A 56,557-nucleotide genomic window follows, 5' to 3' on the forward strand; every position below is an offset into this window, starting at 1 on the left:
AGCGGGTCGAGCCACAGCTATTGATCATACCGCTGGTGGTTCTGTTGGCTCTGCGCTGTCTTGGCAGCCGGCAGCGCTTTGACCGGCTTGCGGTTGCCGTGGGCATCCTTGGCGTACTGGCGGTGACGCTGCTGTGGAATGCGCATCTGGGCCTTAAGGTGTATCCGGTACTGGTCAATCTGGGCCTGCTGGCCGTGTTCGCCAGTAGTCTTTGGGCCAAACAGTCAATTATTGAGCGCCTTGCCCGTCTGAAAGAACCAGACCTGCCCCCGTCAGGGGTGCGCTATACCCGCAAGGTCACCCTCGCCTGGTGCCTGTTTTTTACCCTTAATGCCTCGGTGTCTACATCGACTGCACTCTGGGCATCCGATGCTGCCTGGATGCTCTACAACGGCCTGATTTCCTATCTCGCCATCGGCATCATGTTCGCGGGTGAATGGCTGGTGCGTCAGAGAGTAAGAAAGTCCTCATGAATACGCTGATACCACTTTCGGACTGGCTGCGTTGCGCACCTGACCGGCCGGTCGCCACCGGGGCTGACGGCCTGGTCTCCCGTGCTGACCTGGTTGCCCGTGTTCGCTACTGGTACCAGCAGTTACCCGCCAGCCCCGGACAACGCTGGGCCGTCTTCCATAAGGATACGGTGGAGTTTCTGGCACTGTTACTGGCGCTCTGGCAGCACCAGTGCACCGTCTGCCTGCCGGGGGACGACCGCCCGGCGACAACCGCCCGCCTGCAGCAACGGGTCAATGGCTTTGCTGGCCAGTATCCGGACGCCATCACGAACGCTGCAGAGCATTCCGGAGAGTCCGTTCCCATCCCTGCATGGAAGGCTCTACCGAGCGACTTTCCTGCTCTTGAGCTCTTTACCTCCGGCTCCACCGGCATGCCCAAAGCCGTCGCGAAAAGCTTTGCCCAGCTGCAAAGCGAACTGGCTGCGCTAGAGACACTCTGGCCCGGACAAAACGATGCGGTGATCGTCACGACCGTCAGCCATCAACATCTTTATGGTCTGACTTTTCGCTTGCTGTGGCCCCTGAGCAAGGGCCAGATTTTTGAGCGCACCCTCTGCGAATTTACCGAGGATATCTACCAACAGGCGCGTCAGTATCCGCAGTTTGTGCTGGTTTCCACCCCTTCACATCTGTCGCGCTTTAATCCGACACTGGACTGGCAACAACTGAGCCCCTGCTGTCGTGGTGTACTGTCCTCTGCCGCGCCCTTGCAACGACAGGACAGCCTGACCATTGCAGGACTGCTCGATACCCCGGTCCGTGAAATTTACGGCAGCTCGGAAACCGGCGCCGTGGCGTGGCGCTCCCAGCGCATTGACGAAGAGGCCCGCTGGTCATTACTGCCGGGCATAGAAATGCGCCTGAACTCGGATTCCACACTGAACCTGACTGGCCCCCAGATTGCCGGCCAGCAGGATCTGCCCGATATCGTCGTCATGGCGCCGGATGGCAGTTTCGAGTTGCAGGGCCGTGCGGATCGCATTGCCAAGATTGAAGGCAAGCGCATTGCGCTTACGGCCGTGGAACACATTGCAGAACAGCAGCCGCTACTACGAAGCGCACGGGCACTGGTCATTCAACGTAACCGGGTGGAAGTGGCCATGGTGGCAGAACTGAGTAGCGATGGCCGCGATTATCTCCGCCAGCACGGCAAGCTCAAGCTCGTAAGGCAGCTGCGCGCTGCCCTGCTTGCGCACTTTGAACCTGTGGCGCTGCCACGCCGCTGGCGCTTCGTGGAACAGATGCCTTACAACCAGCAAGGAAAAATTACGGTGGATGCGCTGACCGCACTTTTTGATCAGGACGAACTCAAATGGCCGGACATCCTCCGTCAGGAGCGCCAGGCCCAGAGCGTTGAAATGACTCTGCATATTCCCGCCAGACTGGTGTACTTCGACGGTCACTTCGAGGGTAATCCTGTGCTGCCCGGCATCACTCAGGTGCACTGGGCCATTCACTATGGACGTCAGTTGCTGGGGTGTGAGGGCACGTTCACACGCATGGAAGTGATCAAGTTTCAGCAGGTCATCTTTCCCGAGGCCGACGTTCAGCTCGCGCTGGACTACGCCTCAGACAAGCAAAAGCTGAGCTTTCGTTATTACTCAGAAAAGGGAGTGCACTCCAGTGGACGGATCTGCTTCAACTGACCGCGGCTTCAGGCCTGCGGTGGTTATTCCTGTGTACAACCATGAGGAAGCCATCGGTATCACCCTGGCAAAGGTGCTGGAGCATGACTATCCCGTCATGCTGGTGGATGACGGCTGCTCGCCCTCCTGCCGGGATGTGCTGATTGCCCTGAAACAGGAGCATGGTGAGCGCGTCTATTTGCTGCGTCTTGAGCAGAATGGTGGCAAAGGTGCAGCGGTCAAGGCCGGCCTTCGGCAGTTGTACTCTCTGGGCTACAGCCATGGCGTGCAGATTGATGCCGATGGCCAGCATGATCTGACGGATCTGCCAACGTTCATTGACACCGCGATCAGCGCACCCGCTGCGCTGGTCACCGGCTACCCCCGCTATGACGCCTCCGTCCCCAAACTGCGTTACTACGCCCGCTATCTCACCCATGTGTGGGTATGGATTAACACCCTGTCCTTTCGAATCAAGGACACCATGTGTGGTTTTCGCGTCTATCCCCTCGCTCAGACGGTGAACTTGCTCGACACCGAGCCCTGCGGTAACCGCATGGATTTTGACCCCGAGATCATTGTGCGCTGGGCGTGGCGTGGCTTGCCGATCCGCAATCTGCCCACCCGTGTTCACTATCCGCTGGATGGCGTCTCGCACTTCAATGCCGTGCGCGATAACGTGCTGATCTCCTGGATGCACACCCGACTGTTCTTCGGCATGCTCACCCGCCTGCCCTCTATCCTCAGGCAGCGTTTCCATGGCTGATCATTCCGGGCAATCCACCCACTGGGCCAGCATTGGCGAGGCCGGGACAGTTCTGGGCATGAAAAGCCTGCTGCTGGCCTATCGACTGTTTGGCCGTACCGGTTTCCGGCTCTTTTTGCTGCCGGTGATGCTGTATTTCTATGCTACCCGCCCGGTATCGCGTCAGGCCTCCAAAGCCTATCTGGCCCGCGTTAAGAAGTTCGTCCCGAAGGAGCAGCACAGCACGCTGACACCTTTCCGGCATTTCTGGTGCTTTGGCGAAATTCTGCTGGATAAGCTGCTGGTGTGGATGGGGCATATTCGCCACGACAATGTGGTTTTCGCCACGCCTGATACCTTCGACAGAGCCGATACCCAACGCCGCGGCGGCATCATTATCGTCTCGCATCTGGGCAATACCGAGGTGTGTAGCGCGCTGGCCCACCAGTTACCGGATGTCGGTATCACCATGCTGGTGCATACCCGTCATGCCGAGAAATTTAACCGGCTCATGAAGCAGACCAACCCAAATGCAGCCATCAATCTGATGCAGGTGACGGAAATGTCCCCCGCGACCGCCATGTTGCTGTCAGAACGAGTCAGTGCCGGGGAGTTTGTCGTCATCGCCGGTGATCGCGTGCCCGTCAGCGGTGGCACGCGCACCTCGGTGGTCGACTTTCTGGGAGAGCCCGCCGAGCTGCCACAGGGCGCCTTTATTCTTGCCAGCCTGCTGCAATGCCCGGTCTATCTGATGTTTTGCCTGAAAGAGTCCGGTCGCTATCACCTTTACATGGAGCTTTTCACCGAACGGCTCTCGTTGGCGCGCAAAACCCGCAATGAAGGCCTGCAGCTGGCCGTTCAGCGCTACAGCGACCGTCTCGCCAGCTATTGCTGCCGAGCCCCGTTGCAGTGGTTTAACTTTTTCCCCTTCTGGCAGGCAGAGCGTCCACGGACGTCGCACAGCGCGGACGCACACGCCACCAATGATAAGGAAGCCCCATGATTAACGCTGAAGTTACTCTCGAAATCCCCTTTCATGATGTGGATGTGATGCGAGTGGTCTGGCACGGGCACTATGCCAAGTATCTGGAAATCGCCCGTTGCGCCCTGCTGGATAAAATCGACTATAACTGCCCGCAAATGGAAGAGTCAGGCTATGCCTGGCCTGTCATCGACATGCGTATCCGCTACGCCCAACCCCTGCGCTTTCAGCAGAAAATCACTGTCGAGGCGACGCTGGTGGAATGGGAAAACCGCCTGAAAATCAACTATCTGATCACTGATGCAGCGACCGGTCAGCGCCTGACCAAAGGCTATACAGTGCAGGTCGCCGTTGATGCCGATAGCGGCGAAATGCTCTTTGCCTGCCCGCCGGTCTTACTGCAAAAACTGGGGCTGGAAGCATGATGCGCCCTCTGCTTGCCATGGTCATGATGATGACCCTCCTGCCCGGCATCGCGCTGGCTGATGTGCTGCCCGATGAGCTGGCGCAGATCACCACGCTGATGGCCTCGCCGCCCAGCCTGCACGGTACATTTCAGCAGAGTAAACATCTGGCGGCGCTGGATACCGACATCGACTCTTCCGGCCGCTTCGCGTATCAGCGTGATACCGAGATTGACTGGCAAACACTGGAGCCTGTGGAAAGCCTGCTCAAGCTGACTCCCGAGCGCATTACCAGCGAGCAGGGAGGCAAGATTCTCTCCGAGCTTGAGACCCGCAATAACCCGGTGGTGGCACTCTTCAGTGACATCTTTTTTGGCGTGATGACCGCACGCTGGAGCACACTTTCCGAGCATTTTGAGGTACAGACCTCAGTGACCGGCAAGACCTGGCAAGCCACGCTGACGCCCAAAGCGGCCGAGGTACAGCGCGTCGTCTCGCAGGTGGAATTGCAAGGCGGCCAATACATCACCGAAATCGTGCTGCACGAAGCCGAAGGTGACTGGACGCGTATTCGTTTCGATAACCTGCAGCCATGATGAAAGGGTCTTTCCTGCAGCGCACCGGCGCTCTGCTGTGGCTGCTGATCATCGTCGTCCTCAGCGTCAGTGCCGTAAGAAAAGGTGTTCATTTTGACACCAGCATTCTGGCGCTGTTACCCGAGTCGCAGCAGCAACCACTCATCAGGAAGGCCACCGATCATCTGGCGGACAGCTATGCCAATAAAGTCCTGCTGGTGGTTTCCGCTCCTGAGAAGGAGCAGGCGCAGCAGGCGGTCACAGCGGTCGCCAAGGGTTTAGCGCCACTCAAAAATATCGCCGAGCTGTCGTGGCAAGCCCCACAAGACCAGCAGACGCTAACGGCACTTTTCCCCTATCGCTTTGCTGTGCTCAGTGAAGCCACCCGTGCGCGCTTACAACAAGCCGCCGGCGAGGATCAGTTACAACTGGCATTGCAACGCCTGCTGAATCCGCTGTCAGGTTTTGCCCTTGACCCGGTACGCGACCCCTTCAGCCTTTATCCGGATCTGCTGCTGTCACTGCAGGCAGGTTTGCCCATCAAGATCGAGAACGGGCTCCTGCGCCTGACGGCGGCCAAGGAACCCAGCTATTTGCTGACCCTCGACCTCAAAGCTGCCCCGTTCAGCATGCCGGTACAAAAAAAGGTCGAGGCGATCATCACGCCCCTTATTGAAGAGCAACGTCAGCAGGGCGTTACCCTGAGACGCTCCGGGCTGCTGTTTCACGCAGCGGCCGGTGCCAATCAGGCGCAGCAGGAAATGTCGACCATTGGCGTCGGTTCGCTGCTCGGTATCGTGCTCATGATTATGGTGGTCTTTCGAAGCTTATGGCCACTGGCACTGGTACTGATTCCGGTGCTGACGGGCACCCTGATCGCCGTTGCCGCCACGCTGCTGCTCTTTGGACGCCTGCATCTGGTCACCGTGGCCTTTGGCGCCGGGCTTGTCGGCGTGGCCGTGGATTATGCGCTGCACTTTGTGTGTGAGTCCCGGATTGAGCCTGAACATACGGTCAGAAAGTTATTCGCCGGGCTGTTGCTGGGACTGGTCTCAAGTGTGGCAGGCTACGCAGGCCTGGCGCTGGCTCCCTTTCCTGGCCTTCGGCAGATGGCGCTGTTCTGCGTTCTCGGTCTGACCGGCGCGTGGATTACGGTACTGCTGTGGCTGCCGTTACTGAGGAAGCATCACACCAAGGCACCGCTTGCGGCAGCCAGGTGGCTCGATCGCTGGAGAAATGCCTACCCGCATATCGGCAAAACGCCCTGGCTGCTACCGCTGATGTTGATCCTTGGCGTGATGAGCGCGGTCGTGATCTGGCAGGGAAAAGCACAGGACAGTGTCGCCCTGCTGCAGTCCTCGCCCAAGGCGCTGATTGATGAAGACCGGCAGGTACAGCAATGGCTAGGCAATGGCAGCAGCGCGGCTTTTCTGCTGGTCACCGGCTCAGATCTTGAGCAGGTACTGCAAAGCGAAGAGCGTCTGCAGCCGACATTAGCGTCGCTGCAGCAGCAAGGTCTGCTGGGTGGTTACGCAGCCGTGTCACAGGTACTGCCATCAATGCAGCGGCAGACCGACAATGCCGCGCTGGTGCGCTCGCTGTATGCCCGCCACTGGCGACAACTGGCTGGCATTCTGCATTTTTCTGACGACCGTATCCGCCAGACAGACGCCCGGATGCAGCAGGATACAACGACACGACTCACCCCCGAACTCTGGCAGACACTGCCTGTCAGCAAAGCCTGGAGCGCGCTGATTATCCATGATGATGAGGGTCAGGTGGCCAGCGTTATCCGCCTCAAAGGGCCACTGACACCGAAGCTTAAGCAGGCGCTGAGCCAGTTGGAAGCCAGGCAGCCTGAAGTGCATTTTGTCGATCGTATTGGTGATATCAGCACGCTCATGTCGCACTACCGGGGCGAAATCACTGACTGGCTTCTGCTGGCGTATGCCGGTGTCATGTTCATGCTGATCGTCCGCTACCGGATACAGTTCTGGCGTGTCGTCCTGCCGCCGTTACTGGCCTCTCTCATCACCTTTGCCGGTTTCCTGCTCCTCGAAGGCGGCTACAACCTGTTTAACCTGATCGCTCTCATGCTGGTGCTCGGTATCGGGCTGGACATGGGCATCTTCCTCAGCGAATCCGGAGACAGCGATCATACCTGGCTGGCCGTCAGCCTCTCGGCACTGAGCAGCCTGCTGGCATTCGGGTTACTGGCATTAAGCCAGACCCCGGTGCTCTATCACTTCGGCATTATCATCCTGCCCGGCCTGGCCCTGACCTGGCTGCTGGCCCCGTTGATGCGCGTACGCGCAGGAAAGAACAGCGGTGAATTATCACAAGGAGAGTTACAAGAATGACCGTATTACAGGGACGTTATGATGTGATCGTTATCGGTGCCGGCCCCTCCGGCGCCGTAGCGGCGACCCTGCTGGCAAAGAAAGGCTATCGTGTCGTCATTCTCGAACGACAGCATTTCCCGCGCTTTTCCATTGGCGAGAGTCTGCTGCCCCAGAGCATGGAGTTTCTTGAAAAGGCGGGACTACTGCGCGCAGTGGTTGAGGCAGGCTTCCAGTACAAGAATGGCGCCGCCTTTTGCCGGGGCGAAGACTACGACCAGTTTGATTTTCGCAAGAAATTCTCTGAAGGCTGGGGCACGACCTATCAGGTACAGCGCAGCCAGTTCGACAAGATTCTCGCCGATTGCGCCGCGCAAGAAGGCGTGGAGGTTCACTACGGCCAGACCGTCACGGCTATTGCCGAGTCGGCTCAGCATATCAGCGTGGATGTGCGCTCCGATGAGGACATTGAGCACCGCATCACCGCAGACTTTCTGCTGGATGGCAGCGGCTTTGGTCGAGTGCTGCCAAGACTGCTGAAGCTGGAAAAAGCCTCGACGCTGAGTTCCCGCGCCGCTTTTTTTACCCACATTGAAGACAACATCCGCGACCCGCGCTTTGATCGCAACAAGATCCTGATTACCGTGCATCCCGATAATCCTGAAATCTGGTTCTGGTTAATCCCGTTCAGTAACGGGCGCGCCTCGCTTGGCGTTGTGCTGCCAAAAACCCTGACGCAGGAGAGCGACCGCTCACCGCAGGAATATCTGTCAGGTGCGGTCGCCGAGTCAGGACAGCTGAGTGAGCTGCTACACCATGCCCGCTTTGATACGCCCGTCAGCCGCCTTGATGGCTATGCCTCGGATGTCGAGCGTCTCTACGGTGATCGCTATGCCCTGCTTGGCAATGCCGGTGAATTCCTCGACCCCATTTTTTCCTCCGGCGTCACCATTGCCCTGAAATCAGCCATGCTGGCTGCCGAGGCCGTGGACCGCCAGCTGCAGGGGCTTTCCCCGGACTGGCAGCAGGAATACACCGCGCCATTACAGGTGGGCATCAATACCTTTCGTGTCTTCGTTGAAGGCTGGTATGACGGCAGCCTGCAGGATGTCATTTTCTCGGACAACAAGAACGATCGTATCAAGGAAATGATCAGCTCAGTGCTCGCAGGCTATGCCTGGGATCGCAACAACCCCTATGTCAACGAGCCGCACCGGCTCGCCACGCTGGCCAAACTATGTCGCAGTTAATTCGTTTTCTTGTACTGAGCCTGGTCTGCCTGCTGGCCGGATGCGCCTCGCTGCGTCACGACCCTTACGCCGCCGCTGTGCTGATGCCATTGCCGCCAGCAGAAGGGCCATCGCCGCAGCTGCTCAAGCAAACCGCGACGTTCGAGTCCCGGGGTAAGAGTCTGTCGTTTATTGTGGTGAGTCGTTTCGATCAGCAGCAGGTGAAACTGCTCGCGCTCATGCCCACTGGCCAGACCATGACCACCATCGTTTATGACGACACCGGACTGACCCAGAAGGATGTGATTCCGGTAAAACTCCCGGGAAAATCGATCCTGGCGACCTTTCAGTTTGCGCTCTGGCCGGTGGCTTCCCTACGCCAGCACTACACGGCGGAACGGCACTGGAGCCTGAGCACAGCAGCGAACCGCCGTCAGTTATGGCATGATGGCACGCTGATTCTGGACATCGATACCGATCAGCAGACCACCCGAATCCATAACTACGCCGGGAAATACCAAGTCACCATCCATACGCTTGAACAAATGGATTTAAGGAAGTGAAGCAGTCATGCGTTGCTATTTAAATGCCCTATCCATGATCAGCGCGATTGGAGCTGACCGTGAGGAGGCATTTCGCCATCTCAGCTCCGGCACGACCGGCCTTCGGATGACGGAGCAGTTCAGCCCCGGGCAGCCGATGCCTCTTGGGCTGTGCTCCGGCGTACTGCCCGATATTCCGCTGGCCGCGCCTTACTGGCACAGTCGCAATAACCGTCTGGCACTGGCCGCCTTGCAGCAACTGCAACCCGCCGTCGATAACGCCATCCAGCGTTATGGCCGCCACCGCATTGGCGTCATCATTGGCACCTCAACCTCAGGTATCAGTGACAGTGAAAACCACATGAAGCACTGCGCTGCCACCGGCGCCATGCCGCCCGAGTATGATTATCGCCTGCAGGAAATGGGCGCAACCTCCGCCTTCATTGCCGCCTGCCTTGAGCTGACGGGGCCGGTGTACAGTATTTCCACCGCCTGCTCCTCCGGCGCCAAAGCGCTGGCCTCCGCCCGACGGCTGCTGCGTGCTGGCATCTGCGATGCGGTGATCGCCGGTGGCGTGGACACCCTGTGCCATCTTACCGTGCAGGGTTTTTCTGCTCTGGAAGCCGTCAGTAACGAGCAGTGCAACCCGTTCAGCGTTAACCGAAAAGGCATCAACATTGGCGAAGGGGCCGGGCTCTTTCTGCTGAGCGCTGAAGAAGCCGCCATTGAGCTTGCCGGAGTTGGCGAAAGCTCGGATGCGCACCACATTTCTGCCCCGGACCCCAGCGGTGCCGGTGCCATTCGCTGCATGCAGGCCGCTTTACTGGACGCAGGGATCGCCCCTGATGCCATCGATTATCTCAACCTGCATGGTACGGCGACAGCGCTTAATGATCAGATGGAAGCCCGCGCCGTCTCCACAATTTTTGGCAACCAGATCCCCTGCAGCTCTACTAAAGCCCTGACCGGCCACACGCTTGGGGCCGCAGGCGCACTGGAAGCTGCCATTTGCGCCTTGGCGCTGGAGCATGGTTTTATTCCCCGCCATGTCTGGGATGAACAGCCGGACCTGACCCTGCCAACGGTGCAGTTAGCTCAGGGCCAGGCGGCCACCAGCGCGATGGAATATGCGCTCAGTAACTCTTTCGCCTTTGGTGGCAACAACATTTCGCTGATTTTGAGAAAACATTCATGACGACTCAATTTACCGCAGATGATGTTGTCCCCCACTCCGGGCAAATGAGTCTGCTTTCAGAGATCACAGGCTTTGGTGATGACTGGCTTTCCGCTGCCATCGACATTACCCCAAACACCCTGTTCGCCGATGAAAACGGCGTTCCGGCCTGGGTTGGCCTTGAGTATATGGCCCAGGCCATTGGCGCGTTTGCCGGAACTCAGGAACGTCTTGAAGGGCGCGCGCCCAAGCTCGGCTTCCTGCTGGGGTCCCGAAAGTACAGCTCTCCGGTCGAATATTTTGCGCTTGGTCAGCGTATTGAAGTGAAGGTGACCAAGAACATGGAAGCAGAAAATGGCTTATGCGCCTTTGACTGCGAGTTGAAAGGCCAGGCAATCGCCATCGAAGCCAGTCTTAATATCTTCCAGCCAGAAGATGCGAATACGTTTTTAAGGAATGCACAACAATGACCCGGACAGTCCTCGTTACAGGCTCAAGCCGTGGAATCGGTAAAGGCATTGCACTTCGCCTTGCTCAGGAAGGCTACGATATCGTGCTGCATTGCCGCTCCGGGCTGGATGCTGCTGAAGCCACCCGTCAGGAAATTGAAGCTCTGGGCCGTCAGGCAAGAGTACTGCAGTTCGATATTGCTGATCGGGAGCAGTGCCGCCTCGTCCTTGAGCAGGATATTGAAGCCCATGGCGTTTACTACGGCGTCGTTTGTAATGCCGGCGTGGCACGGGATAACGCCTTCCCGGCCATGCCTGAGGAAGACTGGGATTTGGTGCTCAGAACCAATCTGGATGGGTTTTATAACGTGCTGCATCCCTTGGTCATGCCGATGGTCAGACAGCGCAAGCCCGGACGCATCGTCACATTGTCATCGGTCTCAGGCGAGATGGGCAATCGTGGGCAGGTGAACTACAGCGCGGCCAAAGCCGGCATCATTGGTGCCACCAAGGCGCTGGCCGTTGAGCTGGCCAAGCGCAAGATTACCGTCAACTGCGTGGCGCCAGGACTGATAGAAACGGAAATGACCGAGCAACTGCCACTGGACGAAATCCTGAAAATCGTACCGATGCAGCGCGTCGGTCGGGTGAATGAAGTGGCGGCTACCGTCAGCTTTCTGATGTCTGAAGAAGCGGGCTACATCACGCGCCAGGTCATCTCGGTCAACGGTGGAATGTATTGATGAGACGAGTTGTTGTAACCGGAATGGCAGGCTTTTCACCCATCGGCAGCGATTGGCAAAGCATCCGGGAGAATCTGGCCAAAGGCCGAAGCGGCATCGTGCGCATGGATGACTGGGACCGCTTTGAAGGTCTCAATACCCGTCTGGCCGCACCGGTGTCCGACTTTGCCATGCCCGCGCACTATACCCGCAAGGCGTTGCGCAGCATGGGCCGCGTCGCTCAGTTTGGTGTTTATTCCGCAGAACTGGCGCTGCGTCAGGCCGGTCTGCTGGACAGTGAAGCACTGGGGAATGGCCGTACCGGCATCTCTTACGGCTCCTCCGCGGGAGACTCCAACGCCGTGGCTGACTTCGGCAACATGCTGATGAACAACACCTCGGACGGACTCAACGCCAACTCCTACGTCAAAATGATGGCCCATACCGCGCCGGTCAATATTGGCGTCTACTTTGGTCTGCGTGGCCGTGTCATTACCACCTCCAGCGCCTGTACCTCGGGCAGTCAGGGGATCGGTTTTGCCTATGAGGCGATCAAATACGGCAGCCAGGACATCATGATCGCCGGCGGCAGCGAAGGCCTGTGCCCGACAGAAGCGGCGGTCTTCGACACCCTCTATGCCACCAGCGTAAAAAATGACACCCCGGAGCTGACTCCCCGCCCCTTTGATAAGGACCGCGACGGTTTGGTCATTGGCGAAGGCGGTGGTGCGTTCATTCTGGAAGAGCTGGAGCACGCCCAGGCGCGTGGCGCGACCATTTATGCGGAGATTGTGGGCTTTGGTACGAACTCTGATGGCCGCCATGTGACCCAACCCAATGCCGACACCATGGAAACCGCGATCCGCCTGGCGCTGGAGTGTGCCTCCTTATCGCCGACAGATATTGGCTACATCAGTGCCCACGGCACTGCCACACACCGTGGTGATATTGCCGAAAGTCAGGCCACTGCTGCCGTCTTTGGCAACCGCACGCCCATCAGCTCGCTCAAGAGCTATACCGGCCATACGCTGGGCGCCTGCGGTGCACTTGAGGCCTGGACCGCGATTGAGATGATGAACGAGGGCTGGTTCTGTCCCACCATCAATCTGGACAATGTGGACCCGGACTGTGCTGACCTCGACTATCTCATCGGTGAAGGACGCCGTATCCAGACAGAATTCGTGATGAGCAACAATTTCGCCTTCGGCGGCATTAATACGTCGCTGATTTTCAAACGCTGGTAAGTGATCTTACGTTCGTCAAAGGAGTTGACCATGAAGTGCCTCAAGATAGCTTTGGTAGTATTAGCGGCCCTGCTCGCCCAGCGAGCGATGGCTTTTTCGAGCAGTGAAGAGCAAATCACAAGCTATGTGCATGTCCTTGACTCACAGGATGCGGATCAGCAGGAACAACTGCTCAGCCGCCTGCAATGGGCCGGACTGTCGGACCCTGCACTCTTTGATGTGATTGAGCGTAAGCTACTCAGCCAGTACCAAACCTCCAACTACACTGAAGCGGGGCTGATGGCGCACTATGCGCGGGCTCTGGGTTACAGCGGTAATGAGAAATATCGCCCGACCCTTGAACTGGTCAGCAAGCAAGCCTCTTCCTCAAAGCTGCGCTCCCATGCCAAGCGCGCTCTCACTGATCTGCCAAAGTTTGGCGGCTGGTGGGCCATGTTGCCCAACACCATTAACCCAGCGCCGGGCCAAAGTATCGAGGCTGCCCGCTACGAGCAAATGCTTAACACCCAGGATGTTTTTGTTCAGCGGTTGGCGGCGCGAGCAATGTTCCACGAGCATATTGCCGATGCTGATCTTCTAAACAGCGCCGCCACACTGGTAAAAAATCAGTACCGCAACAAGGACATGGACGGTGAAACGGAAGACACCCTTGCCTGGCTATGCAAGGCCATCGGGGAAAATGCTGCCGCGCAGTATCACGACTTTCTGGCCACGGTCGCCAAACTGACGCCTTCGCGCAAGATTGCTAAATATGCCCGCAGCTATGTGCGTTAAACGCGGGGTTTTCTGCAGATAATTCGAGCGAATAACACCCTCCCCCTTCGCTTCGCACACAAAAAAGCCGAGTTCACCGACTCGGCTTTTTGCTTGCTGAAGTGGTGGCTTTCGCTCAACTGAGGGCGAGCTGTGCCAGCATCCTAAGGCCGGTGATCAGCAGTACCACCGCGAAGACTTTCTTGAGTTTGGCGGCGTCCAGTTTCGCCGCCAGGGTCGCGCCGACCGGGGCGAACAGTACCGTCAAAGGCACAATGCAGATAAAGGCGATGAGGTTCACCAGCCCGTAGGTGCCAACGGGAGCATCCGCCGGTGCGGTGCCCAGTGCCAACATGGTGATGACGCTTGGCAGGGAAATTATCAGGCCGATGGCGGCGGCAGTGCCGACGGCTTTATGGGCAGGATAGTTATAGAGGGTAAGCAGCGGCACGGAAATCGTCCCGCCGCCGATGCCGACCATGGAGCTGAAAAAGCCAATGCACAGGCCCATCAGGGTTTGGCCCGCTGTGCCCGGCAGTTGCTGGAACAGGGCCGATTTTCCGGTACGAAACAGCATGTTCAGCGCTGACAGGGTGGCGATCAGGCCAAACATCAGCGTCAGCAAGGTGCCGTCCACCCGCGTGACCAGCCAGCTGCCCGCCAGTACGCCGATAAGGATAAAGAGCGCCCAGCGTTTCAGCAGGTCAACATCGACATTGCCTTTGCGGCGATGAGAGCGAATGGAGCTGATGGAGGTCGGCACGATGGTCGCCAGCGAGGTGGCCGTGGCAATCAGCATGGCGGATTCCGGCGAGACGCCGAAGTTCTGAAACAGGAAGAACAGCAGCGGCACGATGACAATACCGCCACCGACGCCGAGTAAACCCGCCAGCACACCGGCGAAAGCGCCAGCCGCGATCAGGGCAAGAAAGGTGGAGAAATGCTGGGTGAGAAAATCGAGGGGACTCATTCGGGCAACGACCTAAGGCAACGAGTGACCATAAACAAAGGGGCCTTATTGGCCCCTTTTCTTAGTGTGAAATTACCGTCTGTCAGGCAGACAACTCCTTGCGCACGATCTCGGCACCGGCGCGCAGAGCGTTCAGCTTGCCACGCGCCACATCACGGGACAGCGGCGCCATACCGCAGTTGGTGCAAGGAATCAGCTTGTCAGCATCGACGTATTTCAGCGCTTCACGCAGGGTGGCGGCGACTTCTTCAGGCGTCTCGATGGTATCGGTGGCGACATCAATCGCGCCGACCATCACCTTCTTGCCACGAATCAGCTCCAGCAGCTCAATCGGCACGTGGGAGTGGTGGCATTCCAGCGAGATGATATCAATGCTGGACTGCTGCAGTTTGGGGAAGACTTCCTCGTACTGACGCCATTCGGTGCCGAGGGTTTTCTTCCAGTCGGTGTTGGCCTTGATGCCGTAGCCGTAGCAGATGTGTACCACGGTTTCGCACTTCAGCCCTTCGATGGCGCGCTCAAGGCAGGCGATGCCCCACTCGTTCACTTCATCGAAAAACACGTTAAACGCGGGCTCATCGAACTGGATGATATCCACACCCGCTGCTTCCAGATCCCGGGCTTCTTCATTCAGCAGTTTGGCGAATTCCCAGGCCAGATCCTTACGGCTCTTGTAGTGGGCATCGTACAGGGTGTCGACCATGGTCATCGGCCCTGGCAGTGCCCATTTGATCGGCTGATCGGTCTGGCTGCGCAGGAACTTGGCATCCTCCACGAACACGGGTTTGGGACGGCTGACCGGCCCGACCACCGTCGGTACGCTGGCATCGTAGCGGTCACGGATCTTGACGGTTTCGCGCTTTTCAAAGTCGACGCCATCCAGATGCTCGATAAAGGTGGTCACGAAGTGCTGACGGGTCTGCTCGCCATCACTGACGATATCCGTCCCGGCATTCAGCTGCTCCTGCAGCGCCACGCGCAGGGCGTCCTGCTTGCCGGCCAGCAGCTCATCGCCTTCCAGTTTCCAGGGCGACCAGAGTTTTTCAGGCTCTGCCAGCCAGGAGGGTTTGGGCAGGCTGCCAGCGGTGGACGTGGGTAATAGCTTTTTCATGGGTAATCCTGTGAGTATCCGGTGGCCTTAAGCGACGTTAGCGAGCCATTGCTGCAGAATCGCCCGATACGGCTTGATGAAATGTTCTTCGGCAAACCTGCCCTGCTTCACGGCCAGCTGGCTGCGCTCTTCGCGGTCATAAACGATACGGGTCAGGGAATGATCCCCGTGCCGGAGGTTCGGCTGGTAACGATAACCGGCCACGGCGTTAGCGTTATAGATCTCCGGGCGATAGATCTTCTGGAAGGTTTCCATGGTGCTGATGGTGCCGATCAGCTCCAGATTGGTGTAATCCGTCAGCAGATCACCAAAGAAATAGAACGCCAGCGGTGCCACGCTGTTGGGCGGCATAAAGTAGCGCACCTCAAAGCCCATCTTCCTGAAGTACTGCTCGGTCAGGGAGGACTCGTTCGGCAGGTACTCCACGCCCAGCACCGGGTGCTGATTTTCCGTGCGCTGGTAGGTCTTGTTGTCCGACACACTCAGGCAAATCACCGGCAGCTTGCTGAAGTTTTCTTTGTAAGCGGCGGAGCTGATGAAGTCCTTGAAGAGGTTACCGTGCAGCTCGCCGAAGTTGTGCGGGATGCTAAAGCCCGTTTTGCCCTGGTTATGTTCCTGCAGCAGCACGCTGAAATCGTAATCACGCACGTAAGAGGAGAAGTTGTTGCCGACGATGCCTTCAATGCGTTTGCCGGTGGAGTGATCCACAATCGTGGTTTGCAGCACTTCAATCGACGGGAAGTGCTCGCCGCGACCTTCGATATCCATCTCAACGGAGATGATATCCAGCTCCAGCGAATAACGGTCGCCCTTGGGGTTATCCCAATGAGCCAGGGCGTTAAAGCGGCTGTCGATCATCTTCAGGGCATTACGCAGGTTTTCCTGACGGTGTTCACCGCGCGCCAGATTGGCGAAGTTGGTGGTGATGCGCGTGCTGTCGGAAGGCTGATAGTTCTCATCGAAGCGGACGCGTTTGATGGTGTAGGAAAAGCCAGTAGTCATGATCGGAAACCCCATCGCTAAACTCAAAACGGACGCTCTTGTCTGCTCGCTGTCCGGAGGATTGCCGGTGGGTTCTGAGGGCGTTACGCCTGCATCAGCCGTATAGCATCGAGCATGAAGAGTAATGAGGTGAGTTATACCCGAGGCTTTCCATGAAAAAAATTGACATTATTTAATAGATCTATGACGAATGATCATGGATAGCAAAAACCGCGCTGGCAGGCCGCCAACGCCGAGGGGGTAAGCTCAATGCCCTGCAACACAGGCAGACTGAGCATGAGGAGAGAAGAAAGGTGAGGAAACACGCCAGGCAGAGCGCGCCTCTCACACTCCGCTAACGGCTGATCGGCGTCGTGCCTGCCGGGTGGTCATAGCTGCGCGCCAACTCGATAAAGGCTTTGAGATAACCCTCTTCTTCATCGCCAGCGCGGGTGCCGAGGTAAATATTCTTGGCGATTCCCTCCTGCCCCAACCGCACGACCGCCAGGGGCAACCTGGCGCAGTACTCCTCCGCCAGCCAGCGCGGCAATGCCGCCACACCGCGCTCACACGCCACCATTTGCAGCATGATCTCGGTGGTTTCGCTGGTTTTATGCAGCTTGGGCACGACGCCTGCTGGCGTCAGAAACAGGGAATAGATATCGAGCCGGTCCGTGGCGACCGGATACGTCAGCAGCACCTGATCGCGCAGGTCTTCCGGCTCGGCATACTCGCTCCCTGCCAGCCTGTGGTTTTTCGGCACGACAAGCACCTGCTCGTAATCGAACACCGGCGTGTAATGCAGGCCGCTTTTAAAGAAAGGGTCCGGCGTGACCAGCAGATCAATCTCATAGTCAAACAGCGCCCCGACGCCGCCGAACTGGAACTTCTGTTTTACATCGACATCCACATCCGACCAGGCATCCAGAAAGGGCGCGACGATCTTCAGTAACCACTGATAGCACGGGTGGCATTCCATGCCGATGCGCAGCGTACCGCGCTGACCCTGCGCGATCTGCTTTAGCCGCTCTTCTGCATGACCAAGTAGCGGCAGCACGCGATTGGCGATATTCAGCAGATGCCGACCCGCCTGCGTCAGCCGCAGGCTTCGCCCTTCGCGCAGCCACACCGCCGTGCCAAGGTTGTCCTCCAGCTTGCGAATGGTATGGCTTAACGCCGATTGGGTCACGTGCAACGCTTTGGCCGCCGCAGTCAGAGAGCCAAGCTCTTCCACCGCCTGCACGATGCGTAGATGTATGCGTTCAATCATATTGATCTATGAGTAAAAATAATTGATCGGTGAATATATACCATTTCTACTCATCCTATAACTGCATTAGTCTTTTTGCATCTCCTGACTGCTCTCAATGGTGACCTGTCTATGACGACTGCAACTTCCCCCTCTGACCGCCCCGTGGTGACTCATGCCTGTCAGGTGGTGGACATTCGCCCGTTATCCACAGGCACCTTTGAGATTGAACTGGCCGCGCCCGCTGGCACTGTGCTGGATTATCACGCCGGCCAGTACCTGCAGATGGACATTGATGTGCAGGGCGACGGCAAAATGCAGCGGCTTTCCTACACCATCGCCAACAGCTGCGATGCCGAAAAACCGCGCTATCTGCAGGTGTTTCTGCAAACCGGCAGCCCCTTTTCCAACCAGCTGCTAACGCGACTGGGCCAGCTGAAAGACTGCCAGCAACCGCTGAATATCACCTTGGCGCTGGGCCGCGCCTATCTGCAAACCGATGTGACCCAGCCCCACGTTTTTATCGCCGCCGGTTCCGGTATCGCCAAGATCAAAGCCATTACCGAGGCCCTGCTGCGCCGAAACCCAGAGGCCAACATCGCCATTTACTGGTCGAACAAAACCGCCGGGGAGTTTTACCTGCTGGAGCACTTTGGCCGCTGGGCCACCCAACACACCAACCTGCGTTTCACCCCCGTGCTGGAGGCTGCCGACAGCGAGTGGACCGGCCGCTCGGGCTATCTCTATGAAGTGATCGGGACAGACTTTGATGATTTAAGCCAGGTGCAAACCTACCTCTGCGGCTCGCCCCGCATGGTCTACGGCACCCTGGATCAGCTCGCTGCCAAAGGTTTACAGGAACACCACTGCCACTCCGACGTGTTTGAGCATTCCCCGCGCGAGCAGCAAGTGGCGGTGTGATGGACTTCAGAAACGCCATTAGCCTGAATGGAAACGGCCACTTCGTTGGTCTTTGCTCACTGACTCACTAACCACACCGGTAATTCACCGCGCGCCGCGCCGCTGACGCCTGCTTCTACACAACCTGCCAGACTGGCGAAATGCACGGAGCGGCCGACCAGACCGGGGGCGTAGTGCGCGTATTTAGCCGAGTTGGTCATTAATACCCTGGCGGAGGGCGGAATCACCGGTTCACCCAGCATGCACCAGCAGGTGTCGGTGACGAGCGTGCCGCCGAAGGCTTCGATGGGGGCGATATACCCCGCTTCGCGCGCTTGTTCGAGGACGGCGCGGCCACAGGTAATCACGAAGGCAAGGTCTGGGTGTTTGCGGCGGCCAGCACAGAGCGCTGCCAGCTTGCCGAATTCGCTGAGTGAGAAATGCGGGTTGCCGAGCGAGATCACCTGCACGCTATCGTCTTGGGCGCTATTCAGTTCCTGCCAGCCGGCCTGCAAGTCAGCCAGCGTGACGTGGTAGGCGGGGAGCGTTTTCCCTGCGGGAATGACCGCATCAGGGTTTATCGCTTCCGGCGTGATGCCCGCGATATGAAACAGCGGCGCAGCGGAGGTGGTGCCAAAGGCGGCGCTGAAGGCTTTCAAATCATCCATTGACGGTTGTCGATGCGCCAGACCACGAATCAGGGGGATTTGCTTGCCCGCCATCGCGCCAATGCAGTAACCCAGCAGCGGGTAGAACGCATCATCCACCGCTGCCAGCGGGGCCACATCAATACACAGTTGCGCCTGACGGTGCTCATCCAGATGGCAGCCCGAGCGCGGCGCACGGCCACAGAGGGCGATGCAGATATCAAGATAATCCGGGTATTTCAGGGTGCGGGCACCGAGCACGCTGTTGGCGAACACCACCGCATTGGATTCCGCCCAGGCGATCTGCTCACCCACGGACGGCGCCGTCTCCAGCAAGTATGGCGCGCAGGTGTAACTCAGCTGTGCACCCATCGCCATATAGGCTTCGCCCAGCGCACTCGCAGGCTCACCAAAAGACGGATCCACCCCCAACGCACGCCAGCGGCGCTGATCGACCGAGATGGAGTTCAGCGTGGTCGGCACGCACACCTGTGCGCCCCACTCGACAAACTGCCGGGCAAAGCGAAGGCTCGACGGGCCGGTGTAAATGCAGCCGTCGATATGCGCCAGAGTAATGTCCATCAACCCCTCGGCGCCTTGCAGCTGCGCCATTTTCAGCACGACCTGCATGGCCATCTGCGTGGCTTTGCCGTGCTCACCAGCCAGCATGGCCTGATCACGCGCGCTCAGCGCTACCTGATGAGTCAGCGTCGCCGCCGGAGGGTGGTGATCATCAAGCGCCAGCGGCTCAGGCATCGCCTCAAAGCTATGCACTGCCCCGCCATCGACACGCACAAAAGCCACATCACGCAGGCGTTCAAAGGCCGCTTTGCCAATCGCGATAACCGGCAGGGAGCGCTGGAAAATCATCTCCGCCAGCAGTACGCCTAAGGTCAGGATTTCATCGACCTCAGCCAGAATCAGCGCCGCCGGTGCATGGCCCGTGCTGATCAGCTCCATCATCACGCTACTGCCAGTGCAGGAACCGCGCCCACTGGGAATCGCCAGCACCCGCCCCGCCAGATGCTGACCGCTCAGGGGATGATGGCGATCAATCACCTCGCCGGTCGATGGCTCAACGCCGCCCCAGAAACTCAGGCCGGTATCGGCGAACAGCAGTTCACCCTGAGCTGTACCGGCAATCAGGCTGCGACCATGCAACGGGGAAGTCATAGAGGCCCTCTCGATATGCTTAGGTGGTGTGAAATACCCACCGTTCGATGATAGCCAAGTAATGTACACGCGAGGAGAACAGCACGGAATGCTGACAGCGAGTCTGGGGAAGCGCCTGCGTGGTCAGAAAGTAAAAAGCCCCGAGAGAAATTGCTTCTGCCGGGGCTTTTTTGATCAAACTTTATTCGACAAAAAAGCCAAATAAAGTCATCGCCTTACATCACTCGACCGTTACAGACTTAGCCAGATTCCTTGGCTGGTCCACATCCGTGCCGCGAATTACCGCCACGTAGTAGCTCAGCAGTTGCAGCGGCACGGTGTAGAGGATGGCTTCCATCATCGGGTGAACTTTGGGCAGCGACAGCACATGGTAGCCTTCCTGCTCATCGATACCGGCTTCCACGTCTGCAAACACATACAGCTCACCGCCACGGGCGCGGACTTCCTGCATGTTGGATTTCAGCTTCTCCAGCAGCTCGTTACCGGGGGCGACGGTGACTACCGGCATGTCGCTGTCGACCAGCGCCAGCGGGCCGTGCTTAAGCTCTCCGGCAGGATAGGCTTCGGCGTGAATATAGGAGATTTCCTTGAGTTTGAGGGCACCTTCCATCGCAATCGGGTACAGCGCGCCACGGCCAAGGAACAGCGAGTGCTGTTTGTCGGCAAAGTGAGTCGCCAGCGCTTCGATGCGGCTGCTCAGGGTCAGCACTTCTTCCATTTTGGCGGGCAGGCTGTACAGCGCCGCGACCAGTTCGGCTTCTTTTTCAGCGCTTAAGCCACGTTGTTTGGCCAGCGACAGGGTCAGAATCATCAGTGCCGCCAGCTGGGTGGTGAAGGCTTTGGTGGAGGCCACGCCAATTTCGGGGCCTGCCTGCGTCATCAGACACAGGTCAGACTCACGCACCAGCGAGCTGCCGGGCACGTTACAGATGGCCAGTGTCGCCAGTGCGCCACGCTCTTTGGCGACGCGCAGTGCCGCCAGGGTATCGGCGGTTTCGCCGGACTGGGACAGGGTGATAAACAACGTGCCGGGCAGGGTCACGGTGGTGCGGTAGCGATATTCGGAGGCGATTTCGACCTGACAGGGCAAACCGGTCAGCTCTTCAATCCAGTAGCGTGCCACCATTCCGGCGTGGGAGCTGGTGCCGCAGGCGATAATCTGCACGGCTTTGACATCGCGCATCAGCTGGCTTTCCTGCTCACCGAACAGGGCATCGTTCACACGGCCCTGCTCCAGTCGTCCGGCCAGGGTGGCCTGGAACACACCGGGCTGCTCAAAGATTTCCTTGAGCATATAGTGCTTGTACTGGCCTTTGTCGGCGGACTGGGTGCCGTGTTCGTAGCGTTTGATGTCCAGCGCCTGCAGGCTGCCTTCGCTGTTGTGAACGCGAATCTCGTTCAGGCTGATGCAGGCGGTATCGCCTTCGTTCAGGTAGATAAAGCGATCCGTCACCTGCAGCAGCGCCATAGGATCTGAGCCGATAAAGTTCTCTCCGATACCCACACCAATCACCAGCGGGCTGCCTTTGCGGGCGCACAGCAGCTGGTCGGGAAAGTCTGCGTGAATCACGCCCAGTGCAAACGCGCCTTCCAGCTTGGCAATCACCTGACGAAACGCGGTGTAAAACTCAGGCTCGGTTTTAAGCTCTTCAGACAGCAGATGGGCGATCACTTCGGTATCGGTATCCGAGGTGAAGGTGTAACCCTTGCGCTGCAGCTCGGCTTTAAAACCGGCGTAGTTTTCGATAATGCCGTTATGCACTACCGCCAGACGCTCGCCGGACAGGTGCGGGTGGGCGTTGCGCTCATTGGGCTGACCATGGGTCGCCCAGCGGGTGTGCGCAATACCCAGACTGCCGGGCAGCGGTGTGGCTTTCAGCGCATCATCAAGCTGCTGCACTTTGCCTGCACGGCGCAGGCGGTTCAGGTTTTCGCCGTCAAAAATCGCCATGCCGGCGGAGTCATAACCGCGGTATTCCAGACGATGTTGCCCTTCCAGCAGGATGGCGCTGACTGAACGCTTGGCGATAGCTCCCACAATTCCACACATATTCTTGCTCCTGCTGAAAATTAAGTCTTTTTAACCGGACGCTGCCAGTTGGCAATCGGCACCTGACGCGCACGCGCGAGGGCCAGCGTATTGTCGGCAATATTCTGGGTAATGGTGGAGCCTGCGCCTGTGGTCGCGCCGTTGCCCACGCTGACAGGTGCAACCAGCGAGGTGTTGCTGCCAATAAAGGCATTATCACCAATGGTGGTTTTGGATTTATTCACGCCGTCGTAGTTGCAGGTGATGGTGCCTGCGCCGACGTTCACATCACGGCCCAGCTCGGCATCGCCGATGTAGCTTAAGTGATTCACCTTGGAGCCTTCGCCGATGATGGCTTTTTTGGTCTCGACAAAGTTGCCGATCTTGGCCTTATTGGCCAGTACCGTGCCGGGGCGCAGACGCGCGTAGGGGCCAACATCACAGTGCTCACCGACGATGGCTTCTTCAATCACGGAGTGAGACTTAATGTGGCTGCCCGCTTTGATGTGGGCATCGCGGATAATGCAGTTGGCTTCGATGGTGACATTGCTTTCCAGCGTCACCTTACCTTCAAAAATGACGTTAATGTCGATAAAGCAGTCCTGCCCGGCGACCAGTTCACCGCGCACATCAATACGTGCAGGGTCCGCCAGCGTCACGCCTGCGGTCATCAGGGCGTCCGCCTGTGCACGCTGATAAGCACGCTCCAGCGCCGCCAGTTGCAGACGGGTATTAACACCTTCAACTTCGGTAGCGCTGGCCGCTTGCTGCGCGGCTACATTGACGCCATCAGCAACCGCCATGGCGATCACGTCGGTCAGGTAGTATTCGCCCTGTGCGTTATTGGAGGACAACGCGGGCAGCCACTTACGCAGTCGCGCGGTAGGCACGGCCATAATGCCGGTGTTCACTTCGGTGATCGCTTTCTCGGCTTCGGTCGCATCCTTGTGCTCGACAATCGCCACTACCTGATCATCCGCGTTACGTACGATACGGCCATAGCCGGTGGGGTTATCCAGCGTGACGGTCAGTAGCCCCATCTGAGCGGGCGTTACACTCGCCAGCAACTTACTCAGGGTCTCGACGCTGATCAGCGGCACATCGCCGTACAGAATCAGGGTTGTGCCTTCTTCAGCAAGATTAGGCAACGCCTGCGCAACCGCATGGCCGGTGCCGAGTTGCTGATGTTGCCAGACGCACTGCAACCCCTCGCCCACGGCGCTTTGCACCTGCTCACCACCGTGACCGACCACCAGATGAATGCCATCGGCCGCCAGTTGCTGGGCGGTAGTAATAACGTGGGCCACCAGCGGACGACCCGCCAGTGGATGCAGCACTTTCGGCAGTGCCGAGCGCATACGACTGCCCTGCCCGGCGGCAAGAATGACAACATCAAGAGCCATAACGATACCTGTTCGCTGATCAAGCCACCCGCCAGAGGCGCCGCTTGTCAGTCTTTTAATTGACAATAACTTCTTGGGGACTCACTTTAGCCTGATAAATTTCCCATACAAGACTGTTTGTCATTAATAAATTGACAATTATGGACAAAGAATTACTCAGCCTCTTGGAGCTGTCCGAGCGGGAATACCAGCTCTACCGAAGCCTGTTAACCCTGGGGCCTGCCTCCATCCGCGATATTGCTGCCCATGCAGGCATCAACCGTGGCACCACCTATGAAAGCCTGAAGCTGATGCAGTCCAAGGGCGTGGTGTCGTATCTGCCAAAGGGAAAACGCCGCTTCTTCGCGGCTGAGGATCCGGAAAAGTTACTGCAAAAAGCGGAAGAGCGCCGGCAACTGATGAACGGCCTGATTGGCCGGTTAAAGGCGGATGTGATCCCGGAGCTGTATCACCTGAAGCCTGAGTTCAGCGCCGGTAACGTGCGTTTTTATGAGGGTGATGATGGCATCGAGTTCGTCCTGAAGGACATTCTGGCCACCGTCGCCCGGCAGCCGCAGCGGACTTATTCGGTGTTTTCCTCCAAGGCGATTCGTCATCACCTGTATCGGCCTTTTCCGAACTTCACCAAACAGCGTGTAGAGAAGGAAATTGATGTGCGCGTTATCGCTATCGGCGAAGGGGGCGAGGATGCAGCGTACTCAGAGCGTAAGTGGATACCTACTAACGGCGAGGTCGATGCCAGCTACATCGCTATTTACCCACCCAAGGTAGCGATGATTTCGCTGGCAGCAAGTAACTATCCGGTGGCGGTGGTGATTGATTCCAACGAGATCGCCACTGCGCAGCTGATCATTTTCAACACCCTGTGGCGACTGCTCTGAATACTTCCCGCTTCAGGGAGCGGTGACCACCATCCAGGCACCGCTCATCACAATAAGAGTCCCGACAATACGCTGCCAGGACAGCTCTCTGACCACACCGGTAATTCCCCAGCGGTCGAGTATTAATGCACTGATCAGCTGCCCGGTCAGAATCAGCATAATCGTCGCCGCACTGCCCTGAATCTTGTAGCCATTGAGGCTGGCAAAGACAAAGAACGTTCCGAGTAGGCCGGGCAGCACAAACCATAAGGCCAGCTTATCTGTGGATAGAAAGATCCCATGGCCGGGACGCAGCCATTCCATCGTACTCAGAATGACCAGGCCGACCAGAGAGTTACAAAAAAGGGCACCGGTGAGCGTCAGGCCGCGGCTGGTCATGGCGACCATCAAGGCGTTTTGCAGCACTAGTGCCATTCCGGCCGCCAAAGCCAGCCATGCCGATTGCATCATGAGGGCAGGCTCGCAGCGCTTAGTCGCGGGCAGCGCCCGGCTCATCCAGAAACTTCTGCATGAAAACCAGATTTAGCCAACGACCGAACTTATGCCCCACTTCGGGGAATCGTGCGACTTCCTCAAAGCCAAGGCGCTCATGAAAACGCACGGAGCCCGCATTGTCGGCATCAATGCCTCCCAGCATCACATGCATTCCTTTGTCACGAGCCAGAGGAAAGAGTGCCTCAACCAGCTGTACACCCACGCCCTTGCCACGCTGATCGGCCCGAACATGCACACTATGCTCAACCGTGAAGCGGAAACCCGGCCAGGCTGCGCGCCATTCGCCAAAGGAGGAGAAGCCCACCACCTCATGCTGATCTTCTGCTACCAGCACGGGAAACCCCTGTGCCGTACGATCATTAAACCATTGCACCCGGCTCTCCAGACTGACCGGATCAAGGGCATACACCGCCGTCGAGTTGGCGATGACCTCGTTATAAATCGCCAGAATGGCCGGTAAATCCTCAGGGGTGGCGGAACGAATCAGCATGGAAGTCTCCGAGCACGGCCAGCGCGCCGTAATGGATAAAGAAAAGAATTGTGCGAACGACAATATCCACTATAGTAAACAAAAGTCAATTAAGTTAGATTATTATGATCCCCACACCTTCCCTCGCGCCACCATCGGATCACAGCCAGCCCCTGGCTCAGGAAGATCCTACTCAGGCATTGGCCGCCAGGTTACAGCTCGAACGTAAGCAACGTGGCTGGAGCCTTGATGAGCTCGCCGAACGAGCAGGCGTCTCCAAAGCGATGATCAGCAAAATTGAGCGGTCTGAAACCAGCCCGACGGCAGTGCTCCTGGGCAAGCTTGCCGGCGCCTTTGGTCTCACGTTATCCACCTTACTGGCGCGAGCAGAGCAACAAAGTGGCCGGTTATTAAAGCGCGCTGACCAGCCCTTCTGGCAGGATCCGGAGACGGGCTTTATTCGCCGTCAGCTGGCGCCTAACTCGGATTTACCGCTGGAGCTGACCCAGGTTGAACTACCTCCTGAGGCCACCGTCGATTATCCACAGGCCGTCTTTACCTATATCCGTCAGCTATTGTGGATTACTGAAGGCACTCTGCTATTTACCGAAGGTCAGGAGACTCATAGGCTGGATGCCGGGGACTGTCTGCAGCTGGACAGCCCACAAGACTGCCGCTTTCATAATCCCGGCCCTGCGGTATGTCGCTACGTGGTTGCCGTCCTTAAGCTTTAACTACCTGCTTAGTACTTTTACAGAAGGAATTGTTATGTCGATGCCCCAGCCACGCGCTGCTGTCAGTGCGTTAAGCCCTTCACTGATTCGGGAAGTTGCCAACAGCGCCATGGGACGAACGGATGTATTGCCCTTCTGGTTTGGCGAAAGTGATCAACCCACGCCTGAGTTTATCCGTCAGGCTGCCATTGCCTCCATTGAGCGGGGCGAAACCTTCTATACCCAAAATCTGGGGCGACCCTGGTTACGCGAGGCGATCGCAGATTATCAGGCTCGCCTGCATGGGCGAACTTTTCACAGCGATCAGATTGGCGTCACTGGCTCCGGCGTTTCCGCGTTGATGTTGGCTATGCAGCTCGTACTGGAGCCTGGTGACCGTGTCGTTGCGGTGACTCCGCTCTGGCCCAACCTGGTTGAGATACCTCGGATTCTCAGTGCGGATGTCATCCGTGTTCCGCTGCAGGTCAGCAATAATGCCTGGCAGCTGGACCTGGACCAGCTACTGGATGCGCTCACTCCTGACACTCGCCTGCTTCTGCTGAACTCCCCCAATAACCCGACCGGCTGGACGATCACCGCAGAACAACAGGAAGTCATTCTGGCCCATTGCCGGCAACACGGAATCTGGATTCTGGCCGATGATGTTTACTCGCGCCTGATTTACCGACCCGGCCAGAACCACGCTCCCTCTTTTCTGGACATGAGTGATGAGCAGGACCGACTCATCAGTGTGAACTCGTTTTCCAAAGCCTGGTGTATGACGGGCTGGCGTGCCGGCTGGTTAACCCTGCCAGCCTCTTTATCTGCCGATTTGGCCAAGCTGGTGGAGTACAACACCTCCTGCGTCGCGGATTTCGTCCAGCATGCCGCACGTGTCGCGATTGAGCAGGGAGATGAGCATATCCGCACACTCAGACAGGAGTTGGCCGCACGTCGCGCATTGATGAGCACAGAACTGGGCGCAATACCTGGTGTACAGCTACCGCTGGCAGAAGGCGCCATGTATGCCTACTTTTCCATTGAGAGTCAGTCAGACTCCCTGGCGCTGGCGAAAGCATTGATTCAGGAAGTCGGACTAGGGCTGGCACCAGGCAAGGCGTTTGGCATGGAGGGCGAAGGCTGGCTGCGCTGGTGCTATGCCACTTCTGAAGAGCGTTTGCGTGACGGTATCACGCGCTTAAAACACTTTATTGAGCGCTAGTATCCGTATTATTTGCCACGGCGCATCAGGCTCAGTTCATGCAGGGTGCGCAGCATCGCCGCCGCGCGTGCCACGTGCTCTGCACTGTCCTGAGTATGCTCTGCAGCAAACTCGGCCTCCGCTTTCGCCATGGCCTTTTTGGCTTCTGCCTCATGCAGTTCCTGCGCACGAATCGCGGTATCGGCCAGCACAATCGTCTGCGTAGGCTGTACTTCAACAAAACCTGAGGGAACATAAAACAACTGCTCATCCCCCTGCGCATCCACACAACGCAGTGGCCCCGGTGCCAACTCAGCCAATAATGGCGCATGACCCGGATAGATACCGACATCACCCAAGCGTGTGGTCAGCACGACATAACGAACCTCTCCGCTAAACAGTCCCTCCTCCGAGGTTACCAGTGAGAGTTTCAGTGACTTTGGCTGGCTTTCCATAGGTTCTCCTGCTGATAAGGATGTCTCTGGCCACGGTTCACTATGCCATGGGCACCCGCTGTTCGCATCTGCGCTATATCAATCGCCATAAAAAAAAGGCAGCCGAAGCTGCCTTTTTTGCGATGGTGACCCATCAGTATTATGACTTGCGTCGTGCCTGCTGAAGAACACGCAGCTGAGCTGCGGCTTCTGCCAGTCGGGTTGCGGCGCGAGCGTATTCAAACTCAGAGGCTTTGCCATCTTTCATCTGACGCTCGGCTTCTGCCTTGGCTTCCTTGGCCACAGATTCGTCCAGATCTTCTGCACGAATTGCGGTGTCGGCCAGAACAGTAACCAGATTGGGCTGTACTTCGAGGAATCCACCAGAAACGTAGATCACTTCCTCACCACCATCCTGACGGATGACGCGCACAGGGCCAGGCTTTAACTGGGTCAGCAGTGGTGTGTGACCTGGAGCAATACCCAGGTCACCCAGCTCACCATTAGCCACCACCATTTCCACCAGTCCGGAGAACAGGGATTCTTCGGAGCTGACGATATTACAATGAACGGTTATAGCCATGGTAACCCCCTCAAGCTACGGTGTTGTTATACCCAACCAGAGTGGATTACAGCTTCTTAGCCTTTTCAACCGCTTCGTCGATGCCGCCGACCATGTAGAAGGCCTGCTCTGGCAGTTCGTCGAATTCGCCGCTCAGAATGCCCTGGAAGCCACGGATAGTGTCTTTCAGAGAAACGTATTTACCAGGTGAACCGGTAAAGACTTCAGCAACGAAGAATGGCTGAGAAAGGAAACGCTGGATCTTACGCGCACGGGATACAACCTGCTTGTCTTCTTCAGACAGCTCGTCCATACCCAGAATCGCGATGATATCTTTCAGTTCGGTGTAACGCTGCAGGGTAGACTGCACACCACGCGCCACTTCGTAATGTTCCTGACCTACTACCAGCGGGTCCAGCTGACGAGAAGTCGATGCCAGAGGATCAACCGCAGGATAGATACCCAGAGCAGCGATATCACGGCTCAGAGTAACGGTGGAGTCCAGGTGGGAGAAGGTGGTCGCAGGTGATGGGTCAGTCAAGTCATCCGCAGGTACGTATACGGCCTGAACGGAAGTGATAGAACCCGTCTTGGTAGAGGTGATACGTTCCTGCAGAACGCCCATCTCTTCTGCCAGAGTTGGCTGATAACCTACCGCAGAAGGCATACGACCTAGCAGTGCAGATACTTCTGTACCGGCCAGGGTATAACGGTAGATGTTATCAACGAAGAACAGAACGTCACGACCTTCGTCACGGAACTGCTCTGCCATGGTCAGACCAGTCAGAGCAACACGCAGACGGTTGCCGGGCGGCTCGTTCATCTGACCATAAACCAGAGATACTTTGTCCAATACGTTGGACTCTTTCATCTCGTGGTAGAAGTCGTTACCTTCACGAGTACGCTCACCAACACCTGCGAATACAGAGTAACCGCTGTGCTCGATGGCGATGTTACGGATCAGTTCCATCATGTTTACGGTTTTACCAACACCGGCGCCACCGAACAGACCTACTTTACCGCCTTTCGCGAAAGGACAAACCAAGTCGATAACCTTGATACCTGTCTCCAGCAGTTCGCTGGAAGCAGCCTGGTCGGCATAGCTTGGCGCTTTACGGTGGATAGGCATACGCGCCTCTTCACCGATAGGGCCTTGCTCATCGATTGGGTTACCCAGAACGTCCATGATACGACCTAGGGTAGCTTTACCCACAGGTACGGATACTGGTTCACCAGTATTCTGAACTTCCAGACCACGGCTCATGCCTTCGCTTGAACCCATGGCGATAGTACGTACTACGCCGTCGCCCAACTGCTGCTGAACTTCCAGCACCAGCTCTTTCCCTTCAATGGTAAGGGCGTCGTACACTTTAGGTACGGCGTTGCGCGGAAATTCAACGTCAACCACCGCCCCGATAACTTGCACTACACGTCCGCTACTCATGCTCGGATCCTCTTAATCTCGTTAAGCCTGTTGCGGTGGTTAAACCGCTGCCGCACCACCGACGATCTCGGCAATTTCCTGGGTGATGGAAGCCTGACGCGCCTTGTTATAGACCAGCTGCAGATCTTTGATGATGTTACCGGCATTGTCGGTAGCGTTCTTCATCGCGATCATTCGTGCAGCCTGCTCACAGGCGACGTTTTCCACCACACCCTGATACACCAGAGACTCCACGTAACGGACCAGAAGGCCGTCCAGAAGTGCTTTAGCGTCGGGCTCATACAGATAGTCCCAGTGATGCTTCAGACCATCATCGTTTCCTGCCTGCAAGGGCAGCATCTGCGCTACGGTAGGTTGCTGTGTCATGGTGTTAACAAACTTGTTAGACACCAGATACAGGCGATCCAGACGGCCTTCGTCATAGGCATCCAACATCACCTTGACGATACCGATCAGATCTTTCACTTCTGGCTTGTCGCCCAAGTGGTTAGCGTATGCCACCACATTGCCGCCGTAGTTGCGGAAGAAGGAGCCTGCTTTTGAACCTACTGCACAGATATCAATCTCGACGCCTTGTTCAGCGTAGGATTTCATCTTTTTGATCATGGCTTTGAAGGCGTTGATGTTTAGACCACCGCACAATCCACGATCACTGGAGATAATGATGAAGCCTACGCGCTTGACGTCACGCTCCTGCAGGTACAGATGTTTGTACTCAGGATTGGAGCTCGCCACATGACGGATCACATCTACAATACGCTCCGCGTAGGGGCGACTTGCAGCCATGCGATCCTGGGCTTTCCGCATTTTAGATACCGCGACCATTTCCATGGCGCTGGTAATCTTCTGCGTACTTTTAATACTCGCAATCTGCGTCTTGATCTCTTTTCCTGCTGCCATAATCTCTGCCTCAAGCTTTCAGCGACAGCGGCAGGGTTACCCCTGCCGCACCCGGATTACCAGGAACCCGTTGCCTTGAATTTCTCGATACCGGCTTTGATTCCAGCAGCAATTTCGTCGTTGTAATTGCCGTTCTCACCGATTTTGCTGACCAGATCAGCGCAATCGCTCTGGAAGTAGGCAATCAACGCCGCTTCAAAGGCACCAATCTTCGCGACTGGAATGTCGGTCAGGAAGCCTTCGGTTGCGGCATACAGGACGATACCCATCAGAGCAACGCTCATAGGCTCGAACTGCTTCTGCTTCATCAGTTCGGTAACACGCTGACCATGTTCCAGCTGCTTGCGGGTTGCTTCGTCAAGATCGGAAGCAAACTGAGCAAAGGCCGCCAGTTCACGATACTGAGCCAGAGCCAGACGAATACCACCGCCGAGCTTCTTGATAATCTTGGTCTGGGCTGCACCACCAACACGGGATACAGAGATACCAGCGTTCATCGCAGGACGGATACCGGCGTTGAACAGGTTGGTTTCCAGGAAGATCTGACCATCGGTGATGGAGATAACGTTAGTCGGTACGAATGCCGATACGTCACCTGCCTGAGTCTCGATGATTGGCAGCGCGGTCAGAGATCCAGTCTTACCAGTGACGCGGCCTTCGGTGTAACGCTCAACGTAGTCGGCGCTAACACGTGCAGCACGCTCCAGCAGACGGGAGTGCAAATAGAATACGTCACCAGGATAAGCTTCACGGCCAGGAGGACGCTTCAGCAGCAGGGAAATCTGACGATACGCCCAGGCTTGCTTGGTCAGGTCATCATAGATGATCAGTGCGTCTTCACCGTTATCACGGAAGTACTCACCCATAGTACAGCCAGCATAAGCAGCCAGATACTGCATTGCAGCAGGATCAGCAGCGCCAGCGGCAACTACGATGGTGTGATCCATTGCGCCGTGTTCTTCCAGCTTGCGAACCACGTTAGCGATAGTGGACTGCTTCTGTCCGATCGCAACATAGATACACTTAATGCCGGAGTCTTTCTGGGCAATGATGGTGTCCAGTGCCATCGCGGTTTTACCGGTCTGACGGTCACCGATGATCAGCTCACGCTGGCCACGGCCGATAGGCACCATGGAGTCAACCGCCTTGTAACCAGTCTGCACTGGCTCATCAACGGACTGACGCCAGATAACACCTGGAGCAACCTTCTCGATTGGCTCGGACAGGCTCGCGTTCAGCGGGCCCTTGCCATCAATGGGGTTACCCAGAGCGTCAACGACGCGGCCCAGCAATTCAGGGCCAACAGGTACTTCCAGCACACGGCCGGTACACTTAACGGTCATGCCTTCAGACAGACCCTGGTAGTCGCCCAGAATTACGGCGCCGACAGAGTCGCGCTCGAGGTTCAGGGCCATACCATAAATACCACCGGTGAATTCAATCATTTCACCGTACATCACGTCAGCCAGACCGTGGATCTGAACGATACCATCGGAAACGCTAACGACTGTGCCCTCGTTACGGGCCTCAGATTGGAGATTCAGACCTTCGATCCGCTTCTTAATGATCTCGCTGATCTCAGATGGATTCAGTTGCTGCATGCTCTATCCCTCATAATCAGGATTGGATCGCCTCGGCCAATTTTGCCAATTTTCCGCGCACAGACCCGTCAATTACCATGTCTCCGGCCTTGATGATCAGGCCACCGATCAAACTCTTGTCAACTTCGGTCGACATGGTGATGGTTCGATTCAGTTTTGCCTTAAGGGCTGTTGCCAGTTTTTCCTGCTCGGCATCCGACATCTCGAAGGCGGAAACCACTAGAACATCCGTAGAGTTCTCGGTTTCTGCCTTGAGGGTTTCAAACAATGCTGAAACCTCAGGAAGCAGAACAAGGCGCTTTTGCTGCGCCATGGTCAGGAAAAAGGTTTTGCCACTCTCGGTAACTTTATCGGCGCAGACGTCAATGACAGCCTGAGCTTGCTGTTCAGCAGTCAGGGCGGGATCGCTCAGCACCTTGCGGAACGCTGCATCTTCTGCAACTACCGCGGCCAGTGCCAGCATTTCCGACCATTGACTCAGTTCGCCCTTTTCCTGGGCGAACTGAAAAGCAGCTTTGGCATAAGGCCGGGCGAATGTTGTTAATTCCGCCATCGGTCACCTCACTTACAGTTCGGCTGCCAGTTTGCTGACAAGCTCGCTATGGGCTTTCTCGTCGACAGAGGCACCCAGGATTTTTTCCGCACCGACAATTGCCAGCGCAGCAACCTGGCCACGCAGCTCTTCGCGAGCACGGTTAACATCCTGTTCGATCTCGGATTGAGCCGCCGCTTTCAGTCGATCGCCCTCGGCGCGCGCCTGATCTTTGGCTTCTTCGATGATCTGGTTAGCCCGTTTATTGGCTTGTTCAATAATTTTTGCTGCTTGCTCTTTGCTATCGCGCAGCTGGTCCGCAGCACTTGCTTGTGCCAGTTCCAGGTCACGCTTAGCACGCTCAGCCGCATCCAGGCCATCTGCAATCTTCTTCTGACGTTCTGCCAGAGCCGCGGTAATGGGCGGCCAGACATACTTCATACAGAAGAGGACGAAGACTGCAAATGCGATGGCTTGGCCAATCAAGGTCGCATTGAGATTCACGCCTCACCCCTCCCCTTTAGTTAACGGTGCAATCGTTGTTTACCTGAGGACAGGATTAACCAGCGATCTGACCTACAAAGGGATTAGCGAAGGTGAAGAACAGAGCAATACCAACACCGATCATGGTTACAGCGTCAAGCAGACCCGCAACGATGAACATTTTGACCTGCAGCATAGGTACCATTTCAGGCTGACGCGCAGCGCCTTCCAGAAACTTACCGCCCAGAATACCGAAACCGATTGCGGTACCCAGTGCGCCCAGACCGATCAGCAGAGCAACAGCGATAGCAGTTAAGCCTACTACTTGTTCCATTTTTTGACTCCCAGTTAAGGTTGCAAGTTGATTAAAGGTTTAACGAGTTTAAAAAATCAGTTTTTTACCCTGAGCCTTTATACGACTCAGTGGTTATCTTCATGCGCCATGCTGAGATAAACGATCGTCAGCATCATGAAAATGAAGGCCTGCAGCACGATAACCAGAATGTGGAAAATCGACCAGCCCAGCTGCAAAACGCCGCCCAGCGTACCCACAAAGGCACCAGCTGTATACATCAGCGCAATCAGAATAAAGATCAGTTCGCCTGCGTAAAGGTTACCGAAGAGTCGCAGTGCCAGAGAAATAGGCTTCGCCAGCAGGCCAACACCTTCAAGCAGCAGGTTGAAAGGCAACATCCACTTACCGAACGGGTGCAGAGTCAGTTCGCCCAGGAAACCGCCAACGCCTTTTACCTTGATGCTGTAATAGATGATCAGGGCAAAAACAGACAGGGACATACCCAAGGTCACGTTAGGATCAGTACTAGGAACGACTTTTAGATAAGAAATTCCCATCTCATGCGCGATACGTGGCAGCAGGTCCACAGGTACCAGGTCCATGAGGTTCATCAGGAAGATCCAGCAGAAAATGGTCAGCGCCAGAGGAGCAATGACCTTGTTACGGCCGTGGAAAGTTTCCTTGACGCTCTTGTCAACAAACTCCACCAGCAGCTCGACAAAGTTCTGCAGACCACCAGGAACGCCACTAGAGATACCCACTGCAGCCTTGCGGAACAGATAAAGGAAGATCACACCCAGAACGATCGAAAAGAACATGGAGTCCAGATTGATTGACCAGAAGCCCATTTCAGAGGCTTCTTTCGCCGAGTGGGCGATTTTCCAGCCGCCGGCTTCGGTGTGACCAAAGGTCAGATTGGTCAAGTGGTGTCCGATATATTCGGACGAAGTCATATTTTCGCTTGCCATAGTCTCTCAGCCTAACTCCCGGTTGAGGGTCCTCTGCGTACCAAAGGGACAACCCAATTCATCATCTGGACGGCAACAAAGCCGATAAACAGTGCCACCACATTCAGCGGCTTAATCTGGCTGAAGACCAGTGCAAAAAGCACCACAGTCAGCACCAGTTTGCCCGCCTCGCCTTTATAAAAGGCTTTGGCAATATCTCTGCTGGATCGAGCTCCGCGTACTGCGAAAAGCCGCCAGGCAAAGTACACATTGGGCAGAAAACAGACAATACCGCCCAGACTAATGGACAGGGCAGTGATCGGATCGAACACCAATGCACAGCTGCCTAACACCAGAGTCAGGAGGAGCTGACCAAGCAAGATGCGCTTTACTGGCGCCTGTCTGGCTTTTTGTCGCTCATTCACCTGAACTCTCCGTTGCACTCGCTGGAGGATTCGAACAAATTTTACCCAGCATTAAAGCGTTGGGCATTATATTGCCTAGTACTGACTGCTTCAACTTGAATCACAGTGAAAAATGGCTGAATTTCCTTTTTTTATACAAAAGTTATCGTCGCCATTTACTTGACTTTACTGTGCGAACTGCCTCTTAAACCCAGTATCTGGGGACTTACTGGGGCGCTACCTGATCCATGATCTGCTCAAGGTGAGCCAGATCTTTGTATTCGATCACGAGCTTTCCGTTACCACGCTTACTGTGTTGTATTTTTACGTGTTCACCGAAGTAACGTTGCAATCGCCCTTCCTGCTGGGCGACGAGATTATCCTGTGTCTGCGGTGCCGGGGCGACTTCTTTTTCACCTGCCAGCATTTTTTTCACAAAAGCTTCAGTCTGACGCACTGACAAACCACGGGCTACCACCTCTTCGGCCGCAATCACCTGATCACTTTCAGACAATACCAGCAGTGCCCGGGCATGACCCATTTCCAGATCACCGCGCTCAAGGCGCACCTTGACGCTGTCTTCCAGTGTAAGAAGGCGCAGTAAATTAGCCACACCGCTACGGGATTTTCCGACAATATCGGCCACTTCCTGCTGAGTCAGTTGGCTGTTTTCCTGCAGACGGGCAAGCGCCTTGGCCTGCTCCAGAGGATTCAAATCCTCGCGCTGAATATTTTCAACCAGCGCCAGAATGAGCGCATCGTAGTCGGTGACTTCACGAACCAGCGCCGGGATCTTCTCGAGGCCAGCCAGCTGGCTGGCGCGCCAGCGGCGCTCGCCGGCGATCAGCTCAAACTGTCCACTACCCATGGGTCGAACCACCACAGGCTGCATGATACCTTGCTGACGAATCGACGCGGCGAGCTGTTCCAGAGCCTCGGGTTCAATGACCTGACGCGGCTGTGCCATGCCCGGTGTGATGCTGCTAATAGGCAAGAATTGAAGACGGGGAGCATCGCTGTCGATATCGGCCACTTCCGTTACGACCGGCACCGGCGCTGATGTTTCTGCCTGTGTCTCGGATTCAGGCTCACTCAACCAGGACTCAATGGTTGGCTCATCAATACTGACACTTTGACGACCAGCACCCAACAGGGCGTCAAGCCCACGTCCCAGGCCACGCTTCTTGCTACTCATGAAAATGCCTTAACTTGCCAGAGAGGTCTGTTGTTGCTGCTTGCGATTCAGTTCGCCGGCCAGTGCCAGATAGGCAATAGCGCCGCGGGATTGCTTGTCATACATCAACGCAGGCAAGCCGTGACTGGGTGCTTCGGCCAGACGGATATTACGGGGAATGACGGTCTGATAAACCAGAGAATCGAAGTGCTCAGTCAGCTGGTTAGAAACTTCGTTCGCCAGACTGGTACGCGGGTCGTACATCGTACGCAGGATTCCTTCAATACGCAGGTCTGGATTCAAGGCACCACGAATCTGCTCAATGGTATTCAGCAGGGAGCTGATCCCTTCCAGCGCGTAATATTCGCACTGCATCGGGATGACGACACCATCGGCGGCAGCAAGGGCATTGACGGTCAGCATGTTAAGCGACGGAGGGCAGTCGATCAGAATGTAATCGTACTCGGCGCTCAACTCTTCCAGCTCTGCCTTAAGACGACGCTCCTTGTTGTCGAGCTCAAAAAGCTCCACTTCGGCAGCGGTCAGATCAGCGTTGCTGGGAATGAGATCAAAACCGCCGGGGGTCTGACGAATACGTACCTGATTCGCCTTGGCTTCACCGACCAGTACGTCATAGATCGACTGTTCAATGCTGTGCTTGTCGACACCGCTACCCATCGTCGCATTACCCTGGGGGTCCATGTCGACCATCAGCACACGGCGTTTGGTCGCTGCCAGTGATGCTGCCAGGTTGACGCAGGTCGTAGTCTTGCCGACTCCGCCTTTCTGATTGGTTACCGCCAGTATTCGTGCCACGATGATGCTCCCTCAGTTCTGTTGCAACACCACAAGATGACGCTCACCTTCACCGCCGGGAATCTCCAGCGGGAAGCTGTCTTTCACCTGAATTTCCGCAGGTAATGCCGCGATTTCCTCGCCCGGATACTGGCCTTTCATGGCCAGGAAGCAACCGTTTGGAGCCAGCAGATGTCTGGTTACGTTAACCATATCCTGAACGGATGCAAAGGCTCTGGAAAGAATGGCGTCAAAAGGTGGTTGTGGTTGCCAGGATTCTACACGGGTATTCACCACAACAACATTCTCAAGGCCAAGATTCAACTTCACCTGAGTCAGAAAACGCGTCCGTTTTCCATTGCTGTCGAGGAGGGTGAACTTTCGCTGTGGATTCAGAATCGCCAGAGGTATGCCTGGCAAACCCGCACCCGTGCCAACATCAATCAGATTGTCCCCGATCAGATGCGGATGCACGCTCACCGAGTCCAAGAGGTGGCGCCAGACCATTTCCTGCGGGTCACGAACCGCAGTGAGATTGTAGGTCTGATTCCACTTCACCAGCAGACCAAGGTAGGCCATAAGCTTGGCGATCGCTCCCTCTTCCACGGACAGACCCAGTTTGGCCAGTCCCTGACGAAGCTGTTGTTCCAGCTGAGCTTGGTTTTGCACCAGTAATTCCTTGCAGATAAGGGGTCGGCGTCAGGCGGACTTACGAACAGCCTGACGCTTTTTCAAATAGACTAACAGCAGGGACACTGCCGCCGGCGTGACACCGGGAATGCGTCCTGCCTGACCAATGGTGCTGGGGCGCACGTTCAGAAGCTTACTGCGAATCTCATTCGACAGACCGCCGACCTGTTCGTAGTCGAAGTCCTCAGGCAGCGCCATGTTTTCACTACGGCGCAGTTTCTCGATTTCTTCCAGCTGACGGTCAATGTAACCGGCGTACTTGATATCGATTTCCACCTGTTCAGCGACCTGCTCGCTCACCGGCTCTTCAGCGGGAGACATGGCACTGACGGCAGCGTAATCAAGCTCGGGGCGCTTGATCAGATCCTGAAGAGATGCCTGACGGCTCAAGCCCTGTCCTGTTGCAGCTTCCAGTTGCGTTGCAGCCTCACTGCCCGGTTGAATCCAGGTGTCCTTGAGACGCTGACGTTCGCGCTCGATGGATTCACGCTTCTCACAGAAGGCTTTCCAGCGCTCTTCACCCACCACGCCCAACTGATACCCCTGTTCGGTCAAACGCATATCGGCGTTGTCTTCACGCAGGATCAGTCGGTACTCGGCGCGCGAAGTAAACATTCGGTAAGGCTCAGAGGTGCCCTGAGTGATCAGGTCATCGACCAGAACGCCGATGTAGGCTTCATCACGACGAGGTGCCCAGCTGTCTTTGCCCTGAGAGCGAAGCGCGGCATTCATCCCCGCCAACAGGCCTTGTGCACCGGCTTCTTCGTAACCGGTCGTGCCATTGATCTGCCCGGCAAAATAGAGACCGTCGATCACCTTGGTTTCAAGGCTGGATTTCAGATCCTGTGGGTTAAAGAAATCGTACTCGATGGCATAGCCAGGGCGCAGGATATGGGCGTTTTCCATACCGCGCATGGAGTTGACGATCTGCAGTTGCACATCAAAAGGCAGACTGGTGGAGATACCGTTCGGGTAGAGCTCATGGGTGGTCAGACCTTCAGGCTCGATAAACACCTGATGGGTGTCCTTATCGGCAAAGCGTACGATTTTATCTTCGATGGAGGGGCAATAACGCGGGCCTACCCCTTCAATCACCCCGGCGTACATCGGCGAACGATGCAGGTTGGCGCGGATGATTTCGTGGGTTTTCTCGCTGGTGTGCGTGATGTAGCAGTTGATCTGTTGCGGATGCTCAGAGACATGGCCCAGATAGGACATCACCGGTAGCGGTGTATCACCGGGCTGTACGCCCATCACGCTGAAATCAACGGTTTTGCCATCAATACGTGGTGGCGTACCAGTTTTCAGGCGGTCAACACGCAGAGGCAGCTCACGTAAGCGCTGGGCTAGTCGAATCGCGGGCGGATCACCGGCGCGGCCGCCGCTGAAGTTGTCCAGACCAATATGAATACGGCCACCGAGGAACGTGCCTGCAGTCAACACCACCTGATCGGCCAGAAAGCGCAAGCCCATCTGCGTCACAGCACCTTTGACCTGCTCACCTTCGATGATGAGGTCATCCACCGCTTGCTGGAACAGGGTCAGGTTGGGCTGGTTTTCCAGAATCTCACGGATCGCCGCCTTGTAGAGAATGCGGTCAGCCTGAGCACGAGTCGCTCTTACGGCCGGGCCCTTGCGTGAGTTCAACACACGGAACTGAATACCGCCCTTGTCGGTAGCACGCGCCATCGCACCGTCGAGTGCATCAATTTCCTTCACCAGATGGCTCTTACCGATACCGCCAATAGCCGGGTTACAGGACATCTGCCCGAGGGTTTCGATGTTATGGGTCAGCAGTAGGGTTTTTACCCCCATGCGTGCAGCGGCCAGTGCCGCTTCCGTGCCGGCATGGCCTCCCCCGATGACAATGACATCAAAGCGATTTGGGAAATCCACTACTTACCTCATGTGCTTGCGCATGCCCTGACCGGGCGATGTGAGCTGTAGCGCTGACTGCAGCTCGATAAAAAGGTCGCACAGTATACCTGCCTTGGGCTCAAAACTGAATATATCCACACCAGCGCTGTGTTTCATTGTCACAATCTACGGCATTAGCCGTTAAAGATGATGATAGTGATAATAATAGTGTGGAAAAAATCTGTGCATAATCATTTTTAATTCAATAAAAACAATAACTTAATTCATTAATAACTTTGTATCATAACCGTGTGCTGCTTTGGGTCATACTGGGGATAAGCTTGATTTAACTAGGGTTTTTGTGCACAGCCTGGAATCAGGCAGGGGTTTATCAAGAAGAGTTATGCACTTAAACCACAGAGTTATGCACTTTTACTCATCAGATCTGAAATGAGATACACACAGAGTAGCGACCTCTGGGTGCTGCTATTTCTCAACACCGAGCCAAAAAGCCCACAGGATGGGGATAACTTTGCCCAATTCAGCTTATACACAGGAGTCCAGGCTGTTATCGGAAGAATTCTTGAAGGCAGCGAATAAAATTCACCGGGCTGAAACAAAAAAAGCTGCACAAGGCAGCTTTGAGAAGGCATTGGCCGCCTGAGCGACCGATGTATATAAGAAAGGTATGTAGCAGTTAACGGCTTACTTCCAGCCGGGATTCTCCCTGTTTCACGCTATACATCGCCTGGTCGGCACGCTGAAGCACCGCCGAGGCCGACTCATCATCCGGCTGCGGGAAAGCAATCCCGATACTGCCGCCGACGCTAACCTCAATACCACGACTCAGCTTGATGGGCTCCTGAATACCTGCAGCCATCAGGGTTCGAATATGCTCGGCAGCCGGGCTATCGGTAATACTGGGCAGCAGTACGACAAACTCATCACCACCAAGACGCCCCACCATATCATCAGCGCGAAGCAGTACATCCAGACGTCGTGCAACCTCACAAAGCACCTCATCACCGGCATCATGGCCGTGAAGGTCGTTAACCTCCTTGAACTTGTTGAGGTCCATCAACATCACGGCAAAAGGCCGGGTTTCACCATGGGCTTCATTGCGGGCGCGGTAACTGCGGAACAGCTCATCAAGACGCTGTTCTATGCCAAGGCGGTTATAAAGATGCGTCAGCGGATCACGCTCAGCGAGGCTCATGGCCTCATCCTCACGCCATTTGTGCTCAGTGATATCCAGCAGCAAACCGAGAATCAGACCATCATCCAGCGTATGCAGAATCAGTTGCGCCCAGCGATCACGGGACAGGGAAATGTCCTCGCGGTGAGCATCGCCCCGTGCCAGCCGCTCGCGGATACTCAGATCCAGCGGCAGCTTCTGTCCGGGCTTGAGGGAGTTGTTTCTGAGCATCTGGGCAAAGGCGGGGTTAAAGGACACCAGATGATCATCACTGTCGATGACACAGATACCCATCGCTGCGTTATCGATGATCAGGCGCGATTTGCTCTCGCTGATTTCCAGGTCACGGCGCATCTGCCGTTCAGTTTCCAGCAAACCTGCCAGCGTCGTAATCAGCCCATTAATGTCCACGGCCAGACGACCAATTTCGTTCTGCTCGTTAGCTCGCGGCAGTGCGACCTGTTCAGCTTCGGCGACATTCAGGCGGTGCAGTCGGTCAGACAGGCGTTTGATCGGCTGTACGATTAACAGCAGCACCACCAATGCGACCAGCAAGGCCACCACCAGCGCCTCAACCTGCAATACGATGGCGATGTATTCGGCATACACTCCGGCCTGATCGCGAATAAAGCGCTCATCCGGCAGCACTTCAACCTTGCCAACCTGACGATTATTTTCGGTCGCCAGAATTGGCGTACTGATTGCCGTATTGCTTTGCCAGTAACCGCCGCCGCTGGTGACCGGCAAGCTGGCCAGCACCTGGTCATTACAGGTGATACGCACAGCCGCCAGCGGCTTGTTGGTCATAATGCCGCGGGCCACTTCGTTGGCGAGAGAGAGATCGTGGTGGGTACAGGCCAGGCTCATGGTGTGGGCAACGGTCGCCATCACTTCTTCGAGCTGGACATGAATGCGTTCGCGTTCGTGATCGATGAGGATCGGCTGAATCAGCCAGGCGCAGGCAAGCGCCACCAACGCACCCATTCCCAGAATAATCAGGGTGATTCGGTGGGCGACGCGACGGCGAAGTATTTTACGAATGAAGGTCAGCCACTTCATCGTCCGGTCTCCCGGCAGATGAATAACACGGGCCGGTGCAACGATGGCTTCCCTGCATTTCCGGAAGGGTCAGCCCAGATGGCCGCCTTCGGGAAAGGGATTAACGACATGCTAACTGTTACCTCATCCCACTGGAGTGCCTCCCGATATTGCCATCAGGAAACATGAATCGTTGATATAATCCCCAGCCCCTTACCAATGACTGAGTAGCCTTAGGGTAAAATAAGTTCCTGCTCTCGCCTACCGGGTTTGACGTTCATGCCTGATCAAAATTTTGACGATCTCAGCAACCATTTCGAAAGCCACATCTATGACAGTCTGAAAGGCCAGCTGCGCTTGTTGTTGCTGGATGAAGATCTGCAGCAGAACGGTGTTCTTGCCCAGCCTGAACTTCAGGTACTGGATGCCGGTGGCGGGATCGGGCAGTTTAGCGCCCGACTGGCAGCCCAGGGACATCAGATAACATTATGCGATCTTTCGGCAAAAATGCTGGACAAAGCCCGTGCTTACTACGCCAATCATGCCCCCGACGCAGCCGTTCGCTTTATTCACAGCCCGCTGCAGGAGTTGCAGGAGCAGGCATTACCCGCCGCCGATCTGCTGCTGTTTCATGCCGTGATGGAATGGCTTGAAGACCCGCAGGCTGCGCTGGATACCTTATTACCCTTGGTCAAACCCGGTGGCTGGCTGTCGATCATGTTCTATAACAAGCATGCCTTGCGCTGGCGTTACCTCACCAGTGCCCAGTTTGAGGAAGGTATGAAGGAAAAGTTCCGCCGCCGCCCGGAATCCCTGACACCGACCAATCCACAGGAGCCGGAAGCGGTGCATCAGTGGTTGCTGGATCGGGGGCTGGAAGTCCATGCCTGGACGGGGATTCGCTGCCTGTATGACAACGTGTTCCGGCCACTGCGGGTGAAGCTCACCCTGGAAGATGTGCTGGAAGCCGAGCGCCGTTATTCACGGATTCCGCCGTACCGCGACCTTGGCCGCTACGTGCATATGCTCTGTCGCAAGCCCGAATAAACGTACTTGCCGCCCATAAAAAAACGCGCCGATCAAAGCGCGTTTTTTGAGCCTCAGGGCTTGCGGGCAATCAGCGTCGCCCGGATCGGCCCGGGATAACCCTCGCAGGTGCGGGTGTTATCGTTGGGGTCGAGGAAGTCCGGCAGAGAGTTAAAACTCATCCACTCGGTACTGCGCTGTTCTTCCACCGTGGTGCGACAAACATCCACCGTGCGCACATCGACATAACCGACGCGGCGCAGCCAGCGCTCCAGCATCGCCGTTGAAGGCAGGAACCAGACATTGCGCATCATGGCGTAGCGGTCTTCCGGTATCAGCACCTGATGCTCATCACCTTCCACCACCAGCGTCTCCAGAATCAGCTCGCCGCCCTTGTTCAGGCAACCCTGCAATTGCAGCAGATGCTCAAGCGGATCACGGCGGTGATACAGCACGCCCATAGAGAATACCCGGTCGAAGGCACCAAGATTGGCAGGCACATCTTCCATGCGCACGGGCAGATAATGCACAGGCGCATCAGGGAAGTAGCGTTTCACCGCCTGAAACTGGAACAGAAACAGCATCGACGGGTCGATACCGAACACATCGCGCGCGCCTTCACCGGCCATGCGCCAGCAGTGATAACCCGAGCCGCAACCGACATCGAGCACGCGCTTGTCTTTAAGATCAACATGCGGGGCGACGCGCTGCCATTTCCAGTCCGAGCGCCACTCGGTATCAACAAAATGACCGAAGAAATCAAAGGGGCCTTTGCGCCAGGGACGAAGGCCGACAAGCCCTTGCAGCGCGGCAGCACGGGCGGCGTCATCGAGCACACCGGTGATGCTTAAGGTGTCCTGGGTGCAGTCAACGCTGGCCGCCGCGACATCCGGCAGGGTTTGCCAGGCGTTCAGCCAACGCTCAAGATCGCCGTGGGGTTTGTCCGCAAACAGCGCCTGTAATTTGGGCGGTAACTCTTCGGCCCAACGCTCAAGGCCGGAACGGCGCATGTGCGCGACGGTATCGGCAAACCAGTCCTGATAATTCCATCCATTCATGGTTTGGCAGGTCCTTTCAGGGCCAGAATCGAGACAAAGTTAAAGCACTGATACCACAGCAGCGCCTGATTAAAACCGGCCTCGAGCAAACGCTTGCGGTGGGTGTCGATACTTTCGGTGATCAGCACATTCTCAAGGGACGTGCGCTTCTGGCTGATTTCCAGATCGGAATAGCCGTTGGCCCGCTTGAAGTCATGGTGCAGTACTTCCTGCACGCTCTGCTCGGGTTCATCAAAGCAGATTTTCTCTGACAGAATCAGCGCGCCACCGGGCAACATGCCATCACAAATGGTTTTCAACAGTTCAGGGCGGTCTTCAGGCGGCAGGAACTGCAGGGTGAAATTCAGGGTGACGACGGAGGCTTTCTCGATCGGCTGCTGGCGAATGTCGCCCAGTATCAGCTCGACCGGCGCGGCGGCACTGTCAGCGTCAATATAGTCTCGGCACTGGCTCAGCATCGCCTCGGAGTTATCTATGCCGATGATGGTACAGTCGCGGCTGCCCGCCCCGTGGCGCATCGCCAAAGTACTGGCGCCCAGGGAGCAGCCCAGATCATAAAGATGGGAGCCATCACGGCCATAGCGTGCGGCGATCAGCTCGATCATTGGGATGATGGTGGTGTAGCCGGGAACAGAGCGGCGGATCATATCGGGGAACACCCGAGCGACCGACTCATCAAAGGCAAAGCCGCTGACTTCGGACAGTGGCTGGGCGTAGATACGATCTTGCATGTGAGTACCGGGGCAGAAAAATCCGGCTATTCTACCCCTACCGGCGGCCTTCTGCACGAAAGCCGCCGCGACGCATTATTCCCCTTCGGGCCAGAATCGCGCCTCAATGGCCGAACGATCGAGGGGTTTGGAGAGATAAAAGCCCTGAATTCGCTCAATCTCCAAACGCCGACACAGCTCCACATGGGCCTGAGTTTCTGCCCCTTCGCCCACCACCGTCAGACCCAGCGCATCCGCCAGCAGCACCACGCCGCGAATCAGCGCATAGGCTTTGGGGTCATCCTCCTCGGGAGGCATCAGGCTGCGGTCCACCTTGAGAATATCGATGGGGAAGTTACGCAGATGGGAGATTGAGGAAAAACCAGTGCCGAAGTCATCCAGGGCGATGGCGCAACCCAGATCATGAATCGCCATAATGGTGGTCATCTTCTCTTCGGCATCATCCAGCAACGCGGTTTCGGTCAGCTCCACCTCCACCTGCTGCGGGGGTACACCATGAGCCTCAAGGCAGGCACCGAGGTAGGCCGCCAGTTCAGGTTCACCGAGCTGAACTGCGGAAATATTCAGCGCCATGGTCAGCGGCTTGCCGCTCTTGTTGATCCACGCTGCCAGCTGCTGAATAGACTGGTTAATCACCCAGCGGCCTATGCCATGAATCAGCCCGGACTCCTCTGCCACCGGAATAAACTCCGCCGGACTGCAAAGACGGCCGTCCATCGACCAGCGAATCAGAGCCTCAAAGCCGATCAACTCGCACTGCTCCGAGTCAAACACCGGCTGATAATGCATGATCAGCTCATTGCGTTCCTGCGCCTCACGCAACCGCACTTCCAGTTGGTAGCGTCGGGAAAACTGAGCCTGCATTTCCGGCTGGAAAAAGCAGAACTGGTTACGGCCCTGGCGCTTGGCTCGGTACAGCGCGATATCGGCGTGCCGGAATAACTCATTCACACTCTCCGAACTGCCACCATGCAGCGCCAAACCGATACTGGCGCCGGTATTGATCACCGCATTTTCGATCTCGAAGGGCTTTTGCATGACCCAGAGAATACGCTGCGCGGTCTGGCTGACCACCTCGGGTCCATGAATATTGGGCAGGGTAATGGCGAACTCATCCCCGCCAAGACGGGCAAACATTTCATTGCCGCGCAGGCAGCTCTGAATCCGCACCGCAACCTTACACAGCAGTTGGTCACCGATGGCATGGCCGTGGTGGTCATTAATGTATTTGAAGTGATCAAGGTCAATGAGCATCAACCCCAGCCGGTTCTTGCCGGAGGAATCCACCGCCAGTTTCAGGGTTTCATCAAACAGGTAGCGATTGGCCAACCCCGTCAGACTGTCGGACTCTGCCAGCAGCTTGGCACGCTGATAGCTCACCAGCAGTTCGCTTTCGAGGGAAAAGCGGGTTTGTGCATGGAGGATGGCACGGTGGAGCCGAACCGCGTTGATGTCCGATTTGGGCAGAAAATCCTGAGCACCGGCGCGCAGACAATCCAGCGCCAGATCCTCTTCTTCGGACACACTCATCATGATGATGGCGGTACTGTGGTCGAGGCGCTCATTGCGCAGGCTGAGCAGCATTTCGATGCCATCGCGCTGTGGCATGGCGTAGTCCAGCAACAGCACATCAAAATCATCGGCGTCAAAAAGCTTAAGGCCTTCATCCACGGTGGAAGCCTCAACGATGGTACATTCCGGGTCATCGGCCCAGAGCGTTCGTTTGAGATGCTCGCGGTCTACGGAGTCATCATCAACAATTAGCACATGCATCCCCATTTCCCCTCCATGCGCTAGTTATTGGTTATCGTCACTGCGGCTCTTGGCGGCCGCAACGTCGATAGCGGGTAATTCGGCAATATTCCAGTAACCGTCCAGAAGCCGGACGACATCGCGAAAGCCGATGGCTGCTTCATCCTTGATAAAATAGCCGGCAATGTTGTGGTCATAGCTGGCCGTAATATCGCGTTCTGCTGTCGAGGTCGTCAGGACAAAAATCACGGCACAGTCGAGTACCGGGTCTTCGCGTATCGCCTCCAGAAACTCGATACCGTTCATCCGTGGCATCTGTAAATCCAGCAGGATCACAAAGGGCGAAGGCACCTGGCCTTGCCGCAGCATCTCCAGTGCCTCCATGCCATCGTTGGCACGCACAATCGGATTGGCGATCCGCTCTTTCTCAAAACTGCGCTGAATACTTTCCGCATCCACATCGTCATCTTCCACCAGAAACAAGGTGACGACGCTGCGGTTGTGACGATTCAGTGGCATGGTGTCCTCCTCCGTCGGTGGCGTTGTCTTGGTCTTCATGCGTTCTTCTTCGCGGTCGGTCGTGGCCAGCGAATCAGAATTCGCGTACCGCGTGTGCCATCAGAATCAATACGCATGTCGCCCTTATGGTGTTCTACAATTTTTTTCACGAGGGCCAGGCCCATGCCGCTGCCTTCCACCCGGTCACGGGGTTGCAGGGTCTGAAACATGGCCAGCGCCTTGTGATGCAGCGCTGGTGGAATTCCCGGACCATCATCTTCGATACAAAAGAGGTAATCCTCGCCCTGCGTCTCGCAGCTCACGTGAATCTTTCCCTCCTCCAGATCGTGATGCTTGATCGCATTGCTGATGAGATTCGTCAGCACGGTTTCAAACGGCGTACGCTGAATCCACAACTGGCAGGGCTCAGAGTCGCAAGTAAAACCCTTGGGCTCACCCTGCAAGGTGAAGATCTCCTCCACCAGCGGGCATAAATCGATCTTTTCCAGTTCATACTCCTGCCGACTGGCACGGGAGTAGGCAAGCAGGTCATCCAGCAGACGCATCAGCCGTCCAGCACGCTGATCCAGCATATTAAGGTGATTGCGCGAGGTTTCCGGCAGCAGCTCATCACAGTCTTCACGCACCCAGCCGATAATTTTCTGGATCGCATTCAGGGGGGATTTCAAATCGTGGGAAGCCACGTAGGCAAAGCGATCAAGCTCTTCGTTAATGCGGGTCAGGTCTTCAATTTGCCGCGCCAGAGTCCGCTCCGAGGCCAGCCGCTGGCGAATATCAATCAGCGTCGCAATCACGCTGGTCAGCTTACCGGAAGCATCGCGCAGTGGTGCGAGAGCAATTTCGATATCAATAAGCGAGCCATCCTTATGACGACCTTTGAGGGATCGGCCAGCATCGAGATAGCACTCGAAGGGCTCAGCAATATAGCCATTGCGCAAACCCACATGATGATGGCGCAGGGAATCCGGTAATAAGAGCTCAATGGGCTGGCCACACATCTCCTCACGGCTGTAGCCAAACAACTTCAAGGCGCAGGCATTGACCATATCAATGCAACCGTTGGGCAACATTGTCAGTACGGCATTGGGAGAATATTCGATGATACTGGCCATATTACGTTCAGCAGCGAGTAGCGCTTTACGCTCCTCTTCCAACGATTCCACCTGATGCTTCAGGCGTGCCTCCTGCTCCAGCCGCGGTCGGATATCAATCACGGTGGCGATGACTCCCACGGTCTGGCCTTCATCATCGGCGTAAGGGTTCAGTGATACCTCAACATCAATCAGTTCGCCGCTGGCATGCTGAGCCTGAAGTTCACGGCCACTGCCCATCGCCCGGGGAGTGGCATCAATCACATAGTCACTACGAAGCTTCACATGGTGACGGGCAATGGCAGCGGGAATCAGCATCTCGACGGGCTGCCCAACCAACTGGCTGGCCTCATAACCAAACAACTGGCAGGCGCGGATATTGGCAATCAGGATCTGACCTTGCCGATCCACCGTCAGAATGGCATTGGGCGAATGCTCCATCAGCTTGATCACATTCGAATCAAGAACGCCCATACGCGCCTCGCTGCTTCATCCCTGATGTCCTCATTGGCTGCACTTTTCTGTCCCTTGAGTATGGTCAAAAACCCTAAAGTTGCGAGCAGGCCCACCACTGCCAGCCATGGGAAGATGAACTCGATTCATTCACATAAGCAACGTCGTGCACGCTATTGCTTATGCGAACGAAAGACCAAAAAGTAAAGTATAGAAGGAGATCAGCAACTTGCCGGGAAAAGGATCAGAGAAGCGGAGTCTAGTAGGTGTCGATATGGGTCAGCTTGCGGCTGACAAAGCGGTTAAGCGCCCCCAGAACGGGCAGCTTGTTGAGGAAATGGGCCGCTGCATCCCAGTGATCCAGATGCAGGGTCACGCGCCCTTCTTCATCGAAATGAATTTCACTGACGCCGGGAAATTGCCAGTCACCGAGCCCGGCTAGATGGCCGGAGAAATCCCAGCGCACAAAGCAGACCGACTCACTCCAGGCCTCGTTCAGAATCCCAAACGCAGGCTGCTCCACATGATCAATAAAGTGCTGCAGTATCAGCCTGACCGCAGCTGGCCCCTGCACCCGGTTAAAGGGGTCCTGGAAAATCACCTGCGGGTGCAGACACTCATCCAGACCATTCAGCCCCTGATCCAGGGCGCGAAAGTAACGCAGATAGTTGGTCAGCCCTGCTTTTTGCGCATCATTGGCCACCCTGTTTGCCCTCCACGGCCTGATCAAACCCGGTTCCTCGTGCCACCAGCCAACGATAAAGCCGGCGCGGTAAAAGACGCAACACGGCCATCGCCCAGCCAAATCCCCGCGGGAAACGAATCTCCGGTTTCCGGCTACAAAGCCCCATGATCATGGCATGGGCAGCCTCTTCAGGCTCCATAAGACTCGGCATCGGGAACGGATTCTTGTCCGTCAGCGGGGTACGCACGAAACCTGGATTGATCACCTGCAACCGAACATCGGTGGAAATGAGCTCAATACTCAGGGCTTCAATCAGATTATTCAGCGCCGCCTTGGTCGCCCCATAACCGCCCGCCGTGGGCAGCCCCCGATAACCTGCCACGGAGGCCACGACCGCAATCTGTCCCGCATTCTTTTCAAGACAATACGGCAACAAGGCTTCCAGACAGCGGCTGGTACCGACGACGTTCAGGTTCATTAACGTCTGAATGTCATCGGCGCTGAAGCTTTTGACCGGGGTTGGAATATGAGTGCCTGCATTCAGAATCGCCAGATCCGGCGGACCGCTGTGCTCGCACATCTGATTGACCGCCTGATGCACTGACTCGGCATCAGTGATATCCACAGGCAGAGGAATAATCTCCCCCGCCCATTGGCGACTCTCTTCGGCCAGCTCCCTGAGCTTGTCTTCACTGCGGGCACTGGCGTAAACCCTGATCCCTTCTCGGGCCAGTTGTTCGGCAACCGCGCGCCCCAGGCCCTGACTGGCACCGGTAATCCACACCTGTTTCCAGGGTAAGGAGTGATCCATCATGCTCTCCCTGCGTCCTTGCGAATACCGAGGGCGATCCCGCTCAGTACCGCGTGAATGTTGGTCATGCGAGTGCAGCTCTGCTATTTACTGGCCGCACTGGCGACAGACCAGCCGTATCTGGCTGCCATCACTGGCTTTGAACGCCATGCCCACCCAGTGACCTGCTGCGTCATACCAGACATCGGTATCGTGCAGATCCCCCTGATACTGATAATGCGTCGCCTTGATGGAGCCATCCCGGCTGCTGATTTTTTCCTGCCCGAAATTCTTCAGCGTGAAGTGATTGATCTCGCCGGTCAGGGTATTGATCAGCTGCTGCTGACCGAGAATCGCCGGGTTGTAATGCTGACTGGTCAGTAGCCTGTTGGGAAAACGTACCTCGGTGACCTTTTTTTTGTCCTGGCGTGTGCCACTCAGGGCATCATTTTTGCTCGCCAGATCCAGCGCAAAGGCATCGCCGTCATCATCCACCTTTACCTTAAGCGACTGCATCTGCCAGTCACCGGCCTGCGGTTGCCAGGTCTCGCGGGCATCATAGCGGTAGGTGAAGTCCATAAAGAGAATGGACAGGTCAATGGACATGGTCGAATGGAACACAAAGCCATCACCGGCTGTGGCAAACTCGCCACGGTACTCACCAATGGTTTTGCCCTTGCGTACCACATCAAACTGCAGACCCTGCGGGCCGTAAAACTGCTGCCAGTCCCGCTGCAGGGGTGCTGCACTTGCCCAGCCGGACAGCCCCATGACGGCCATCAGCAGGAAGGAAAACCGGCCTGCCCGGTTCATGGCCCGTTCTCGCCGCCGGAGATGTGCATCCAGCCATCCATCGGCGGTGAGCCGGGATCCTTGCTGAAGAAAATACTGACCGTACCGAGAGTTACACCCCATTTGGTCACGGTGGCACGGTTAATCAGCGCCCCGCCCGGCTGCAGCCACATCCAGTCATTAAAATGCACCTTCCAGTGGCCATCGCCGACGGCAAGATTCATCTGATATTCCCAGTTCAGGGCATTACCCGCGGTATGGCCTTTGGCCTCACCAATCACATCGCCTGCCGTCCCCACGTAGGTGTGAGGCGCCGGTTTTTTGATCGTCCAGACCCGACGATCGCGCTCGCCATCGTCATAAAGGAAGTGCTCATCCAGCTTCAGGATTTGATCCTGCTCCTGCCACTGGCCATCGACCACCACCCGGAACTGCCGACGCACCTTGCCAAAACGGTCCTGAAACAGGCCCCAGGCGTAGGTCTTACCGGCGAAGTAATCCTCAAGAACCAGCTCCGGCCCTTTGCCTTCAAAATCTTCGGGTTTCATGGTGCTGCATCCGCTGATCAGAACCATCATCAGGCTGAGCAGCAGCCCCAGCCCAAGACGTTTTCCTTTGAGTGAAACACCCATTCTCTCCTCCTTGACCGCCGGTAACGGATAGGCGCGACCGGGGGCTCGATAGCGGCTTAACGCTCGATAATGTAGAAGCGCACATCGATGGAACCTGCGTTAAAGCCGGCTTCGCAGTAGCAAAGGTAGTAATTCCAGAGACGACGGAAACGTTCATCAAAGCCCTGAGCTTCAATGGAGGACCACTGACTGTTAAAGGCCTGATGCCAGCGGTTCAGGGTGCGCGCATAGTCGCGGCCGAAACTGCGCTGCTCCACAAGTTTCAGACCGGCAGCGTCAATCTGTTCTTCCATTTTCTGTGGGCTGGGCAACATGCCACCGGGGAAGATATAGCGCTGGATAAAATCAGCGCCTTCGCGGTAGGACTCAAAGCGATCATCCGCAATGGTTATCACCTGAATAGCCGCGCGACCACCGGGAATCAGCCGTTCGTGCAGCTGCTGGAAATAGGTGGGCCAGTTGGCCTCACCGACGGCTTCCAGCATCTCAATGGAGACAATGGCATCGAAGGTGCCGTCAAGATCGCGGTAATCGGTATACGTCGCCTTGGCCTTGTCACCGAAGTGCGCCAGACGCCGCTCGGTATAGGCCAGCTGCTCGCGGGAAAGGGTAATGCCGTGCCAGCTGGCTTCCGGCTCCCGGCTCAGCAGTCGCTCACCCATGCCACCCCAGCCGCAACCAATTTCCAGTACCCGGTCACCGGGGATCAGCTTCATGGCATCAATCAGGGCGTCGTACTTGTTCAGCTGCGCCGTTTCCAGATCCTCTTCCTCGTGACTGAACAGCGCGGAGGAATAGGTCATGGTTTTATCGAGCCAGCGGGAGTAGAAGTCGTTGCCCAGATCATAGTGGAAGGCAATATTACGTTTGCTGCCGCGCTTGGTGTTGTCATTCAGACGGTGCGCAATGCGATCCCAGACCCGGCGAATACTGCCCGGCTGGAAGGCTTTCTCCAGCGCTTTCTCATTGGTCATCGCCCACTGCATGAGGCTGCGCAGGTCATCACACTGCCATTCATCATCGATATAACTTTCCGCCCAGCCAAGCAGACCCCCCTTGATGCCACGGCGAACAGCGCGAAAGCGGTTCAGGGTGATGCGTGGCACCGGCACCTGATCATGGCTTGAAGCCTCGGCCAGCTCACGGGGGACACCGAGACGCATATAGCTGCTGTCACCGGCGCGTACCTGAATTTCACTGACGCCACAGCGCTCCAGCCGCTCGGTCAGCAGCGATACCGCCAGCTGGGCCCAGCGTTGACCGGCCTGTCGTCCCAGACGGTGAAGGGATAAGGATTCAGACATGAACATCTCCTTTGGCGGTCAGTGAAGCTGAGTTAGTCGTCGTGACATCATCGTTTTGGCGCGGGTTAAGCCAGCGACCCAGGGTAATCCGCAGGGCGCGCTGAGCCGGACGAGGCACCAGAGGCACCCCTTTCAGCCATAACCGCAAGGCTTCATAGTGAATACCCACCATGACCTTCATGGTCATCAGTGGCATGGCAAGAAACTGGCGAATCAGCTGAGCCTGGCTCAGCTCCTGACGGTCTCCACGGAACACCGCATGAAACAGCACGCCTTGTGAATCCGTCTGGCGAATAGCGATCGCGACCTGCTCCTGTGGCAGGCGCAGGCGAAAGTGGTAGCGGCAATCCATGGTGATAAAAGGCGACACGTAGAAGACCTTATCGACCTGCTGGCGCTGAATACGGGCATCGTCTCCGGGCACCACATACACATGACGCTGGCCGAAGGTATTGCTGACCTGATGCAGAGTGGCAATCAGATCCCCCTTGGCGTCATAGCAGTAATAGATGGCCAGCGGATTGAAGGCATAACCCAGCATGCGCGGATAACACAGCAGCATCACCTTATGGGCACGGGGAAGCTGCTGCTTAACCAGCGTTTCATCGGCAAAGTCACGCAGGCTCTGGCCCGGTTCAAGGCCATGATCACTGTCGCGCAGGCTGAAAAGATTCGGCGCGTTATAGGAAAAGCCCTTCAGACGCTGATCCAGCTCGTGAAGCTTATCCACATCAAACAGCCAGGCCGTGACCTGATAACTGAAGCGATGCACCTTGGGGCGAAAGCGATGGTGCATCACCACGCCCGAATAAAGACAGGCATCCATCAGGCCGCCCTCTCAGGGCTCTTGGCCCAGTCCAGCGGCAGGTTGACCCGGTCTTCACTGGCCTGATCAAACGCCCACGGACGCTGCACACCGCCTAGGGCTTCGGCCACCGCCAGCCCGGACTGCAAGCCGTCTTCATGGAAGCCATATCCAAACCAGGCACCGCAATACCAGGTATTACGCTGACCCTGCATGGCCCAGAGTTCGGGCTGGGCGCGGATGGATTCTGCCGAAAAGGCCGGATGGTCATAGAGGAAACTGGCGTGCACTTTATCCACATCCGGCTCAACGGGCGGATTCAGCGTCACGATCATGGGCGTGTCGGTATTCAGATTCTGCAGCTGGTTCATCCAGTAGCTCACCGCCACATTGGAAGTACCGGCTTCCTCGGCAGAGACAGCGGCTGTCGCTCGCTGACCAAACTCATTTTCAGCGTGCTGGCCGAACCCATTCCCAGCTCGCTGGCCGAGATAGTTCCAACTGGCCCAGGCACGGCGACGAACAGGCATCAGGCGGGTATCACTGTGAAGAATCGCGCGGTTGCGCTGATAGGGAAACGCCGACAGCAGGCGCTGCTCATCGGCCGTGGCATCTGCCAGCAATCCCAGCGACTGGTCCGCATGGCAAGCCAGCACGACCTGATCCACGCGCCAGCTGTCACCCTGCCAGTCTTCAATCTGCACTTTGCCGGGCAACCGGCGAATGGAGCGCACACCGCGGTTGCAGCGGGCTTCCGGGCCGAGATCCGCCAGCAGTTTTTCAACGTAATTGCGGCTGCCGCCATCGACGGTGTACCACTGGGGACGGTCACTGATTTGCAGCAGGCCGTGGTTTTCACAAAAACGCAGGAAGGTCAGCGCCGGATAGTCCAGCATCTTGTCCATCGGCGTCGACCAGATCGCCGCGCCCATGGGCAGCAGATGCTCATCACGGAAACGCTCACCAAATTTGTGCTGTGCCAGCAACTGGCCAAGGGTGACATCGGGAGAAAGCGTCTTGCGCCAGTCATCACTCTGGCGATAAAAGCGCATGATATCGGCAAGCATGCCCCAGAAGCTGGGCGCCACAAGATTGCGGCGCTGGGCAAAGAGACCCGCCAGGGACGTACCGGAATACTCCACCGCGCCCTGATCCAGACTTACGGCGAAAGACATGTCCGAAGGGGAGGTTTTTACCCCCAGATGATCAAACATCCGCACCAGTTGTGGATAACAGCGATGGTTAAAAACGATAAATCCCGTATCCACAGGCACTGGCGCCTGACCGGGAAGGTTAACATCGACGGTGTTGCTGTGACCGCCAAAGCGATCATCTTTCTCAAACAGAATGACCTTGTGGTTCTTCGACAGCAGCCAGGCGCAGCTTAAACCGCTGATACCTGAGCCAATTACCGCAATGGTTTGGGGTTTGCTTGCCATCGATCCTGTCTCCCTGTTCTGATTCCTGCGCCACATTGGTTAAGGCTCTGGAATCCACGGCCCTTGCCGTTGTGCTTTCCCTCCTGTACGCAGCCAGTCCGCCAGCGGATCATTACCTGATTTCAAGAAAATGAAGATTGTGCTGTAACAGACTAATTAGCCTGCACCTTTCTTCCTTAGCCTTGCCGGGACGTTTCACTCTGTCTGCGCTGCAAGCTCTTTAGGGTAAGAGTGGCAAAAAACCAGTCGGCCACGCGGCGATTTCTGCCTTTTAAGAAGAATGTCGCCAAAAGTGATCCGGATTAGAAATCCCCCCGTAAAGCTCTACACTGAGCAGAGATGATATGCGCTCTGCCCAGCTCACTGTTGATTGAGTTAAGACAAGGTCAGAGCCGTATCATGGATAGAAGTTTGCCATTTCTACGTCGTCCCAGGTGCCATGCCATGGCACGGGACTACTCCCATGGAAGCGCTGCCATGTCTTCGACCCTGACTGACTCCAACAAGGACTCCCGCGATCCGTGGCAATTGGCCATGGAACAGGTCAGTGAAAAACGGGACAAAGCCAGTTTTATGCGGCTTTATGATCACTTCGCACCGCGTTTGAATGCCTATTTGCAGGGGCTGGGTGCCCCGGTCAATCAGGCAGAGGAACTGGTTCAGGAAGCCTTGCTGACCCTGTGGCGCAAGGCCCATCTGTACCAGCCCGCCAAGGCAGCGGTGAGTACCTGGTTATTCCGCATTGGACGCAACCTGTATATCGACAGTCTTCGCCGCGCCAGTGGCATTCAGGTCAGCAGTGATGAAGTGCCTGAAGCCGAAGACGTGAATCAGCCCACTGCCGATGTGCACGCCGATGGTGTACGTCTGCAGCAGGCGATGAACGAGCTGCCGGTGTTACAGGCGCAAGTGGTTTACAAGTCTTACTTTGAGACAAAAAGCCACAGTGAAATTGCCGAGGATCTCGGTATTCCGCTCGGCAGCGTGAAATCCAGCCTGAGGCTGGCCTTCCAGAAACTTCGTGCAAGCATGGGAGAGGCAGTATGAGTACCCAAGCGCCGCATTTAATGATGAATAGCCGTATGACTACCCCCGTACATCATCCCGATGATGCCACCCTGATAAGCTACGCTGCAGGTGCGCTGTCATTGCCCCTGTCGATTACGCTTTCCTGCCATCTGGCGGTCTGCCCGCAGTGCCGCGAGCGCCTGAAACAGGCTCAGGCCGTGGGTGGCGCCCTGCTGGAGCGCTGTGATGAAATTCAGCTGAGCAGCAACGCCCGCAGCAACATGCTGGCCGCACTGGACGATGACAGTCTTGATCAGGCACCTGTCACTGCAGCCGAGCCAAAACTTCAGGATCTGGACGATACCGGCATCAATGACCATGCCAGGGAAGACCTGATTCCTGCGCCTCTTCGCCCCTGGCTGGGTGAACGCTACAGCGAGCTTCGCTGGAGTACGCTGGCACCGGGAATGAAACAGGTGAAGATCACTTTGCCTCAGGGAAACCTGCGGTTGTTCCGCATCACCCCCGGCACCTGCATGCCACATCACGGCCACGGCGGCAGTGAAATGACGCTGGTGCTAAAAGGCTCTTACTCCGATGA

57 protein-coding genes (2 of these 57 running past the window's edge) are annotated in these 56,557 nt (G+C 56.5%); 21 read left to right on the forward strand and 36 right to left on the reverse strand.

Translation table 11 applies throughout. The features are described from left to right. The 14 genes in view from ACKC9G_RS09895 to ACKC9G_RS09960 are tightly spaced (at most 30 nt apart) and all read left to right on the forward strand, a layout consistent with a single transcriptional unit that may run on beyond the window. On the forward strand, positions 1-473 hold the 3' portion of the coding sequence (locus ACKC9G_RS09895; RefSeq protein WP_411404802.1) for a hypothetical protein. It extends 67 nt beyond the left edge of the window; the window shows 473 of its 540 coding nt (coding positions 68-540); its start codon lies off the left edge, out of view; its stop codon occupies positions 471-473. Further along, complete coding sequence (locus tag ACKC9G_RS09900; RefSeq protein ID WP_411404804.1) at positions 470-2,161, forward strand: AMP-binding protein; 1,692 nt, start codon at positions 470-472, stop codon at positions 2,159-2,161. Before ACKC9G_RS09895 ends, ACKC9G_RS09900 begins: the two co-directional genes overlap by 4 nt. Continuing rightward, positions 2,139-2,906 carry a glycosyltransferase family 2 protein gene (locus ACKC9G_RS09905; RefSeq protein WP_411404806.1) on the forward strand — a complete coding sequence of 256 codons (768 nt, stop codon included), beginning with the start codon at positions 2,139-2,141 and terminating at the stop codon, positions 2,904-2,906. Before ACKC9G_RS09900 ends, ACKC9G_RS09905 begins: the two co-directional genes overlap by 23 nt. Then, complete coding sequence (locus ACKC9G_RS09910; protein WP_411404808.1) at positions 2,899-3,888, forward strand: lipid A biosynthesis acyltransferase; 990 nt, start codon at positions 2,899-2,901, stop codon at positions 3,886-3,888. The genes ACKC9G_RS09905 and ACKC9G_RS09910 overlap by 8 nt, the downstream gene beginning before the upstream one ends. Further along, on the forward strand, positions 3,885-4,292 hold the full coding sequence (locus ACKC9G_RS09915; RefSeq protein WP_411404810.1) for an acyl-CoA thioesterase: 408 nt from the start codon (positions 3,885-3,887) through the stop codon (positions 4,290-4,292). The genes ACKC9G_RS09910 and ACKC9G_RS09915 overlap by 4 nt, the downstream gene beginning before the upstream one ends. Then, positions 4,289-4,867, forward strand: a complete 579-nt coding sequence (locus tag ACKC9G_RS09920) for an outer membrane lipoprotein carrier protein LolA (RefSeq protein WP_411404812.1) — start codon at positions 4,289-4,291, stop codon at positions 4,865-4,867. The genes ACKC9G_RS09915 and ACKC9G_RS09920 overlap by 4 nt, the downstream gene beginning before the upstream one ends. Beyond that, on the forward strand, positions 4,864-7,206 hold the full coding sequence (locus tag ACKC9G_RS09925; protein WP_411404814.1) for an MMPL family transporter: 2,343 nt from the start codon (positions 4,864-4,866) through the stop codon (positions 7,204-7,206). The genes ACKC9G_RS09920 and ACKC9G_RS09925 overlap by 4 nt, the downstream gene beginning before the upstream one ends. Further along, entirely contained in the window at positions 7,203-8,435 is a 1,233-nt protein-coding gene (locus ACKC9G_RS09930; protein ID WP_411404816.1) for an NAD(P)/FAD-dependent oxidoreductase, read from the forward strand. Before ACKC9G_RS09925 ends, ACKC9G_RS09930 begins: the two co-directional genes overlap by 4 nt. Continuing rightward, a complete protein-coding gene (locus tag ACKC9G_RS09935) occupies positions 8,423-8,977 on the forward strand; it encodes a DUF3261 domain-containing protein (protein WP_411404818.1) in 555 nt (184 codons plus the stop codon). The genes ACKC9G_RS09930 and ACKC9G_RS09935 overlap by 13 nt, the downstream gene beginning before the upstream one ends. Before the next feature lie 7 nt (positions 8,978-8,984). Next, positions 8,985-10,151, forward strand: coding sequence for a beta-ketoacyl-ACP synthase (locus ACKC9G_RS09940; protein WP_411404820.1), 1,167 nt, complete (start codon positions 8,985-8,987; stop codon positions 10,149-10,151). Further along, positions 10,148-10,600 carry a hypothetical protein gene (locus tag ACKC9G_RS09945; RefSeq protein ID WP_411404821.1) on the forward strand — a complete coding sequence of 151 codons (453 nt, stop codon included), beginning with the start codon at positions 10,148-10,150 and terminating at the stop codon, positions 10,598-10,600. Before ACKC9G_RS09940 ends, ACKC9G_RS09945 begins: the two co-directional genes overlap by 4 nt. After that, a complete protein-coding gene (locus ACKC9G_RS09950; protein WP_411404823.1) occupies positions 10,597-11,322 on the forward strand; it encodes a 3-ketoacyl-ACP reductase FabG2 in 726 nt (241 codons plus the stop codon). Before ACKC9G_RS09945 ends, ACKC9G_RS09950 begins: the two co-directional genes overlap by 4 nt. Beyond that, positions 11,322-12,545 (forward strand): beta-ketoacyl-ACP synthase, encoded by a 1,224-nt coding sequence (locus tag ACKC9G_RS09955; protein WP_411404825.1) that lies wholly within the window; start codon positions 11,322-11,324, stop codon positions 12,543-12,545. Before ACKC9G_RS09950 ends, ACKC9G_RS09955 begins: the two co-directional genes overlap by 1 nt. Positions 12,546-12,575: 30 nt before the next feature. After that, the gene (locus ACKC9G_RS09960) at positions 12,576-13,319 is read left to right on the forward strand and encodes a hypothetical protein (protein WP_411404827.1); all 744 of its coding nucleotides are present in this window, start codon (positions 12,576-12,578) and stop codon (positions 13,317-13,319) included. A 115-nt stretch (positions 13,320-13,434) separates the two neighbouring features. Here the strand turns inward: ACKC9G_RS09960 and ACKC9G_RS09965 are convergent, their stop codons facing one another. From ACKC9G_RS09965 to ACKC9G_RS09980, 4 genes are all read right to left on the reverse strand, one after another. Next, positions 13,435-14,268 carry a sulfite exporter TauE/SafE family protein gene (locus ACKC9G_RS09965; protein ID WP_411404829.1) on the reverse strand — a complete coding sequence of 278 codons (834 nt, stop codon included), beginning with the start codon at positions 14,266-14,268 and terminating at the stop codon, positions 13,435-13,437. Positions 14,269-14,350: 82 nt separating this feature from the next. Further along, positions 14,351-15,379, reverse strand: a complete 1,029-nt coding sequence (locus ACKC9G_RS09970; protein WP_411404831.1) for a methionine synthase — start codon at positions 15,377-15,379, stop codon at positions 14,351-14,353. A gap of 27 nt (positions 15,380-15,406) precedes the next feature. Next, positions 15,407-16,381 (reverse strand): DUF1852 domain-containing protein, encoded by a 975-nt coding sequence (locus tag ACKC9G_RS09975; protein ID WP_411404833.1) that lies wholly within the window; start codon positions 16,379-16,381, stop codon positions 15,407-15,409. A gap of 334 nt (positions 16,382-16,715) precedes the next feature. Further along, on the reverse strand, positions 16,716-17,630 hold the full coding sequence (locus tag ACKC9G_RS09980; protein ID WP_411404835.1) for a LysR family transcriptional regulator: 915 nt from the start codon (positions 17,628-17,630) through the stop codon (positions 16,716-16,718). A 111-nt stretch (positions 17,631-17,741) separates the two neighbouring features. Here ACKC9G_RS09980 and ACKC9G_RS09985 point away from each other — a divergent pair, with 111 nt between their 5' ends. Next, positions 17,742-18,530, forward strand: coding sequence for an NAD(P)H-flavin reductase (locus ACKC9G_RS09985; protein WP_411404837.1), 789 nt, complete (start codon positions 17,742-17,744; stop codon positions 18,528-18,530). 56 nt (positions 18,531-18,586) lie between these two features. Here the strand turns inward: ACKC9G_RS09985 and ACKC9G_RS09990 are convergent, their stop codons facing one another. The 3 genes from ACKC9G_RS09990 to glmU form a co-directional block, all read right to left on the reverse strand. After that, positions 18,587-20,329: an aconitase X gene (locus ACKC9G_RS09990; protein ID WP_411404839.1), complete on the reverse strand. Its 1,743-nt coding sequence runs from the start codon at positions 20,327-20,329 to the stop codon at positions 18,587-18,589. 220 nt (positions 20,330-20,549) lie between these two features. Next, positions 20,550-22,379, reverse strand: a complete 1,830-nt coding sequence (glmS, locus tag ACKC9G_RS09995) for a glutamine--fructose-6-phosphate transaminase (isomerizing) (RefSeq protein ID WP_411404841.1) — start codon at positions 22,377-22,379, stop codon at positions 20,550-20,552. 20 nt (positions 22,380-22,399) lie between these two features. Then, positions 22,400-23,761 (reverse strand): bifunctional UDP-N-acetylglucosamine diphosphorylase/glucosamine-1-phosphate N-acetyltransferase GlmU, encoded by a 1,362-nt coding sequence (glmU, locus tag ACKC9G_RS10000; RefSeq protein WP_411404843.1) that lies wholly within the window; start codon positions 23,759-23,761, stop codon positions 22,400-22,402. A gap of 140 nt (positions 23,762-23,901) precedes the next feature. Here glmU and ACKC9G_RS10005 point away from each other — a divergent pair, with 140 nt between their 5' ends. After that, a complete protein-coding gene (locus ACKC9G_RS10005; protein WP_411404845.1) occupies positions 23,902-24,642 on the forward strand; it encodes a TrmB family transcriptional regulator in 741 nt (246 codons plus the stop codon). Positions 24,643-24,654: 12 nt separating this feature from the next. Here the strand turns inward: ACKC9G_RS10005 and ACKC9G_RS10010 are convergent, their stop codons facing one another. After that, positions 24,655-25,137: a DMT family transporter gene (locus tag ACKC9G_RS10010; RefSeq protein WP_411404847.1), complete on the reverse strand. Its 483-nt coding sequence runs from the start codon at positions 25,135-25,137 to the stop codon at positions 24,655-24,657. Continuing rightward, positions 25,112-25,627 carry an N-acetyltransferase family protein gene (locus ACKC9G_RS10015; RefSeq protein WP_411404849.1) on the reverse strand — a complete coding sequence of 172 codons (516 nt, stop codon included), beginning with the start codon at positions 25,625-25,627 and terminating at the stop codon, positions 25,112-25,114. Before ACKC9G_RS10015 ends, ACKC9G_RS10010 begins: the two co-directional genes overlap by 26 nt. A 104-nt stretch (positions 25,628-25,731) precedes the next feature. Between ACKC9G_RS10015 and ACKC9G_RS10020 the strand changes: the two genes are divergently transcribed. Both ACKC9G_RS10020 and ACKC9G_RS10025 read left to right on the forward strand, forming a co-directional pair. After that, a complete protein-coding gene (locus ACKC9G_RS10020; RefSeq protein WP_411404851.1) occupies positions 25,732-26,340 on the forward strand; it encodes a helix-turn-helix domain-containing protein in 609 nt (202 codons plus the stop codon). Between the two features lie 34 nt (positions 26,341-26,374). Beyond that, positions 26,375-27,541, forward strand: coding sequence for a pyridoxal phosphate-dependent aminotransferase (locus ACKC9G_RS10025; protein WP_411404853.1), 1,167 nt, complete (start codon positions 26,375-26,377; stop codon positions 27,539-27,541). A gap of 8 nt (positions 27,542-27,549) precedes the next feature. Here the strand turns inward: ACKC9G_RS10025 and atpC are convergent, their stop codons facing one another. The 15 genes from atpC to ACKC9G_RS10100 form a co-directional block, all read right to left on the reverse strand. After that, positions 27,550-27,975 carry an ATP synthase F1 subunit epsilon gene (gene atpC, locus ACKC9G_RS10030; RefSeq protein ID WP_411404855.1) on the reverse strand — a complete coding sequence of 142 codons (426 nt, stop codon included), beginning with the start codon at positions 27,973-27,975 and terminating at the stop codon, positions 27,550-27,552. A gap of 139 nt (positions 27,976-28,114) precedes the next feature. Continuing rightward, positions 28,115-28,537: a F0F1 ATP synthase subunit epsilon gene (locus ACKC9G_RS10035; protein WP_411404857.1), complete on the reverse strand. Its 423-nt coding sequence runs from the start codon at positions 28,535-28,537 to the stop codon at positions 28,115-28,117. A 46-nt stretch (positions 28,538-28,583) separates the two neighbouring features. Further along, complete coding sequence (gene atpD / locus ACKC9G_RS10040; RefSeq protein WP_411404859.1) at positions 28,584-29,960, reverse strand: F0F1 ATP synthase subunit beta; 1,377 nt, start codon at positions 29,958-29,960, stop codon at positions 28,584-28,586. A 39-nt stretch (positions 29,961-29,999) separates the two neighbouring features. Continuing rightward, a complete protein-coding gene (gene atpG, locus ACKC9G_RS10045; protein ID WP_411404861.1) occupies positions 30,000-30,860 on the reverse strand; it encodes a F0F1 ATP synthase subunit gamma in 861 nt (286 codons plus the stop codon). Positions 30,861-30,916: 56 nt separating this feature from the next. Next, positions 30,917-32,461: a F0F1 ATP synthase subunit alpha gene (gene atpA, locus ACKC9G_RS10050; RefSeq protein ID WP_411404863.1), complete on the reverse strand. Its 1,545-nt coding sequence runs from the start codon at positions 32,459-32,461 to the stop codon at positions 30,917-30,919. A gap of 16 nt (positions 32,462-32,477) precedes the next feature. Further along, positions 32,478-33,014: a F0F1 ATP synthase subunit delta gene (locus tag ACKC9G_RS10055; RefSeq protein ID WP_411404865.1), complete on the reverse strand. Its 537-nt coding sequence runs from the start codon at positions 33,012-33,014 to the stop codon at positions 32,478-32,480. 12 nt (positions 33,015-33,026) lie between these two features. Further along, positions 33,027-33,497, reverse strand: coding sequence for a F0F1 ATP synthase subunit B (locus ACKC9G_RS10060; RefSeq protein ID WP_411404867.1), 471 nt, complete (start codon positions 33,495-33,497; stop codon positions 33,027-33,029). 55 nt (positions 33,498-33,552) lie between these two features. Continuing rightward, positions 33,553-33,810 carry a F0F1 ATP synthase subunit C gene (gene atpE / locus ACKC9G_RS10065; protein ID WP_104153085.1) on the reverse strand — a complete coding sequence of 86 codons (258 nt, stop codon included), beginning with the start codon at positions 33,808-33,810 and terminating at the stop codon, positions 33,553-33,555. Positions 33,811-33,896: 86 nt separating this feature from the next. After that, the gene (gene atpB / locus ACKC9G_RS10070) at positions 33,897-34,739 is read right to left on the reverse strand and encodes a F0F1 ATP synthase subunit A (RefSeq protein WP_411404869.1); all 843 of its coding nucleotides are present in this window, start codon (positions 34,737-34,739) and stop codon (positions 33,897-33,899) included. 11 nt (positions 34,740-34,750) lie between these two features. Then, complete coding sequence (locus ACKC9G_RS10075) at positions 34,751-35,143, reverse strand: ATP synthase subunit I (protein ID WP_411404871.1); 393 nt, start codon at positions 35,141-35,143, stop codon at positions 34,751-34,753. 205 nt (positions 35,144-35,348) lie between these two features. Beyond that, complete coding sequence (locus tag ACKC9G_RS10080; RefSeq protein ID WP_411404873.1) at positions 35,349-36,317, reverse strand: ParB/RepB/Spo0J family partition protein; 969 nt, start codon at positions 36,315-36,317, stop codon at positions 35,349-35,351. Positions 36,318-36,326: 9 nt separating this feature from the next. Continuing rightward, positions 36,327-37,112, reverse strand: a complete 786-nt coding sequence (locus ACKC9G_RS10085) for a ParA family protein (protein ID WP_411404875.1) — start codon at positions 37,110-37,112, stop codon at positions 36,327-36,329. A gap of 12 nt (positions 37,113-37,124) precedes the next feature. After that, entirely contained in the window at positions 37,125-37,760 is a 636-nt protein-coding gene (rsmG, locus tag ACKC9G_RS10090) for a 16S rRNA (guanine(527)-N(7))-methyltransferase RsmG (protein ID WP_411404877.1), read from the reverse strand. A gap of 30 nt (positions 37,761-37,790) precedes the next feature. Beyond that, the gene (gene mnmG, locus ACKC9G_RS10095; protein WP_411404879.1) at positions 37,791-39,677 is read right to left on the reverse strand and encodes a tRNA uridine-5-carboxymethylaminomethyl(34) synthesis enzyme MnmG; all 1,887 of its coding nucleotides are present in this window, start codon (positions 39,675-39,677) and stop codon (positions 37,791-37,793) included. A gap of 658 nt (positions 39,678-40,335) precedes the next feature. Next, positions 40,336-41,892 (reverse strand): diguanylate cyclase domain-containing protein, encoded by a 1,557-nt coding sequence (locus tag ACKC9G_RS10100; RefSeq protein WP_411404881.1) that lies wholly within the window; start codon positions 41,890-41,892, stop codon positions 40,336-40,338. Positions 41,893-42,150: 258 nt separating this feature from the next. Here ACKC9G_RS10100 and ACKC9G_RS10105 point away from each other — a divergent pair, with 258 nt between their 5' ends. Further along, positions 42,151-42,918 (forward strand): methyltransferase, encoded by a 768-nt coding sequence (locus ACKC9G_RS10105; protein ID WP_411404883.1) that lies wholly within the window; start codon positions 42,151-42,153, stop codon positions 42,916-42,918. Between the two features lie 53 nt (positions 42,919-42,971). Here the strand turns inward: ACKC9G_RS10105 and cmoB are convergent, their stop codons facing one another. The 12 genes from cmoB to ACKC9G_RS10165 form a co-directional block, all read right to left on the reverse strand. After that, positions 42,972-43,955 (reverse strand): tRNA 5-methoxyuridine(34)/uridine 5-oxyacetic acid(34) synthase CmoB, encoded by a 984-nt coding sequence (cmoB, locus tag ACKC9G_RS10110; RefSeq protein ID WP_411404885.1) that lies wholly within the window; start codon positions 43,953-43,955, stop codon positions 42,972-42,974. Further along, positions 43,952-44,686, reverse strand: a complete 735-nt coding sequence (gene cmoA / locus ACKC9G_RS10115; protein WP_411404887.1) for a carboxy-S-adenosyl-L-methionine synthase CmoA — start codon at positions 44,684-44,686, stop codon at positions 43,952-43,954. The genes cmoB and cmoA overlap by 4 nt, the downstream gene beginning before the upstream one ends. Positions 44,687-44,761: 75 nt before the next feature. After that, a complete protein-coding gene (locus ACKC9G_RS10120; RefSeq protein ID WP_411404889.1) occupies positions 44,762-46,459 on the reverse strand; it encodes a putative bifunctional diguanylate cyclase/phosphodiesterase in 1,698 nt (565 codons plus the stop codon). A 24-nt stretch (positions 46,460-46,483) separates the two neighbouring features. Continuing rightward, on the reverse strand, positions 46,484-46,996 hold the full coding sequence (locus tag ACKC9G_RS10125) for a response regulator (protein ID WP_411404891.1): 513 nt from the start codon (positions 46,994-46,996) through the stop codon (positions 46,484-46,486). Beyond that, on the reverse strand, positions 46,993-48,522 hold the full coding sequence (locus tag ACKC9G_RS10130) for a sensor histidine kinase (RefSeq protein WP_411404893.1): 1,530 nt from the start codon (positions 48,520-48,522) through the stop codon (positions 46,993-46,995). Before ACKC9G_RS10130 ends, ACKC9G_RS10125 begins: the two co-directional genes overlap by 4 nt. 238 nt (positions 48,523-48,760) lie before the next feature. Then, a complete protein-coding gene (locus ACKC9G_RS10135) occupies positions 48,761-49,204 on the reverse strand; it encodes a nuclear transport factor 2 family protein (RefSeq protein WP_411404895.1) in 444 nt (147 codons plus the stop codon). Further along, on the reverse strand, positions 49,194-50,000 hold the full coding sequence (locus ACKC9G_RS10140; RefSeq protein ID WP_411404897.1) for an SDR family NAD(P)-dependent oxidoreductase: 807 nt from the start codon (positions 49,998-50,000) through the stop codon (positions 49,194-49,196). Before ACKC9G_RS10140 ends, ACKC9G_RS10135 begins: the two co-directional genes overlap by 11 nt. A gap of 84 nt (positions 50,001-50,084) precedes the next feature. Next, on the reverse strand, positions 50,085-50,789 hold the full coding sequence (locus ACKC9G_RS10145) for a DUF6134 family protein (RefSeq protein ID WP_411404899.1): 705 nt from the start codon (positions 50,787-50,789) through the stop codon (positions 50,085-50,087). After that, a complete protein-coding gene (locus ACKC9G_RS10150; protein ID WP_411404901.1) occupies positions 50,786-51,400 on the reverse strand; it encodes a DUF3833 domain-containing protein in 615 nt (204 codons plus the stop codon). The genes ACKC9G_RS10145 and ACKC9G_RS10150 overlap by 4 nt, the downstream gene beginning before the upstream one ends. Before the next feature lie 56 nt (positions 51,401-51,456). Beyond that, positions 51,457-52,704 (reverse strand): class I SAM-dependent methyltransferase, encoded by a 1,248-nt coding sequence (locus tag ACKC9G_RS10155; protein WP_411404903.1) that lies wholly within the window; start codon positions 52,702-52,704, stop codon positions 51,457-51,459. Then, positions 52,697-53,530, reverse strand: coding sequence for a DUF1365 domain-containing protein (locus ACKC9G_RS10160; protein WP_411404905.1), 834 nt, complete (start codon positions 53,528-53,530; stop codon positions 52,697-52,699). Before ACKC9G_RS10160 ends, ACKC9G_RS10155 begins: the two co-directional genes overlap by 8 nt. Then, positions 53,530-54,948 (reverse strand): NAD(P)/FAD-dependent oxidoreductase, encoded by a 1,419-nt coding sequence (locus ACKC9G_RS10165; protein ID WP_411404907.1) that lies wholly within the window; start codon positions 54,946-54,948, stop codon positions 53,530-53,532. Before ACKC9G_RS10165 ends, ACKC9G_RS10160 begins: the two co-directional genes overlap by 1 nt. Before the next feature lie 444 nt (positions 54,949-55,392). On the opposite strand from ACKC9G_RS10165, the gene ACKC9G_RS10170 reads away from it, so the two are divergent. After that, on the forward strand, positions 55,393-55,995 hold the full coding sequence (locus ACKC9G_RS10170; protein WP_411404909.1) for a sigma-70 family RNA polymerase sigma factor: 603 nt from the start codon (positions 55,393-55,395) through the stop codon (positions 55,993-55,995). Continuing rightward, a protein-coding gene (locus ACKC9G_RS10175) for a ChrR family anti-sigma-E factor (RefSeq protein ID WP_411404911.1) crosses the window boundary here: on the forward strand, positions 55,992-56,557 show its 5' portion. 166 nt of this gene lie beyond the right edge of the window; 566 of the gene's 732 nt are visible here — the first part of the coding sequence; its start codon is at positions 55,992-55,994; the stop codon falls past the right edge of the window. The genes ACKC9G_RS10170 and ACKC9G_RS10175 overlap by 4 nt, the downstream gene beginning before the upstream one ends.

This window comes from Pokkaliibacter sp. CJK22405 (assembly GCF_046614695.1).
In the GTDB taxonomy this organism is placed as follows: domain Bacteria; phylum Pseudomonadota; class Gammaproteobacteria; order Pseudomonadales; family Balneatricaceae; genus Pokkaliibacter.

Excerpts from the sequence above, each read along its gene's own strand:
- ACKC9G_RS09900 (WP_411404804.1), top strand. The coding sequence starts at position 470 with ATGAATACGCTGATACCACTTTCGGACTGGCTGCGTTGCGCACCTGAC.
- ACKC9G_RS09910 (WP_411404808.1), top strand. The coding sequence starts at position 2,899 with ATGGCTGATCATTCCGGGCAATCCACCCACTGGGCCAGCATTGGCGAG.
- ACKC9G_RS09915 (WP_411404810.1), top strand. The coding sequence starts at position 3,885 with ATGATTAACGCTGAAGTTACTCTCGAAATCCCCTTTCATGATGTGGAT.
- ACKC9G_RS09920 (WP_411404812.1), top strand. The coding sequence starts at position 4,289 with ATGATGCGCCCTCTGCTTGCCATGGTCATGATGATGACCCTCCTGCCC.
- ACKC9G_RS09925 (WP_411404814.1), top strand. The coding sequence starts at position 4,864 with ATGATGAAAGGGTCTTTCCTGCAGCGCACCGGCGCTCTGCTGTGGCTG.
- ACKC9G_RS09930 (WP_411404816.1), top strand. The coding sequence starts at position 7,203 with ATGACCGTATTACAGGGACGTTATGATGTGATCGTTATCGGTGCCGGC.
- ACKC9G_RS09935 (WP_411404818.1), top strand. The coding sequence starts at position 8,423 with ATGTCGCAGTTAATTCGTTTTCTTGTACTGAGCCTGGTCTGCCTGCTG.
- ACKC9G_RS09940 (WP_411404820.1), top strand. The coding sequence starts at position 8,985 with ATGCGTTGCTATTTAAATGCCCTATCCATGATCAGCGCGATTGGAGCT.
- ACKC9G_RS09945 (WP_411404821.1), top strand. The coding sequence starts at position 10,148 with ATGACGACTCAATTTACCGCAGATGATGTTGTCCCCCACTCCGGGCAA.
- ACKC9G_RS09950 (WP_411404823.1), top strand. The coding sequence starts at position 10,597 with ATGACCCGGACAGTCCTCGTTACAGGCTCAAGCCGTGGAATCGGTAAA.
- ACKC9G_RS09955 (WP_411404825.1), top strand. The coding sequence starts at position 11,322 with ATGAGACGAGTTGTTGTAACCGGAATGGCAGGCTTTTCACCCATCGGC.
- ACKC9G_RS09960 (WP_411404827.1), top strand. The coding sequence starts at position 12,576 with ATGAAGTGCCTCAAGATAGCTTTGGTAGTATTAGCGGCCCTGCTCGCC.
- ACKC9G_RS09965 (WP_411404829.1), bottom strand. The coding sequence starts at position 14,268 with ATGAGTCCCCTCGATTTTCTCACCCAGCATTTCTCCACCTTTCTTGCC.
- ACKC9G_RS09970 (WP_411404831.1), bottom strand. The coding sequence starts at position 15,379 with ATGAAAAAGCTATTACCCACGTCCACCGCTGGCAGCCTGCCCAAACCC.
- ACKC9G_RS09975 (WP_411404833.1), bottom strand. The coding sequence starts at position 16,381 with ATGACTACTGGCTTTTCCTACACCATCAAACGCGTCCGCTTCGATGAG.
- ACKC9G_RS09980 (WP_411404835.1), bottom strand. The coding sequence starts at position 17,630 with ATGATTGAACGCATACATCTACGCATCGTGCAGGCGGTGGAAGAGCTT.
- ACKC9G_RS09985 (WP_411404837.1), top strand. The coding sequence starts at position 17,742 with ATGACGACTGCAACTTCCCCCTCTGACCGCCCCGTGGTGACTCATGCC.
- ACKC9G_RS09990 (WP_411404839.1), bottom strand. The coding sequence starts at position 20,329 with ATGACTTCCCCGTTGCATGGTCGCAGCCTGATTGCCGGTACAGCTCAG.
- glmS (WP_411404841.1), bottom strand. The coding sequence starts at position 22,379 with ATGTGTGGAATTGTGGGAGCTATCGCCAAGCGTTCAGTCAGCGCCATC.
- glmU (WP_411404843.1), bottom strand. The coding sequence starts at position 23,761 with ATGGCTCTTGATGTTGTCATTCTTGCCGCCGGGCAGGGCAGTCGTATG.
- ACKC9G_RS10005 (WP_411404845.1), top strand. The coding sequence starts at position 23,902 with ATGGACAAAGAATTACTCAGCCTCTTGGAGCTGTCCGAGCGGGAATAC.
- ACKC9G_RS10010 (WP_411404847.1), bottom strand. The coding sequence starts at position 25,137 with ATGAGCCGGGCGCTGCCCGCGACTAAGCGCTGCGAGCCTGCCCTCATG.
- ACKC9G_RS10015 (WP_411404849.1), bottom strand. The coding sequence starts at position 25,627 with ATGCTGATTCGTTCCGCCACCCCTGAGGATTTACCGGCCATTCTGGCG.
- ACKC9G_RS10020 (WP_411404851.1), top strand. The coding sequence starts at position 25,732 with ATGATCCCCACACCTTCCCTCGCGCCACCATCGGATCACAGCCAGCCC.
- ACKC9G_RS10025 (WP_411404853.1), top strand. The coding sequence starts at position 26,375 with ATGTCGATGCCCCAGCCACGCGCTGCTGTCAGTGCGTTAAGCCCTTCA.
- atpC (WP_411404855.1), bottom strand. The coding sequence starts at position 27,975 with ATGGAAAGCCAGCCAAAGTCACTGAAACTCTCACTGGTAACCTCGGAG.
- ACKC9G_RS10035 (WP_411404857.1), bottom strand. The coding sequence starts at position 28,537 with ATGGCTATAACCGTTCATTGTAATATCGTCAGCTCCGAAGAATCCCTG.
- atpD (WP_411404859.1), bottom strand. The coding sequence starts at position 29,960 with ATGAGTAGCGGACGTGTAGTGCAAGTTATCGGGGCGGTGGTTGACGTT.
- atpG (WP_411404861.1), bottom strand. The coding sequence starts at position 30,860 with ATGGCAGCAGGAAAAGAGATCAAGACGCAGATTGCGAGTATTAAAAGT.
- atpA (WP_411404863.1), bottom strand. The coding sequence starts at position 32,461 with ATGCAGCAACTGAATCCATCTGAGATCAGCGAGATCATTAAGAAGCGG.
- ACKC9G_RS10055 (WP_411404865.1), bottom strand. The coding sequence starts at position 33,014 with ATGGCGGAATTAACAACATTCGCCCGGCCTTATGCCAAAGCTGCTTTT.
- atpE (WP_104153085.1), bottom strand. The coding sequence starts at position 33,810 with ATGGAACAAGTAGTAGGCTTAACTGCTATCGCTGTTGCTCTGCTGATC.
- atpB (WP_411404869.1), bottom strand. The coding sequence starts at position 34,739 with ATGGCAAGCGAAAATATGACTTCGTCCGAATATATCGGACACCACTTG.
- ACKC9G_RS10080 (WP_411404873.1), bottom strand. The coding sequence starts at position 36,317 with ATGAGTAGCAAGAAGCGTGGCCTGGGACGTGGGCTTGACGCCCTGTTG.
- ACKC9G_RS10100 (WP_411404881.1), bottom strand. The coding sequence starts at position 41,892 with ATGAAGTGGCTGACCTTCATTCGTAAAATACTTCGCCGTCGCGTCGCC.
- ACKC9G_RS10105 (WP_411404883.1), top strand. The coding sequence starts at position 42,151 with ATGCCTGATCAAAATTTTGACGATCTCAGCAACCATTTCGAAAGCCAC.
- cmoB (WP_411404885.1), bottom strand. The coding sequence starts at position 43,955 with ATGAATGGATGGAATTATCAGGACTGGTTTGCCGATACCGTCGCGCAC.
- cmoA (WP_411404887.1), bottom strand. The coding sequence starts at position 44,686 with ATGCAAGATCGTATCTACGCCCAGCCACTGTCCGAAGTCAGCGGCTTT.
- ACKC9G_RS10120 (WP_411404889.1), bottom strand. The coding sequence starts at position 46,459 with ATGCATGTGCTAATTGTTGATGATGACTCCGTAGACCGCGAGCATCTC.
- ACKC9G_RS10125 (WP_411404891.1), bottom strand. The coding sequence starts at position 46,996 with ATGAAGACCAAGACAACGCCACCGACGGAGGAGGACACCATGCCACTG.
- ACKC9G_RS10130 (WP_411404893.1), bottom strand. The coding sequence starts at position 48,522 with ATGGGCGTTCTTGATTCGAATGTGATCAAGCTGATGGAGCATTCGCCC.
- ACKC9G_RS10140 (WP_411404897.1), bottom strand. The coding sequence starts at position 50,000 with ATGATGGATCACTCCTTACCCTGGAAACAGGTGTGGATTACCGGTGCC.
- ACKC9G_RS10145 (WP_411404899.1), bottom strand. The coding sequence starts at position 50,789 with ATGAACCGGGCAGGCCGGTTTTCCTTCCTGCTGATGGCCGTCATGGGG.
- ACKC9G_RS10150 (WP_411404901.1), bottom strand. The coding sequence starts at position 51,400 with ATGGGTGTTTCACTCAAAGGAAAACGTCTTGGGCTGGGGCTGCTGCTC.
- ACKC9G_RS10155 (WP_411404903.1), bottom strand. The coding sequence starts at position 52,704 with ATGTCTGAATCCTTATCCCTTCACCGTCTGGGACGACAGGCCGGTCAA.
- ACKC9G_RS10160 (WP_411404905.1), bottom strand. The coding sequence starts at position 53,530 with ATGGATGCCTGTCTTTATTCGGGCGTGGTGATGCACCATCGCTTTCGC.
- ACKC9G_RS10165 (WP_411404907.1), bottom strand. The coding sequence starts at position 54,948 with ATGGCAAGCAAACCCCAAACCATTGCGGTAATTGGCTCAGGTATCAGC.
- ACKC9G_RS10170 (WP_411404909.1), top strand. The coding sequence starts at position 55,393 with ATGGCACGGGACTACTCCCATGGAAGCGCTGCCATGTCTTCGACCCTG.